Origin of the sequence: Martelella alba (assembly GCF_006516955.1) — a bacterium.
Lineage (GTDB): Bacteria > Pseudomonadota > Alphaproteobacteria > Rhizobiales > Rhizobiaceae > Martelella > Martelella alba.
The window spans coordinates 1-57,134 of record NZ_VHLG01000007.1 but is presented as its reverse complement, the minus strand read 5'-3'; the positions used below and the strand labels follow the sequence as shown (position 1 = coordinate 57,134).

General features: G+C 59.1%; 50 protein-coding genes and 1 pseudogene (1 of these 51 running past the window's edge). 21 read left to right on the top strand and 30 right to left on the bottom strand.

The window, feature by feature from the left end:
• The 4 genes from FJU08_RS11915 to FJU08_RS11900 form a co-directional block, all read right to left on the bottom strand.
• Window positions 1–567 carry the 5' portion of a carbohydrate ABC transporter permease gene (locus tag FJU08_RS11915; protein WP_141149241.1) on the bottom strand. 345 nt of this gene lie to the left of the window's left edge, so 567 of the gene's 912 nt are visible here — the first part of the coding sequence; it begins with the start codon at window positions 565–567; the stop codon falls past the left edge of the window.
• A 157-nt stretch (window positions 568–724) separates the two neighbouring features.
• A complete protein-coding gene (locus tag FJU08_RS11910) occupies window positions 725–1,945 on the bottom strand; it encodes an ABC transporter substrate-binding protein (protein ID WP_141149240.1) in 1,221 nt (406 codons plus the stop codon).
• A gap of 33 nt (window positions 1,946–1,978) precedes the next feature.
• Complete coding sequence (locus tag FJU08_RS11905; RefSeq protein WP_235890666.1) at window positions 1,979–2,920, bottom strand: alpha/beta hydrolase; 942 nt, start codon at window positions 2,918–2,920, stop codon at window positions 1,979–1,981.
• A gap of 89 nt (window positions 2,921–3,009) precedes the next feature.
• A complete protein-coding gene (locus tag FJU08_RS11900; RefSeq protein ID WP_141149238.1) occupies window positions 3,010–3,732 on the bottom strand; it encodes a GntR family transcriptional regulator in 723 nt (240 codons plus the stop codon).
• A 198-nt stretch (window positions 3,733–3,930) separates the two neighbouring features.
• On the opposite strand from FJU08_RS11900, the gene FJU08_RS11895 reads away from it, so the two are divergent.
• Window positions 3,931–5,031, top strand: a complete 1,101-nt coding sequence (locus FJU08_RS11895) for an ABC transporter ATP-binding protein (RefSeq protein ID WP_141149237.1) — start codon at window positions 3,931–3,933, stop codon at window positions 5,029–5,031.
• 160 nt (window positions 5,032–5,191) lie between these two features.
• Here the strand turns inward: FJU08_RS11895 and FJU08_RS11890 are convergent, their stop codons facing one another.
• The 5 genes from FJU08_RS11890 to FJU08_RS11870 all read right to left on the bottom strand — a co-directional run bounded on the left by FJU08_RS11890 (window position 5,192) and on the right by FJU08_RS11870 (window position 11,606).
• The gene (locus tag FJU08_RS11890) at window positions 5,192–6,295 is read right to left on the bottom strand and encodes a serine hydrolase domain-containing protein (RefSeq protein WP_210245222.1); all 1,104 of its coding nucleotides are present in this window, start codon (window positions 6,293–6,295) and stop codon (window positions 5,192–5,194) included.
• A gap of 386 nt (window positions 6,296–6,681) precedes the next feature.
• Window positions 6,682–8,520 carry a heavy metal translocating P-type ATPase gene (locus FJU08_RS11885; RefSeq protein WP_141149236.1) on the bottom strand — a complete coding sequence of 613 codons (1,839 nt, stop codon included), beginning with the start codon at window positions 8,518–8,520 and terminating at the stop codon, window positions 6,682–6,684.
• Between the two features lie 261 nt (window positions 8,521–8,781).
• On the bottom strand, window positions 8,782–9,729 hold the full coding sequence (locus tag FJU08_RS11880; protein WP_141149235.1) for a 2-hydroxyacid dehydrogenase: 948 nt from the start codon (window positions 9,727–9,729) through the stop codon (window positions 8,782–8,784).
• Window positions 9,730–9,799: 70 nt separating this feature from the next.
• Window positions 9,800–10,699, bottom strand: a complete 900-nt coding sequence (locus FJU08_RS11875; protein ID WP_141149234.1) for an NAD(P)-dependent oxidoreductase — start codon at window positions 10,697–10,699, stop codon at window positions 9,800–9,802.
• Window positions 10,680–11,606 (bottom strand): SMP-30/gluconolactonase/LRE family protein, encoded by a 927-nt coding sequence (locus FJU08_RS11870; RefSeq protein ID WP_141149233.1) that lies wholly within the window; start codon window positions 11,604–11,606, stop codon window positions 10,680–10,682. Before FJU08_RS11870 ends, FJU08_RS11875 begins: the two co-directional genes overlap by 20 nt.
• A gap of 408 nt (window positions 11,607–12,014) precedes the next feature.
• Here FJU08_RS11870 and FJU08_RS11865 point away from each other — a divergent pair, with 408 nt between their 5' ends.
• The 4 genes from FJU08_RS11865 to FJU08_RS11850 all read left to right on the top strand — a co-directional run bounded on the left by FJU08_RS11865 (window position 12,015) and on the right by FJU08_RS11850 (window position 16,906).
• Window positions 12,015–13,004 carry a LacI family DNA-binding transcriptional regulator gene (locus FJU08_RS11865; protein WP_141149232.1) on the top strand — a complete coding sequence of 330 codons (990 nt, stop codon included), beginning with the start codon at window positions 12,015–12,017 and terminating at the stop codon, window positions 13,002–13,004.
• Window positions 13,005–13,209: 205 nt separating this feature from the next.
• Window positions 13,210–14,706 (top strand): sugar ABC transporter ATP-binding protein, encoded by a 1,497-nt coding sequence (locus tag FJU08_RS11860; RefSeq protein WP_141149231.1) that lies wholly within the window; start codon window positions 13,210–13,212, stop codon window positions 14,704–14,706.
• A 13-nt stretch (window positions 14,707–14,719) separates the two neighbouring features.
• Window positions 14,720–15,757 carry an ABC transporter permease gene (locus FJU08_RS11855; RefSeq protein WP_141149230.1) on the top strand — a complete coding sequence of 346 codons (1,038 nt, stop codon included), beginning with the start codon at window positions 14,720–14,722 and terminating at the stop codon, window positions 15,755–15,757.
• Between the two features lie 45 nt (window positions 15,758–15,802).
• Entirely contained in the window at window positions 15,803–16,906 is a 1,104-nt protein-coding gene (locus tag FJU08_RS11850) for an ABC transporter substrate-binding protein (protein WP_141149229.1), read from the top strand.
• 138 nt (window positions 16,907–17,044) lie between these two features.
• Here FJU08_RS11850 and FJU08_RS11845 read toward each other — a convergent pair whose 3' ends face one another.
• Window positions 17,045–18,079 carry an L-idonate 5-dehydrogenase gene (locus tag FJU08_RS11845; RefSeq protein ID WP_141149228.1) on the bottom strand — a complete coding sequence of 345 codons (1,035 nt, stop codon included), beginning with the start codon at window positions 18,077–18,079 and terminating at the stop codon, window positions 17,045–17,047.
• Window positions 18,080–18,406: 327 nt separating this feature from the next.
• On the opposite strand from FJU08_RS11845, the gene FJU08_RS11840 reads away from it, so the two are divergent.
• The 4 genes from FJU08_RS11840 to FJU08_RS11825 all read left to right on the top strand — a co-directional run bounded on the left by FJU08_RS11840 (window position 18,407) and on the right by FJU08_RS11825 (window position 20,995).
• Window positions 18,407–19,171, top strand: a complete 765-nt coding sequence (locus FJU08_RS11840) for an SDR family oxidoreductase (RefSeq protein ID WP_141149227.1) — start codon at window positions 18,407–18,409, stop codon at window positions 19,169–19,171.
• A gap of 1 nt (window position 19,172) precedes the next feature.
• Window positions 19,173–19,691 carry a gluconokinase gene (locus FJU08_RS11835; RefSeq protein WP_141149226.1) on the top strand — a complete coding sequence of 173 codons (519 nt, stop codon included), beginning with the start codon at window positions 19,173–19,175 and terminating at the stop codon, window positions 19,689–19,691.
• Complete coding sequence (locus FJU08_RS11830; protein ID WP_141149225.1) at window positions 19,688–20,572, top strand: NAD(P)-dependent oxidoreductase; 885 nt, start codon at window positions 19,688–19,690, stop codon at window positions 20,570–20,572. The genes FJU08_RS11835 and FJU08_RS11830 overlap by 4 nt, the downstream gene beginning before the upstream one ends.
• Window positions 20,573–20,662: 90 nt before the next feature.
• Complete coding sequence (locus FJU08_RS11825; protein ID WP_141149224.1) at window positions 20,663–20,995, top strand: hypothetical protein; 333 nt, start codon at window positions 20,663–20,665, stop codon at window positions 20,993–20,995.
• A gap of 50 nt (window positions 20,996–21,045) precedes the next feature.
• Here the strand turns inward: FJU08_RS11825 and FJU08_RS11820 are convergent, their stop codons facing one another.
• The 6 genes from FJU08_RS11820 to FJU08_RS11795 form a co-directional block, all read right to left on the bottom strand.
• Window positions 21,046–22,356: an ATP-binding protein gene (locus FJU08_RS11820; protein ID WP_141149223.1), complete on the bottom strand. Its 1,311-nt coding sequence runs from the start codon at window positions 22,354–22,356 to the stop codon at window positions 21,046–21,048.
• The gene (locus FJU08_RS11815) at window positions 22,353–23,006 is read right to left on the bottom strand and encodes a response regulator transcription factor (RefSeq protein ID WP_141149222.1); all 654 of its coding nucleotides are present in this window, start codon (window positions 23,004–23,006) and stop codon (window positions 22,353–22,355) included. The genes FJU08_RS11820 and FJU08_RS11815 overlap by 4 nt, the downstream gene beginning before the upstream one ends.
• A complete protein-coding gene (locus tag FJU08_RS11810; protein WP_141149221.1) occupies window positions 23,003–23,749 on the bottom strand; it encodes a glycosyltransferase family 2 protein in 747 nt (248 codons plus the stop codon). The genes FJU08_RS11815 and FJU08_RS11810 overlap by 4 nt, the downstream gene beginning before the upstream one ends.
• Window positions 23,734–24,312: a DedA family protein gene (locus FJU08_RS11805; RefSeq protein WP_141149220.1), complete on the bottom strand. Its 579-nt coding sequence runs from the start codon at window positions 24,310–24,312 to the stop codon at window positions 23,734–23,736. The genes FJU08_RS11810 and FJU08_RS11805 overlap by 16 nt, the downstream gene beginning before the upstream one ends.
• Window positions 24,299–25,393, bottom strand: a complete 1,095-nt coding sequence (locus FJU08_RS11800; RefSeq protein ID WP_141149219.1) for a glycosyltransferase — start codon at window positions 25,391–25,393, stop codon at window positions 24,299–24,301. Before FJU08_RS11800 ends, FJU08_RS11805 begins: the two co-directional genes overlap by 14 nt.
• 177 nt (window positions 25,394–25,570) lie before the next feature.
• On the bottom strand, window positions 25,571–26,428 hold the full coding sequence (locus FJU08_RS11795; protein WP_141149218.1) for a UDP-2,3-diacylglucosamine diphosphatase: 858 nt from the start codon (window positions 26,426–26,428) through the stop codon (window positions 25,571–25,573).
• 331 nt (window positions 26,429–26,759) lie between these two features.
• Here FJU08_RS11795 and FJU08_RS11790 point away from each other — a divergent pair, with 331 nt between their 5' ends.
• The 6 genes from FJU08_RS11790 (at window position 26,760) to FJU08_RS11765 (ending at window position 32,449) form a co-directional block, all read left to right on the top strand.
• Window positions 26,760–27,794 (top strand): LacI family DNA-binding transcriptional regulator, encoded by a 1,035-nt coding sequence (locus tag FJU08_RS11790; protein ID WP_141149374.1) that lies wholly within the window; start codon window positions 26,760–26,762, stop codon window positions 27,792–27,794.
• A 76-nt stretch (window positions 27,795–27,870) separates the two neighbouring features.
• Window positions 27,871–28,770 (top strand): ABC transporter substrate-binding protein, encoded by a 900-nt coding sequence (locus FJU08_RS11785; RefSeq protein ID WP_407943709.1) that lies wholly within the window; start codon window positions 27,871–27,873, stop codon window positions 28,768–28,770.
• Window positions 28,771–28,817: 47 nt separating this feature from the next.
• Complete coding sequence (locus FJU08_RS11780; protein ID WP_407943704.1) at window positions 28,818–29,576, top strand: ATP-binding cassette domain-containing protein; 759 nt, start codon at window positions 28,818–28,820, stop codon at window positions 29,574–29,576.
• Window positions 29,573–30,580 (top strand): ABC transporter permease, encoded by a 1,008-nt coding sequence (locus FJU08_RS11775; protein ID WP_141149215.1) that lies wholly within the window; start codon window positions 29,573–29,575, stop codon window positions 30,578–30,580. The genes FJU08_RS11780 and FJU08_RS11775 overlap by 4 nt, the downstream gene beginning before the upstream one ends.
• Window positions 30,580–31,659 (top strand): phosphotriesterase family protein, encoded by a 1,080-nt coding sequence (locus FJU08_RS11770; protein WP_141149214.1) that lies wholly within the window; start codon window positions 30,580–30,582, stop codon window positions 31,657–31,659. The genes FJU08_RS11775 and FJU08_RS11770 overlap by 1 nt, the downstream gene beginning before the upstream one ends.
• 19 nt (window positions 31,660–31,678) lie before the next feature.
• Window positions 31,679–32,449: a glutamine amidotransferase gene (locus FJU08_RS11765; RefSeq protein ID WP_141149213.1), complete on the top strand. Its 771-nt coding sequence runs from the start codon at window positions 31,679–31,681 to the stop codon at window positions 32,447–32,449.
• A gap of 25 nt (window positions 32,450–32,474) precedes the next feature.
• Here the strand turns inward: FJU08_RS11765 and FJU08_RS11760 are convergent, their stop codons facing one another.
• Window positions 32,475–33,374: a PfkB family carbohydrate kinase gene (locus FJU08_RS11760; RefSeq protein WP_141149212.1), complete on the bottom strand. Its 900-nt coding sequence runs from the start codon at window positions 33,372–33,374 to the stop codon at window positions 32,475–32,477.
• Between the two features lie 21 nt (window positions 33,375–33,395).
• Here FJU08_RS11760 and FJU08_RS11755 point away from each other — a divergent pair, with 21 nt between their 5' ends.
• From FJU08_RS11755 to FJU08_RS11745, 3 genes are read left to right on the top strand one after another with little or no spacing between them, the layout of a single operon-like run.
• Window positions 33,396–34,241 carry a BtpA family protein gene (locus tag FJU08_RS11755; RefSeq protein WP_141149211.1) on the top strand — a complete coding sequence of 282 codons (846 nt, stop codon included), beginning with the start codon at window positions 33,396–33,398 and terminating at the stop codon, window positions 34,239–34,241.
• Window positions 34,242–34,250: 9 nt separating this feature from the next.
• Window positions 34,251–34,901, top strand: a complete 651-nt coding sequence (locus FJU08_RS11750; RefSeq protein ID WP_141149210.1) for a TenA family protein — start codon at window positions 34,251–34,253, stop codon at window positions 34,899–34,901.
• Window positions 34,901–36,142, top strand: a complete 1,242-nt coding sequence (locus FJU08_RS11745; protein WP_141149209.1) for a Zn-dependent hydrolase — start codon at window positions 34,901–34,903, stop codon at window positions 36,140–36,142. Before FJU08_RS11750 ends, FJU08_RS11745 begins: the two co-directional genes overlap by 1 nt.
• Before the next feature lie 6 nt (window positions 36,143–36,148).
• Here the strand turns inward: FJU08_RS11745 and FJU08_RS11740 are convergent, their stop codons facing one another.
• The 6 genes from FJU08_RS11740 to FJU08_RS11715 all read right to left on the bottom strand — a co-directional run bounded on the left by FJU08_RS11740 (window position 36,149) and on the right by FJU08_RS11715 (window position 41,973).
• Window positions 36,149–37,093, bottom strand: coding sequence for an AEC family transporter (locus FJU08_RS11740; protein WP_141149208.1), 945 nt, complete (start codon window positions 37,091–37,093; stop codon window positions 36,149–36,151).
• A 232-nt stretch (window positions 37,094–37,325) separates the two neighbouring features.
• Window positions 37,326–37,982, bottom strand: a complete 657-nt coding sequence (locus FJU08_RS11735) for an ABC transporter ATP-binding protein (RefSeq protein WP_141149373.1) — start codon at window positions 37,980–37,982, stop codon at window positions 37,326–37,328.
• Entirely contained in the window at window positions 37,982–38,728 is a 747-nt protein-coding gene (locus tag FJU08_RS11730; RefSeq protein ID WP_141149207.1) for an ABC transporter ATP-binding protein, read from the bottom strand. Before FJU08_RS11730 ends, FJU08_RS11735 begins: the two co-directional genes overlap by 1 nt.
• A complete protein-coding gene (locus tag FJU08_RS11725) occupies window positions 38,725–39,681 on the bottom strand; it encodes a branched-chain amino acid ABC transporter permease (RefSeq protein WP_141149206.1) in 957 nt (318 codons plus the stop codon). Before FJU08_RS11725 ends, FJU08_RS11730 begins: the two co-directional genes overlap by 4 nt.
• The gene (locus FJU08_RS11720; protein ID WP_141149205.1) at window positions 39,681–40,580 is read right to left on the bottom strand and encodes a branched-chain amino acid ABC transporter permease; all 900 of its coding nucleotides are present in this window, start codon (window positions 40,578–40,580) and stop codon (window positions 39,681–39,683) included. The genes FJU08_RS11725 and FJU08_RS11720 overlap by 1 nt, the downstream gene beginning before the upstream one ends.
• Before the next feature lie 97 nt (window positions 40,581–40,677).
• Entirely contained in the window at window positions 40,678–41,973 is a 1,296-nt protein-coding gene (locus tag FJU08_RS11715; RefSeq protein WP_235890665.1) for an ABC transporter substrate-binding protein, read from the bottom strand.
• A 217-nt stretch (window positions 41,974–42,190) separates the two neighbouring features.
• Between FJU08_RS11715 and FJU08_RS11710 the strand changes: the two genes are divergently transcribed.
• Window positions 42,191–42,874, top strand: coding sequence for a DUF2848 domain-containing protein (locus FJU08_RS11710; RefSeq protein WP_141149204.1), 684 nt, complete (start codon window positions 42,191–42,193; stop codon window positions 42,872–42,874).
• 101 nt (window positions 42,875–42,975) lie between these two features.
• Window positions 42,976–43,674 (top strand): GntR family transcriptional regulator, encoded by a 699-nt coding sequence (locus tag FJU08_RS11705; RefSeq protein WP_141149203.1) that lies wholly within the window; start codon window positions 42,976–42,978, stop codon window positions 43,672–43,674.
• Window positions 43,675–43,708: 34 nt separating this feature from the next.
• Here FJU08_RS11705 and FJU08_RS11700 read toward each other — a convergent pair whose 3' ends face one another.
• The 7 genes and pseudogenes from FJU08_RS11700 to FJU08_RS23310 form a co-directional block, all read right to left on the bottom strand.
• A complete protein-coding gene (locus FJU08_RS11700) occupies window positions 43,709–45,046 on the bottom strand; it encodes an amidase (RefSeq protein ID WP_141149202.1) in 1,338 nt (445 codons plus the stop codon).
• Window positions 45,043–45,429: a cupin domain-containing protein gene (locus FJU08_RS11695; RefSeq protein ID WP_141149201.1), complete on the bottom strand. Its 387-nt coding sequence runs from the start codon at window positions 45,427–45,429 to the stop codon at window positions 45,043–45,045. Before FJU08_RS11695 ends, FJU08_RS11700 begins: the two co-directional genes overlap by 4 nt.
• A gap of 5 nt (window positions 45,430–45,434) precedes the next feature.
• Window positions 45,435–46,922, bottom strand: a complete 1,488-nt coding sequence (locus FJU08_RS11690) for a 4-hydroxyphenylacetate 3-hydroxylase family protein (protein WP_141149200.1) — start codon at window positions 46,920–46,922, stop codon at window positions 45,435–45,437.
• A 24-nt stretch (window positions 46,923–46,946) separates the two neighbouring features.
• On the bottom strand, window positions 46,947–47,471 hold the full coding sequence (locus FJU08_RS11685) for a flavin reductase family protein (protein ID WP_141149199.1): 525 nt from the start codon (window positions 47,469–47,471) through the stop codon (window positions 46,947–46,949).
• On the bottom strand, window positions 47,468–48,010 hold the full coding sequence (locus FJU08_RS11680; RefSeq protein ID WP_141149198.1) for a MarR family winged helix-turn-helix transcriptional regulator: 543 nt from the start codon (window positions 48,008–48,010) through the stop codon (window positions 47,468–47,470). Before FJU08_RS11680 ends, FJU08_RS11685 begins: the two co-directional genes overlap by 4 nt.
• A 511-nt stretch (window positions 48,011–48,521) precedes the next feature.
• Window positions 48,522–55,400 carry an autotransporter outer membrane beta-barrel domain-containing protein gene (locus FJU08_RS11675; protein ID WP_141149197.1) on the bottom strand — a complete coding sequence of 2,293 codons (6,879 nt, stop codon included), beginning with the start codon at window positions 55,398–55,400 and terminating at the stop codon, window positions 48,522–48,524.
• A 486-nt stretch (window positions 55,401–55,886) separates the two neighbouring features.
• Window positions 55,887–56,025, bottom strand: a pseudogene (locus FJU08_RS23310) (IS481 family transposase); the annotation flags it as partial.
• A 201-nt stretch (window positions 56,026–56,226) separates the two neighbouring features.
• Between FJU08_RS23310 and FJU08_RS11670 the strand changes: the two are divergent.
• A complete protein-coding gene (locus FJU08_RS11670; protein ID WP_235890664.1) occupies window positions 56,227–56,955 on the top strand; it encodes a bestrophin-like domain in 729 nt (242 codons plus the stop codon).
• The last annotated feature ends 179 nt before the right edge of the window (window positions 56,956–57,134 follow it).

The window sequence follows — 57,134 nt, the reverse complement described above, 5'->3', positions numbered from 1 at the left end:
GAGGATCATCACCGCGAAGAAGGGAAAGCCCTGCCAGGTCAGCGTCAGGATGATGGCGTAAAGCGCGGTATCGGGATCGGCCAGCCACGGGATCGACTGCTTGATGATATCGACCCTCAACAGGAAATCGTTGAGGATCCCGTAATTGCCGTCATAGATCCACACCCACATCAGGCCGATGACAACACTTGGCAGCGCCCATGGAATGATGATCAGCGCGCGCGCCAGCGGCCGCCAGGGAAATTCCTGGTTCAGCAGCATCGCAGCGGCAAGGCCCAGAAGCAGCTGCGAAGGGATGGTGATCCCGATCCAGATGACCGTGTGCTTGAGCGAGATCCAGAATACCTCGTCATGCAAGGCATTGATGAAATTCTTCAGGCCGACAAAGGGCATGGAATGCGGTTTGAACAGCACATAGTCATGCAGGCTCATCCAGGCGGCCTGTACCATGGGGAAGAAGACGATTGCCAGCGTCACGATAACCGCCGGTGACAGCAGCGCGTAGGGGAGCACCCTCTTGGCAAGCGCCGCACGCGACATCGGCTGCTCGGTTTCTATCATTGTCATTTTCGTTTCGCCGGAGAGGCGCCGGCGCCCTGATTGTTCCCGTCACACGGCAGACAAAGTTCGATCGTCTACCGGCGCGGAACCGGTATGAACGGGGGGAGAACCGGCCCGGCCCCCCTTTGGGCCGGGCACTTGTCTTTTCAGGCTGGAGGACTGCTTACGGGTTGAACAGTTCGTCGATCTTCTGGTTCATCTGTTCAGCCGTGATCTGGCCGAGCAGTGCGCGCTGCATGTTGACAGGCCAGACCGTATTCACGAAGTCCGCGGTTGCGGTGACATTGGGCAGCATATGCGCGAAGGGCAGCGATGCCACCGTTGCATCGACAAAGCGCTTGGGATGCAGCGTCCAGTTGGCCGCATCCGTCTTGCTGACGGGCAGCTGGCCGGTGGATTCGTTGAACTCCTTGTTATTGCCTGCCGTCGACAGGAAGGAGATCCACTTCCAGGCCGCATCCGGAGCCTCTGACGAAGAGAAGATCGCCGTCTCCTCATCACCAAAGGATGTCCAATGGCCACCGCCGCATTCGGGAACCGGCACAGCCGAGACCTTGTCGCCAAGGGCTGCAACCATGTCATTGGCCGAACCGATATGGTGAATGGTCATGGCCGTCTTGCCGGCCTTGAAGGCACCGATCACTTCCTTGAACCCGTCATTTGGTGCTGATGGCGGGAAAACCTTGTCCTTCTGGAACAGGTCAACCACGAACTGCGTGCCGGCAATGGCATTCTCATTGGTCATGCCGCCCTTCTCAAAACTGACGCCTTCACGCGAAAGCGTCAGGCTGCCCCAGTGGTCCTGTCCTCCGGCACCGCCGCGGAAGCCAAAGCCGTATACATCCGGATTGCCGTCACCATTGGTGTCGCGGGTCAGCTTGATTGCATCCTCGCGAAATTCATCACAGGTTTTCGGTGGCGTCAGACCAAGCTCATCAAACATGTCGGTGCGATAATAAAGGTAGAGCACAACATATTGCAGCGGCAGATAATATTGGGTGCCGTCCGTCGATTTGGTCAGATTGAAGAGATTTTCGTCAATATCCGAGGCTCCGTCCCAGGCCTGGATATAATCGTCTAGCGGAACCAGCGCGCCCATTTCTGCCAGACGCGACTGAGCATTCATCTTCACCATCGCCGCATCCGGCGCGTTGCCGGCAACGATCGAGGCATAGAGATTATCGTAATATGTCCCCCATGGAATATTTTCAGCCTTGATCGTGATATCGGGGTTCTGGGCTTCGAACTTTGCCACCAGATCCGCCATCGGATTGTCAGCATTGTCGAAATGATACCAGAACCGAACGGTATCCTTGGCGTTGGCTGCTGTCCCGCATGCAAGCATGGCTGCGGTCAGTGCCACAACTGAAACGACTTTCCTCATTTGCTCCTCCGCTTGTCATCGAACCGTGTTCGACTAAGTGGTTTCTTCAGTGCCCGTAAATTCTCGGAAGGCTTTCGCCGCCTCCTCCGCTGCCGATCGGGCCTCGGCAAGAACTGAACCCATTTGCATGAAACCGTGCACCACTCCTCCGTGGAGCCGGTAGATATCCCGCCGCCCGAGCGCGACAAGGCGTTCGGCCAGCATTTCACTGTCAGAGCGCAACGGATCAATCGCTGCGGCATTGATGAAAAGCGGCGGAAGCGCCGCCAGCGCCCGGTCATCCGCCTTGAATGGGGAGACCAGTGGGTTGTCTCGTTGCGCCCTGTCGGGTGTGTAGAAGTCCCAGTAACGCATCATCTTCGCCCGGGTCAGGCCGGGACCGTTTTCGCAATCGCGATAGGATGGCGAGCAAAAATCATCATTGTAGACGCCATAGAAAAGCAGGCCGCAATCCGGCAGCGCCGCACCATTTTCGTTCTGCGAAAGCATGGTCGCAAGCGCAAGATTGGCGCCCGCACTGTCACCGGCCAGCGCCAGCGGCCGGTTGATCCCGGCAAAATGCCCCTGGCCCGAAAGCACCGCCTGAAAGACGGCGACACAATCATTGAGTCCGGTCGGGAACGGGTGTTCCGGCGCAAGGCGATAGTCGAAGGTCAGCACATGGGCATCCGCCGAGAGCGCCAGAAGCCGGGCGGCATATTCATGCGTATCCATGCTGCAAAAGGCCCAGCCGCCGCCATGAACGAAGACGATCAGGCCGGACGCGGTTTCGCTCGGCGTGATCAGCCTGCAGTTCAGCGATCGGGAATGGGGAACATCAAGTGTGAAGTCCCAGCTCTGCCGGATGGCCGGAAGATCCCTGTTCCAGCGGCGATTGGTTGCCTCCGCAAGCGCCCGTCCTTCTGCCGGCGCAATCGTCGTCGGGTCGGCAAGCCCTCGGTCCTCACGCGCCAGACGCTCAAGGATCTCAGCCATGTCGGGCGTCAGAAGACGGTCTTCGGGACTTGCCCGAAACCGCGTCCTCTCCGCCTTTATCTGCCCTGCCCCTCCCGACATATCCTCACCTATTGCCTGGCCGCTGCTCCGCCGGCCAGGATATCCGGGCCGAAATTGACGATTGTCGTGATGTGGTGGCCGAGCGCCGTCGCCACTTTTTCCGGATCTCCACTGTCCAGCGCTTCAACGATGCTTTCATGACGATCCGCCGTCTCGACAAGATCAAGACGGCCGCGCGAATTCAAAATCTTGAAGCGATGGTTATGCACGAGGCAGCGATGCAGCACCGGACCGACACTCGGCAGATCAGCCGCATCAAACAGCCGAAGATGGAAGGACCGGTCGATGAGCGAAAGCTTGTAGGCGTCCCCTTCCCGCGCAATCGTCTTCATCTGTGCGATATAGTCCAGCAGTTCCCGGCGCAGCAAAGCGCCATAGCGCTGCAGCACGCGGCCGACATTGCGGGTCTCGATCTCCTTGCGGATCATGATCATTTCCCGCGCATCATCGGCACGCGAATCGGCAACGAAAGTGCCGCGATGGGCCATACGCTCAACAAGACCGTCGTGATTGAGCGCGATCAGCGCTTCGCGAACCGTCGACTGGCTGCATTCAAATTCCTCTGCCAGCTCCAGCTCAAGGATCGGTGCCATGGGCGGGCGTTCCCCCAGCATGATCTGACGCTGCAGATCTTCATAGACCGTATGGCTGCGCTTGGCGGTGCGGCGTGCGGAGCCACGCCCTGACGCCACCTTCTTCCCTTCCGGCTTTCCGAAACTTTCGATCGCCATATTCGTATCCATCGCTTGCATATCGATAACGTTATCGTTAATCTACCGATACCAAATTCGTTTGGCAAGTCGGATTTTCGCCAAATCTGCTGTCAGCCGCCTCCCCCAGGGGATAGCCTGCCACCGGTTTCGTGAAGTCCTTCGATTACATCGGTAAGTCGCGGGTTTTGTGCCAGCCCGCACATCTGGGAGGATGCAATGGCGAGTATCAAGCTCGAGCGCCTTGTGAAAAACTACGGTGCCTTCAATGCAATCAAGGGGATAGATCTGGAGATTGCAGATGGTGCCTTTGTGACCTTTGTCGGCCCGTCAGGTTGCGGCAAATCGACCCTGTTGCGCATGGTCGCCGGCCTGGAGGAAATTTCCGGGGGCAAGCTCAAGATTGACAATAAGGTGGTCAACGACCTGGAACCGCGTGAGCGTGATATCGCCATGGTCTTTCAGGACTATGCGCTTTACCCGCATATGACCAATGCCGAAAATATCGGTTTCGGCCTGAAGATGCGTGGCCACACCAAGGCCGAAATTGATGAACGCGTGAAAGAGGCCGCGGAAATCCTGCAGATCGCGCCGCTTCTGGAGCGCAAGCCCGGTCAGCTTTCCGGTGGCCAGCGCCAGCGCGTTGCCATGGGGCGCGCCATTGTCCGCCGGCCTAAAGTCTATCTCTTCGACGAGCCGCTTTCCAACCTCGACGCCAAGCTGCGCGTTGACATGCGTACCCAGATCAAGCGCCTGCACACATTGCTGAAGACCACGACCATTTACGTGACCCATGACCAGGTCGAAGCCATGACGCTTGCCGACCATATCGTCATCCTCAAGGATGGCGTAATCATGCAGCAGGGCAAGCCTGTCGAAGTCTATGAGCGCCCGATCAGCCGTTTTGTCGGCGAATTTATCGGCTCGCCGAAAATGAACATCATCACCACAACGCTGGAAAAGGATGGTGACAGGGCCAGTCTGCGCTTTGTCGACTTTGCCCTGCCGGTCGAAAATATCGAGGGAGAGACTGGAACCGAGGTGGAAATCGGTATTCGTCCTGAACATCTCGTTCCATGTGCTGAGGAAGAGGCTCTCTTTGCAGCACGCATCGATGTGCTGGAGCCACTTGGCTCAGATACCCATGCGATCTGCCTGCTTGGCGACACGGAAATAACCGCCCGCCTGGCGCCGGATGCAAGCCTCGCGCCCGGCCAGACGCTCTACCTGAAGGCCGATCCCGGCAATATCCATTTTTTCGACCCGAAAAGCGGTCTCCGCCTCGAAATCAAGGCCCGTGCCATAGAAGCACTCGCCTGACCCTTCTCCCATGGGACGCACCGATGGCCGGGCGTCCCTGTCTCCGGCAGGGTTGGCTCCGACGTTCACCAACCTGTGCCAGACCTTGCCCCCGCTTCACCGGTCCATCTGTGAGCGGGGGCTTTTTCGCTTCCCACAAGAAAGGGCGATACGGATTGGTTCAGGGCATCGAATAGGGATGCCCAAGTGCTTCAGCCAGGGCCGTAAAAACGCGCGTCGCCGGTGATGAACAGGCTAGCCCGGTCGCATTGCCTGCCAGCACGGCCGCATCGCCGCAATCGCCTGAGGGAATGTCGCTATTGGTCTGCACGACGACGGTTGTATCGCTGGCCGTGTCGTAAAACACCGTGGTGTTGTAGCCCGGCAATTCGCCGGTGTGACCAACCCAGCCGCCAACACAGCCCATGCCGATGCCATAACCAGCAGGTGACGGAAAACTGGCAAGCCGCACCTCCTGCGCAGCCGGGTCCAAAAGCCCCTGCCCAGTGCCGAGCGCGCGGCCATAGGTCAAAAGATCATCGAGACTGGAAATCATCCCGCCGGCCGTCCAGCCCCAGGACGGGTTCCAATCGGTCGCATTTGTCGGCGTATCCGGCGTGGCCTCATTGCCCTGCATCGTGAAGCCCTGGGGATAGGGCGCGGGAATATCGCTGGAGGTCCCGGGCCAGAAGGTATTATTAAGCCCGAGTGGTTCGAAAATCTGCGCCTTGAACACGTCCCCGACCGGCTTCCCCGTCACCTTCTCAATCACTTCGCCCAGGAGCACCGTATTGGTGTTGGAATAGTCAAAGCGCGCGCCGGGTTCGAAAATCGGTGATTCGTCGAGACCATATTGCAGAAGCTCATCGACGGTAAAAACATGCTCGGGATCGGAAAAGAGACGATCCTGAAAATCTTCCGACAAAGTGTAGCTGGCAAGCCCGCTGGTCATATCAGCCAGCTGGAGCAGCGTGATCCGGTCTCCATTCGGAATATCGTCAACATAGGTGCTGATCGTGTCATCCAGAGAAACCTTGCCAGCCTGAACCAGCTGCATGAGTACCGTTCCGGTGAACGTCTTGGTGACCGAGCCGATCCGCGTATGCATGCCGATTTCCATCGGCGCCCCGGTTTCAGGATCGGCAACCCCATAGGCCTTTTGCCAATAGCCCTCAGGCGTGCGCACGCCGGCAATGACACCTGGAGCCGCCGTGTCACCAAGGACCGCAGTCACGGCAGCATCAAATCTGGCTGCCAGTTCACCCGACAGCGGTGTTGTAATCATTGCAGCCCCGGGCTGCATCGTTGCCACAGCTGCCGGATCGGAAACGCAGGACTGATCCCCCGCAAATGCCGCTCCGCTGCCAAACATCCCCGCGAAAAAAACAACCGAAGCAAAGGTTTTACCTGCCTGCCCATCTCGAAAGCACTTCATCCACATTCCCACTTACAGATATTCCTGCATTTTAGCTGACTTAACATGTATCAAATCCATGACTAAACTAGAACGTTTGTGGAGACAAACGAAGCCAACAACGGTTCATTTTTGGTATAAATGTTTGCATCAGCCGTTTTTCAGGCATGGCGCCACCCTGTTCGTGCAGCAAAGCAGCGTGCAGGCGAAGTGGCTCTGAGACAGCGCGCGCCGTACTGACTTTATCCCACTGCAACCTAAACGGTGACCTTGACCCTGAGAACCCTGAGTGCGTTGAGGATAACCGCCACATCAATAACCTCCTGCAGCAGAGCTCCCTCAACCGGCACCAGATAGCCAAAGGCCGCGGCAATCATGGCAAGAACCGAAAGCCCTATCCCGACGGCAACGCTTTCAAGGGCGATGTGTCGCGCCCGGCGCGCAATCTCGATGCCGGGCCGCAACTGCCCGACCCGATCGACGAGCAGAACCACATCGGCGGCTTCCGCAGACGCCGCTGCGCCACGTGCGCCCATGGCGACACCAACATCGGCAGCCGCCAGCGCCGGCGCGTCATTGATCCCGTCGCCGACCATCATCACCGCCGCATCGTTGCGCTCGGCAATCACCAGAGCCACCTTCTGATCCGGCGTCAGCCCCGCATGGACGCCATCCAGCCCGAGGCCCTCTGTCACCTTTTCGGCGACCGCAGCGCGGTCGCCGGTGGCCAGCAGAATTTTCTTGATCCCTTGCTGACGCAATCCATCAAGCATGGCCCCCGCTTCCTGGCGCAGAGGATCTGCCATAATGAGATAACCCGCGAGAACACCATCCACGGCAACGGCCACCAGCACGGATCCGGCTGTTTTTTCAGGAGGGCTTATCGGACCGGATCCCAGCCTTGAGGCGACGAAACCAGCCCCGCCAACCAGTATGTCATGCCCCTCGATACGGCCTGAAAGCCCTTCGCCCGGAAATTCGGACACTGCCTGTGGCACGGGCAGCACCAAGCCCTCAGCCTGCGCCTGCGCCACGACAGCCTGGCCGACCGGGTGTTTGGACGCCTGATCCAGCGCTGCAGCATAGTGCAGAACCTCACTTTCCGAAAAGGCTGCACGCAGATCAACGGATACGATCTGCGGTCGCCCTTCCGTCAATGTACCGGTCTTGTCGACAATAAGCGTCTTGATGCGGGCCATAGCCTCCAGCGCCGCCGCCCCCTTGATCAGCACCCCGAAATGCGCCGCCCGCGACATCCCGGCAACCAACGCTACCGGGACAGCCAGAATGAGGGGACAGGGCGTTGCAACGACCAGAACCGCCACCGCCCGGATGGGGTCGCCGGTGAACCACCAGGCCGCTGCCGCCAATATCACCGTGACCGCGAGAAAGCCGAGCGACCACAGATCCGCCATCCGCGACATGGGTGCACGCGATTGCTGTGCGGCTTCGACCAGACGGACAATACCGGCATAGGTGCTGTCACCGGCCGATCGGGCGGCGACCATGTCAAAGGCCTCGCCGGCATTCATCGAGCCGCTCATCAACTCGGCACCGCCATCATAACGCGCCGGCAGGGATTCGCCGGTCAGCGGCGAGGTGTCGAGAAAGGCCACCGACGATACAAGCCGCCCATCAACCGGCACCGCCTCGCCCTGACGGACAAACAGCCGGTCACCGGGCGTGACGGCATCAAGCAGGACCTCTTCCAGACCGCCATTTTGATGCCGTGTTGCCGTGCGTGGCACGCGCGAGAGAAGATCATGCATCTCGCGCCGTGCCCTGCCCTCGGCAAAGCTTTCGAGAAAGGTGCCGCCGGAATACATGACCGCAATGACGGCGGCGGCAAGCGCCTCACCAAACATCAAAGCCGCCGACATGGAGAGGGCTGCGACGACATCAAGTCCAACCTCTCCCCGTGCCAGCGAACGTACAATCTCCAGGACAAGGAAAAACAACGCCGGCACGACGCCAATACCCCAGACCATGGCCGCAGGTGCGGGATACCCCAAAAGCAGCAGAACAAGGCCAACCAGCAAGCCGGAAACGGCAATCGCCAGAAGCGTCGTCTTCAAACTCCGGCCTATCGCCTGCATTCGCGGTCCTCCCGATCGCAGACACTGCCTGATCAGCGCTGGACGATCTCTCCCTCTCGCAAAGGCCAAGCATCCGTCAGCCTTCCCCGATTGTCCAGCGATATCAACATGTCACGAGAGGGATGCCATTTGAAATGACAGGGATCAAAACCGAAATCATCGCGATCTCGGCGACCGCCAGTTTGACAGCCAAACCAAATCACGTTGATACGCGGTGCAAAGACTGCGCATCACGAGATCCGCGTGCTCAGACCCGCAGTATCACAGCACAGGCGTCAGCAGGCTCTCACCGGCAAAATGCGCGGCGAGATTGTCAAAAACAAGTTTGCCCATAGCCTTGCGCGTCTCATAGGTACCGGATGCGTGATGCGGCTGCAAAAGTACATTATCAAGCGCCAGAAAGCGCGGGTTGATCTTCGGCTCGCCCTCGAACACGTCGAGTGCGGCCGAACCGAGCTCTTTCTTCTCCAGCGCGACCAAAAGAGCGCCCTCATCGATATTGGAGGCGCGCGAAATATTGATCAGCATGCCTTCAGCGCCGAGAGCAGTGATCACATCGTGATTGACGATGTGACGCGTGGCAGCAGACGCGGCAAGCGTCACGAACAGGAAATCAGACTGTTCGGCAAGCGCCACCGCATTATCAACAAAGCGCCAGTCAGCGGCATAATCCTTGGGCGCGATGTCGCTGTAGGCAATCTCCATGTCGAAACCGGCCAGGCGGCGCGCCACCTCATAGCCGATCCGGCCAAGGCCGAGAATGCCGGCACGTTTGCCATGAACGCGATGCATGAGCGGATAGAGCCCCTTTCCGGCCCAGTTGCCACTGCGCACCCAGCTTTCCGCGCCGATCATGCCGCGCGAGAGGCAAAGCATCATGGCGACGCCGAGATCGGCCACATCCCTGGTCAGAACATCCGGCGTATTGGTGACGCGAATGCCGCGTTCGCGCGCCGCCTCAAGGTCAACCGCATCATAGCCAACGCCGTAAACGCTGATGATTTCCAGCGCCGGAAGTGCTGCGATCAACGCCCGGTCGGCTCCCAGTTCGCCCCGCGTGGCAATGCCGCGGATACTGCCCGCATGGGCTGCGAGAAAGGCCTTTTTGTCCTCGACGTCGAAATAGCGGTGCATGGTGAAATGTGCATTCAGACGCTCATCGTCCCAGCTCGGATAGGGGCCGATCTGCAGGATTTCGACTTTGCTCATGGGAGTCTCCATTCAAAATTATGTTATCGATATCATTCAATATCGCAAAAATACCGGCACCACCGGCTGTTCAGCGGCGGTGATTGCAGTCAAGCAATTGCAGAAAAAGCGCCGAATGGTCGAGATCGCCGCCATCAAGACGCTCGACCAGATCAGCAAAACGATCTCGCTGAAGCGTCGTCAGTGGCAATTCCAGCCCCATCTCACGGCATTCAGACAGGACATTCTCTAGATCCTTGAGCTGAAAGACGGTGCGGCCGCCCGGCACGAAATCGCCATCCTGCATCCGCTTTCCGTGTTGTTGCAGGATGACGGAATCGGCAAAGCCGCCCTTGAGAACTGCCCGGAAGGCCGCAGGATCAATCCCGCCCTCTCGCACCATGAGCGTGGCTTCGGCAACCGCGCCTATCGTGATGGCGACAATCGCCTGATTGGCGAGTTTGGCCAGCTGACCGCTGCCAGCCGGACCAAGAAGGATAGCCTGCCCCATGGCTGAAAACAGCGGCATCAGCGGTTCGAAATGGCCTGCTTCGCCACCCGCCATGATCGCCAGGCGACCGTCCTCCGCTCCCTTGGTGCCGCCGCTCACAGGGGCATCAATGTGATAAATCCCCAGTGCTGCAAGCCGTTCGGCATGGTCGCGCGCCTCAGCCGGACGGATGGAGCTCATGTCAATGACGGTTGCGCCTTTGCAGATTTTCGCAGCCACGCCATGCGCGAACAGAAAGTCGGCGACAGCCGGGCCATCTGACAGCATGGTGATGACAACCTCAGCGGCAGCTACGGCCTCTTCCGGCGTTTCCGCAAGCCTTGCGCCAAAGGGTACGAGCGCTTCAGCCTTGGCCCTGCTCCGGTTCCAGACAGTGACCGAAAAACCGGCCTTCAGCAGGTTTTTCGCCATGGGTGCCCCCATGAGGCCCGTTCCGATAAATGCGACCGTCAACATTTCATTATCCCAGTTTACAGCCATTGGCCGTGACATAGATTGCATAAAGAGAGGTGGAAGCGGTGATGAAGAGCCGGTTACGTTTTGCCCCGCCGAACGTCAGGTTGGACACCGCTTCCGGCACATGGATCTTGCCGATCAGTGTTCCATCAGTGTGATAGCAGTGAACGCCGTCTGCGGCGCTCGCCCAGATCCGACCTGACCGGTCAACGCGAAACCCGTCAAATAGCCCGTTGGTGCAGGTTGCGAAAACGCCGCAATCGCGCAGCTGCATTCCACTGTCCGCCTTGAATACCCGAATGTGACGTGGTCCGCCGGAAAGATGGGTCGCGCCGGTATCGGCCACATAGAGCAGGCTTTCATCCGGGGAAAAGGCTATTCCGTTCGGCTTTTCCATCCTATCGATGACCCGGGTCACAGATCCCGAAGCCGGGTCGGCACAATAGACATGGCAGCCAGCTATCTCCGGCTCGCCATAATCCCCCTCATAATCATGCATGATGCCGTAGGAGGGATCCGTGAACCAGATCGTGCCATCAGACCTGACCGTAACATCATTGGGGGAATTGAAGCGCGCACCATCGAAACGATCGGCAATCACGCGAACCGACCCATCAAATTCCGTACGGGTGATGCGCCGGGTCAAATGCTCACATGTAACAAGCCGCCCCTCATTGTCGAGCGTGTTGCCATTGGCATTGTTGGCGGGCACACGGAACACCGAAACGACGCCATTTGTCTCATCAAACCGCATCATGCGGTTGTTCGGAATATCGGAAAAAACGAGATAGCGCCCGGCGCCAAACCAGGCTGGCCCTTCCAGCCAGCGCCCGCCTGTCCAGAGCCGTTCCAGCCTGGCGTGACCGACAAAACAGCACTCAAACCGCGGATCGAGCACCTCGAAACCGCTTCCTTCGATAACACCGAACATGGTCTCCTCCCGAAACCTGCCCCCGCCGATGAGCGCCCCTTGAAGGCATCGACCCGACGGGAAATGTTTTATCTTACTTGCCTCAGGCAATTGCGACCACAATACCGGCTCACACACGCGACCGAACGACCCTGGCATGAAATTTTCATATGATATCGATAACAGCCATGATATGAACAACAATAGCGAAGTCTGTCAAGCGTCCCATCGCAACCGGGAAACCAGAAGCCAGCGCAACGATCGGTCGCATCGCACGCAGACAGGGTTTATATAAATCTGACCATGCAGCGGTTGCAGCCTTCTGGCGGTCATCGTTTCAGATATCAGTTTTGCGGAGAGCGGGCATTGCCGACAGGGGACAAGAACAGGACAGCGAAAGACGTCATACGCCAGGGGGCCGCACCGACAATGGCCGATGTCGCCCGGCTTGCCGATGTCTCAACCATGACGGTATCGCGCGCCCTGAAAAAGGACGGCCGCGTCTCGAAGGAAACCCGCAAGCGCATTCTCGAAGCCGTGGATCAACTTGGCTACGTGCTGGACCAGTCGGCCGGCTCGCTGTCATCGCGCAAGACGGGCTTCATTGCCGCGCTTATACCCTCAATCAACAATTCGAATTTTTCCGAAACAGCCCAGGGCATCACCGAAGCGATCGAGCAATCCGGCCTGCAGCTTCTGCTTGGCTACACCGATTATTCGCAGGACAAGGAAGAGCGGCTGATCCAATCGATGTTGCAACGCCGCCCCGAAGGCATCATCCTGACCGGTGGCGCGCATACGCCATCGGCCCGGCGCATGCTGCAAAATTCCGGCATTCCCGTGGTTGAAACCTGGGAAATTCCAGAGCAACCGATCGATAGCGTTGTCGGCTTTTCCAACAGCGCGGTCATGAGCGACCTCGTCAAGGTACTGGCGGCCAAGGGCTACCGAAAATTCGGCTATATCGGCGGCACGACGGCACGCGACACGCGCGGCAGCATGCGTCGCCAGGGCTTTCTCCAGGCGATTGGCGAGCTCGGTCTTGAGCCGGGACGGCTGATCTCCTTCGGCGTTCCGCCGATCACCATCCAGCAGGGCGCCCAGGCCATCGTCTCCATGCTGGAGCGCTGGCCGGATACGGAAGTCGTGCTCTGTGTATCCGATCTCTCCGCCTTCGGCGCCCTGATGGAGTGCCAGCGTCGTGGCATCAAGGTACCGGGCGACATCGCCATCGCCGGCTTCGGCGACTATGAGATTTCAGCCTTTTGCCACCCGCGCATCACGACAGTTGACGTCGGCTGCCGCGATATCGGACGTTTCGCGGCTGAAAAGCTGCTGCGCCGGATCGCAGGCGACGACCTTGCCGGTGACGAACTGATACTGACGCCCTACCAGGTCCTGCTACGCGAAAGCACCTGAGGCCGCCCCCGGCCCGGAAAAATCAGCGGGGTTCAACGCCTGCCCATCCCCGCCCGGCACAGCTTTGCAGGTTTCAGCGTTATGGCCAGTCCGCGCGGGCTCCGCAGCCTCCCTCTCACCCGGCGCGGTCAGAAACTTCAAACTTGACATCTATTGATGTTATCGATAACAAATATGTCATTCGAGGTTTTGGGAGGAATACTCGATGGAAGATGACAAGCTCGTTGAGTTTCGTTCAATCACCAAGATATTCGGTGGCACCAACGCCCTGACCAATGTGTCGCTGACCCTTGGAAAGGGTGAGATCCTGGCGCTTCTGGGTGAAAACGGTGCTGGAAAATCCACACTTATCAAGACACTTGCGGGTATTCACAAGCCGGATGGCGGTGAGATCCGTTTTCGCGGTGAACCCTATATTCACCGCCCGCCCCGACCGCAGCAACGCCAGCCGATCGCCTTCATCCACCAGGATATGGGGCTGATCGAATGGATGACAGTCGGCGAAAATGTCGGACTGGCACAGGGTTTTTCGATGCGTTCCGGCCTGATCGACTGGTCCTCGACCGATGATCGCGCCGCCAGGGCATTGAAGCTTGTCGGCTGTGATTTCGATCCGCAGACACGGGTTTCCAGCCTGACCCGCACGGAAAAGGCACTCGTCGCCATTGCCCGGGCACTGGCGACAAATGCCGATGTGCTGGTGCTGGACGAGCCGACGGCAAGCCTTCCCGCCGATGAAGTCGAGCGGCTGTTTGAGGCCATAAGGCCGTTAAAGCAGCATGGCGTCGGCATGATCTACGTATCCCACCGCCTGGACGAGATTTTCCGCATCGCGGATCGGGTAGCCGTGCTGCGCGACGGCCAGCTGGTCGGCGAAAAGTCGGTCGGTGAAACGAGTGCAGCCGAACTGATCGAAATGATCGTCGGCAGCAAGGCCAGTGAAGTCTTCGTCAAGTCCACAGCAGCAGCCGGCAAGGCGCTGGTCACGGTAAAGGACCTCACCTGCCCGGCCATCGGCCCGGTCTCCATGGAAATCCGCCAGGGCGAACTTCTAGGCCTTGTCGGTCTGCGCGGTGCCGGTCAGGAGGCGGTTGGCCGGGCACTGTTCGGCGCCCAGCCTTCGCGGGGCAAGGTGCTTATGGATGGCGAGGCACCGGATCTTTCCTCACCAATCACGGCCATGCATGCCGGTATCGGCCTGATTGCCCGCGACAGGACGGAAGAATCCATCGCCATGTCGCTTTCCGTGCGGGAAAACATGTTCATGAACCCCGGTGCCAGCAAACGCGGCCTGTTTACTTTCCTTACCCAATTCAGCGAGGCAGCCCTGTCGTCGCGCATTGGCGAGAGCGTCGGCTTGCGGCCGAATGATCCTGAACTGCCCGTCGAGGCGCTTTCCGGCGGAAATCAGCAAAAGGTGGTCGTCGGTCGCTGGCTGGCCACCGGGCGCAGGCTGCTGATTGCCGAAGACCCGACGGCCGGCGTCGATGTCGGTGCCAAGGCGGAGATCTACCGCCTGATTGCCCGCTCTGTGGAGGCCGGGCTCGCGGTCGTTATCGTTTCGACCGACTTCGAGGAGATCGCCAATATCTGCCATCGGGCGCTGGTTTTCTCACGCGGCCAGATCATCAAAGAATTGTCGGGCGATGCCCTGACCACACAGGCGCTTATAACAGCAGCCTCCGCTTCCGAAGCGGCCTGAACGGGAGGAAAACATGCAATCACTGGAATCGACGGCTCTGGAGCCGACGCCTGCGGAACTGAGGGGCCTCGGCATTGCCGAAAAGCTGATCCGCCTTCTGCCCGTCTATGGGCTGGTCATTCTGACGGCGCTCCTGATCATCCTGTTTTCGATCATGCTGCCGGATACGTTTCCGACCATGCTGAATGTGCGCTCAATCATCTCCGACAAGGCCATCATTGCGATTTTGTCGCTGGCGGCAATGATCCCGATGGCTGCGGGCCGGATTGATCTGACTGTTGGTTATGGCATCGTGCTCTGGCATATTCTGGCCATCAGCCTGCAGACCGTATTCGGCCTGCCCTGGCCGGTTGCAGTGCTGATCGTATTGTCACTCGGCAGCCTGACCGGACTTCTGAACGGCTTTCTGGTCGAAGTCGCCAAGATCGACGCCTTCATCGCCACGCTTGGCACCGGCACGGTGCTCTATGCGATTGCGCTGTGGCATACCGGCGGGCGCCAGGTTGTCGGCATGCTGCCGCAGGGCTTTTATGATCTGAATGGCACCATGGTTTTCGGTCTGCCGATCACCGGTTTTTACGTGCTCGGCATCGCGCTCGTCATGTGGATCGCACTCGAATATCTGCCGATAGGCCGTTATCTTTACGCCATCGGCGCCAATCCGAAAGCAGCAGCGCTGAACGGCATTCCGGTGCGCAAATTCGTCGTCGGCGCCTTTGTCAGTTCAGGCTTCCTGTCAGCGCTTGCAGGCGTTCTGCTTGCCTCCAAGCTCAGGATCGGTCAGGCCAGTGTCGGCCTTGAATATCTTTTGCCGGCCCTTGTCGGCGCCTTTCTCGGCTCCACCACCATCAAGCCCGGCCGGGTCAATGTCTGGGGCACGGTCGTTGGCGTCGTCATTCTGGCGGTCGGCATTTCCGGCATTCAGCAATTCGGCGGATCGTTCTTTGTCGAGCCGCTGTTCAACGGTGTCACACTTCTGGTTGCCATCGGCATTGCGGGTTACGCCCAGCGCAAACGGGGTGCCGCCACCAGAAATGCTGCACGCAAATAGGCCGTTGGAGGAGTGAAACGGCTACTGCTTTCACGGGAGGAACAGATGAAACGCAGAACATTATTGCAAGTCATGGCAGGCGGTGTTGCCATAGTCGCACTTGCGGGCACCGCATCGGCAGACGACATGTCGGATGCCAAGGCCTTTGTTGAGAAATACGGTTCACGCGTCACGGCCTGGGATGGCCCGACAACGGGACCGAAAGCGATCAAGGACAAGTCGATCGTCATTTTGGCTGCCGACATGAAAAACGGCGGTATCCTGAAAGTGGTCGACGGCATTACGGAAGCAGCCAAGGCGGTCGGCTGGAAGGTGACAACGCTTGACGGCGCCGGCTCGATCGCCGGACGGACTGCGGCCTTCGGCCAGGCCATGGCCTTGAAACCCGATGGCATTATCATCAATGGTTTCGATGCCGTGGAACAGGGACCTGCCATGGAACAGGCCAAGGCGGCGGGTATTCCCATGGTCGCCTGGCACGCCGCCCCGGCAGCCGGCCCCGCGCCTGATATCGGCGTCTTCACCAATGTGACGACCGATCCGCTGAAGGTCTCGCAAGCGGCCGCCGACTGGGCCTATGTCGATGCCGGTGGCAAGCCCGGCGTCATCATCTTCACCGACTCGACCTATGCAATCGCCATTGCCAAGGCCGACCGGATGAAGGAACAGATCGAAAAGCTCGGCGGCACCGTGCTTGAATATGTCGATACGCCGATCGCCGAAACATCGCAGCGCATGCCTCAGCTCACCACCTCGCTGTTACAGAAATACGGAGCGAAATGGACCCATTCGCTGGCCATTAACGATCTCTATTTCGACTTCATGGGACCGTCTCTGGCCGCCGCTGGTCTTCCCGGTGACGGCGCTCCATCCGATGTCGCGGCCGGTGACGGGTCGGAAAGCGCCTATCAGCGGATCCGCGCCGGCCAGTACCAGGATGTGACGGTGGCCGAGCCGCTCTATCTTCAGGGCTGGCAACTTGTCGACGAGATGAACCGGGCGCTCTCCGGTGTGGAATGGTCCGGCTATATCGCCCCCTTCCACGTCGTCACCAGGGACAATATCGAATTCGATGGCGGGCCGGACAACACCTTCGAACCCGACAACCACTATCGCGACGAATACAAGAAGATCTGGGGCGTCGAATAGGCCCGGATGATCTGAGCGCGCCAGCAAGGCCCCGGCCGAACCGCCAGGGCCTTTTGCTATTTCCGCACCGGTCAAAAATGCCGGTCCTGCAACGCAGGACCGGCCTTCAGAAACTGCGCCATTTCAGGCTGGCGAAAATCATTCAAAGGCAAGCTGCACCTTCATTGCCTTCGAACGATCACTCGCCATCTCAAAGGCGGTAATCGCATCTTCAAGCGGATAGGTGTCCGAAATCAATGGCTTGACATCGATACGGCCCTGATTGATCAGATCAACGGCAAGGCCGTATTCCTCGTGGAAGCGAAACGAACCACGGATCTCGATCTCCTTGGAAACAACCATATTCTGTGGCAGACCGACCTCTCCACCCAGCCCGAGCTGAACCAGAACGCCACGCGGTCTGAGCGCCTGCAAACCGCTGGCCAGCGCGCGGGCATTGCCGGAAGCCTCGAACATCACGTCAAACGACCCCTTGCCAGCGCCGTAGGCGGCGAGCGCCTCCGGGTTCTTGGCGACATTGATGACCTGGCTTGCGCCGACCGCCTCGGCATAGGGCAGCACATCATCGGTCACATCCGTGGCAATGATTTCCCGCGCGCCATGGGCACGCGCCGAAACGATGCACAGCGCGCCGATCGGCCCGCAGCCGGAGACCAGCACGCGCTTGCCAAGCAGCGACCCGGCGCGCGAAACCGCATGCAGCGTAACGGCAAGCGGCTCGGCCATCGCAGCCTCACCGAGAGAGACGTGATCGGCAACCTTGTGGCACTGCCAGGCCTCGGCCACCAGCACCTCGCGGAAGGCTCCCTGGATATGCGGCATCGGCATGGCACTGCCGTAGAAGCGCATGTTGACACAGTGGTTCTGCTGCCCCTTCAGGCAATATTCACAGCAATTGCAGGGCCGTGAGGGCGAAATCGCGACCCGGTCGCCGACGGCAAAGCCGCTGGCGCCAGAGCCAAGCGCGGTCACCGTGCCTGCAACCTCATGGCCCAGGATCATCGGCTCACGCACACGAACATCACCGAAGCCGCCGTGATTGTAATAATGCAGATCCGAACCGCAGATACCGCCGGCGCCAATCCTGATTTCCAGCTGCCCCGGCCCCGCCGTCTCAGCCTCGATATCTTCAATACGCAGGTCTTTCGCCGCGTGAATGATGGCAGCTTTCATGGTCACCTCCTGTTTGAAAGCGGTTTCGACCGGGCGCGCAGCGCACCAGCAAGGCCGGCTGCCAGCGCTCCCGCAAAGCCTGGAAAAACATGAAGATCCGGCCCGCAAGACCGGCCATCAACGGCGCCGCACGACAGTTTTGGCCGATGCGCCGGGGCCTCACATGCCCTCTCCGGAAACATGCCGATTTCCTCCAGAACCAAATTGCACCTTGATTATGTTATCGATAACAGTTAAGTCAAGAACAATCAGATCCGGCGTCAGCAGATACGCTCCGGGACACCCCGGAAAGGCAGATCAAGCCGGCTCCAAGGGAAGGAGACCATCATGTCCGACATGTTCAGGCTCGACGGAAAATACGCGCTCGTGACCGGCGCAAGCCAGGGCATTGGCAATGCGCTGGCCTGGGGACTTGCCCGACAGGGTGCAATACCGGTGATCAACGCACGCAACCGCAACCACGCAGAGGCGGCCGTCGCAGAATTTGCGGCAAAAGGCCTTACGGCACATGCCGCAATCTTCGATGTCAGCGACAAAAAGGCTGTCGATGCAGGTATTGAAGAGATCGAAAGCGCTGTGGGCCCGATCGAAATCCTGATCAACAATGCTGGCATTCAATATCGCACACCGCTGGAAGATTTCCCCGAAGAACAGTGGTACCGCCTGCTGGACACCAATATTTCCGGCGTCTTCTTTACTGGTCAAGCCGTTGCCCGGCACATGATCCAGCGCGGCCACGGCAAGATCATCAATATCTGCTCGGTGCAGAGCGAGCTGGCACGACCGGGCATTGCGCCCTACACCGCCACGAAGGGCGCAGTGCGCAATCTAACCCGCGGCATGTGTACAGACTGGGCCAAATATGGTTTGCAGATCAATGGTATCGCACCTGGCTACTTCAAGACCCCGCTCAATCAGGCGCTGGTCGAGAACCCGGAATTCACCGCCTGGCTTGAAAAGCGCACGCCTGCCGGTCGCTGGGGCAATGTCGAAGAGCTGATCGGCGCGGCGGTCTATCTGGCATCACCATCGTCCTCCTTCGTCAATGGCCATGTTCTTGCCGTCGATGGCGGCATTACCGTGAGCGTCTGAGATGAAAACCTGCATCGTCGTGATGGGTGTCAGCGGCTGCGGAAAATCGTCTGCCGGCCGCCGGCTTGCAGAAAGGCTCGGCGCGCAATTTGTCGAGGGCGATGATTTGCATCCGCCGGCAAATGTCGAGAAGATGCGCGCCGGTATCGCGCTGGATGATGATGACCGCGCGCCCTGGCTCGTCAAGGTCGGTGAAACGCTGGCAAAAGCCAGCAGTGAAACCGGCCTCGTCATTGCCTGCTCGGCACTGAAAAGGGCCTATCGCGACCTGCTGCGACAGCATGCGGGCTCTGACCTGCGCTTCATCCATCTCACCGGATCGCGCACACTTCTGGCCGAGCGGATGGCAAACCGGCCGGGACACTACATGCCGGTCTCCCTGCTCGACAGCCAGCTTTCAACACTTGAGCCGACAACAGACGAGAATGACGTGATCGACATTGATTGCGCCCTCACCCCGGCGGCCATAGAACAGGCATCACTGGCCTTTCTTGCGACAAACAGGAGGAGTGACGCATGAGCGAAACAGTCGCCGTCATCGGTGCGGGCATTATGGGAACCGCAATCGCCACCCGACTGATTGAAACCGGCAAGAAGGTCGTGGTTTTCGACCTCGACAAGACCCGGCTTGCCCTATTGACTGAAAAGGGTGCCACAGCGGCAATATCGGTCACACAGGCTGCAACCGCTGCCGATTTCGTGATCCTGAGCCTGAATCATGCCGACATCGTCAAGGCCGTGATTTTCGGTGAAAACGGCGTTGCAGCCGTTGCAGCCCCTGAGAAGATGCTGATCGACATGTCTTCGATTGACCCGGCAGAAACGGCAAAAATGGCCGAACGCCTGCGCGCGGAAACCGGCATGGCATGGCTGGACTGCCCGCTTTCCGGTGGCGCACCAGGAGCGCTTGCCGGACGGCTGACCGTGATGGCAGGCGGCGATAAGGCGGATTTCGAGCGGGCTCGGCCCGTCATGACCGCGCTTTGCGCCAATTACACGCTCATGGGCGGCAGCGGTGCCGGCCAGACAACCAAGCTGATCAACCAGCTTTTCTGCGCCGTTCTGTTTCAGGCTGTGGCGGAGGCTGTCAAACTGGCCGAAGCCGGAGGCGTTGACGCAGCGGCCATCCCCGCAGCGCTTGCCGGTGGCCGTGCCGACAGCAGGATCATGCAGGAATTCATGGCCAAATTCGCTGCCCGCGACTTCACCCCGACCGGACGGATCGACAACATGCTGAAAGACCTCGACAGCCTGCAGGCCTTTGCGCTGAAGACCCGCACCCCGTTGCCGATGACGGGCCAGGTCACCGAAATACACCGCCTGATGGTCGCCGCCGGTCTTGGTCCAAAAGATTCGGCCGAAATGATGCGGCTTCTGGACGGGACTGCGGCAGACGCGTGAACCCGCTTCTCCAGGTGCCACCGGGCAACAGACAAGACTTCGAAAAAACAGAAATCAGCCCGTGACAGGGTACAGATTGGAGGAAACAACATGATCATCCGCTACGCCCTGTTTGAGGGCAAGGTACATGAAGGCCGCGAAAATGCGTTTCGCCGTTACGTGGAAGAAAAGCTGGTTCCGCTCTGGCGGCAGTTTCCCGGTGCTCAGGATGTTCAAGTCTATTTTGGCGTGGAACGGGACGACGGTGCCCCGGAATATGCGCTGATGATGGCAATCCGCTATCCCGATCGCGACACGGTGGCGAAAGCGCTGGAATCCGACGTCCGCTACCAGAGCCGCGAGGTTACACAGGGACTGATGACCATGTTTACCGGCCGCATCCACCACCACGTTCTTGACGGCAAGCAATATTCACCGGCCTGACGTGACCTCACAACCCGCAGGCATAGATTGACCGATACTACCCGCCGCACTCAAAGCTTCATCCGGATCGTGGCGCTGAGACCGCCAATCGTCGCTTCGGACAGCGCGATCTCGGCGCCGATCCTGTGGGCAACCGTTGCCGCGATCGACAGCCCCAGCCCGGCGCCATGGATCGCCCCCGACAAATCCGCCCGCCGCTTGCCACGCCGGAACCGCTCGAACAGCGCGTCCCGGTCATCCGGCGCAACACCCGGACCATCATCCTCGACGACGATCAGCAGCATGCCATTGTCACGCCGGCATGACATCGTCACCGTCGAGTGGGCATAGCGGATGGCATTCTCGAGCAGATTTCCCAGCATCATCTCGAAGTCTTCCGGACGACCGATCAACGAGACCGGTTCAAGCTGGAGCTCCAGCTCCTTGCGCGCTCTGACAGCCTGCGGGTAAAGCTCGGCTGCAATGCCTGCAAGCACGCTATCCACGGCTATGGGCCGGGGTTCCGCCAGCATGTCGGTATCAGCCCGCGCCAGCGCCAGAAGCTGGCTCACCAGACGCGTGGCACGGTCAACCCCCAGCCGCACCCGGCCGAGTGCGGCCAGAGATGCCTCGTCCATCCCCTGCCGGTCAACAGTATCGAGCTGCGCCCGGATCGCTGTCAGTGGCGTGCGCAGTTCATGGCTGGCATCGGCAACAAAGCGGCGTTCTTTCTCCAGCGCGTCCTTCAGCCGCAAGAACAGATCATTCAGCGCGCGGGTGACAGGCAGCAGTTCTTCGGGCGTATCCTCCGTTCCGATCGGATCCAGCGCATCGGGATTTCGCGCGGAAAGTTCCTCACTCAATGCCGAGACCGGCCGCAATCCGCGTCTGAGCGCCGTCAGAAGCAGAACCAGCGTCGCAGAAATGCCGATCAGCATCGGCACCGCCCCGCTCAGCGCAACGGAAAAGACGGTTTCCCACATCTCGTCGCGGCGCAATCCGGCATAGACCTCGATCTTGCCCGAGGGCGAAACGGCGTGTTCGAGAAACCAGAAACGGTTCTTGTCCATGGTCTCCGGGCTGTTTGGGGTGCGAATGACCACCCGTCCCGCCGACCGTACAATGACGAAATAATTCGGATTGTGCCGTGAGTGCAGTGTCTGCTCAAGCGAGGCTTCCGATATGGTCTCCTTGTCAAGAACCGTTGCCACCGTATTGGCCAGAAGCGAAAGCTGATCGATATAGGACTTGTGAAGATCATACCATGTTCCCAGCAAGATAAAGGCAGAGGCAAATACCCATATGGCTGCAAGAACCAGGGTGATCTCGCGCATGAGAAGGCCGCGCAGGCTGCGGACAGGCGGAAGAAAGCGGCTGATCATGGCATCATATAGCCCACGCCACGCAGCGTCCTGATCCGCTGTGCGCCGATCTTGCGCCTCAGCGACGATACCAGCACCTCGATCGTGTTGCTCTCCGCCCCCTCGCCCCAGCCATAGAGCATATCGGCGATCTGCTCTTTCGACACGACCCGGCCGCGCTGTTCGGCAAGATAGATCAGAAGCCTGAACTCCTGACCAGGCAGGGCGAGCGCCTCGCCATCCAGAATGGCGCTGTGGGCCTGAAGATCAATGATCAGCCCGTCGCAGGAAATGACATCGTTGAGCCGGCCCGTCGCGCGGCGCGCCAGAGCCCGCGCCCTTGCCCGCAATTCGTCCATATCAAAGGGTTTCAGCACATAGTCATCGGCGCCGAGATCAAGACCGCGAATGCGGTCCGCCACGCCGTCGCGCGCCGTCAGGATCAATACCGGCACATGATCACCACGCCCGCGCAATGCCCTCAGGATATCAAGCCCGTCGGTCCCCGGCAGACCGAGATCCAGCAATACGAGATCATAGCCGCCAGCGCGCAGTACCGCCTCGCCCTCGGTCCCATCGCGCACCCATTCCACCTGGGCATGATCAAGGGCCAGTCCGCGCTGAATGGCGTCCCCCACCAGATCGTCATCCTCGATCAGCAAGGCCTTCATTCATGAGACCTTTCCGCGCCCGGTTTCAGGGACTTGCGCATGCGTGCTGTTCCCCGCGCCGACGGCTTCACGGCCATAAAGCGCATACGCCAGATCTGCTGAATGATGACGGGAAGCGGAACGGTCGCGAAAATATCGCGCAGCATCAGGAGATCGGCTTTGAGACCGGCCCATAGCCCCTGCTTCGCCGATTTCAGCGGACTTTGAACGTCCGGCCAGCGCACGATAGCGATCCGGGCACCTTCGGCGATCCAGTGGGCATTCATGGCGACTTCCATCCCGAAACCCGGCAGGCTCATCAGTTCTGCCCCGGTCCCCAGAAGGCGGCGCGGCAGCACACGCTCGCCCGAAATATAGTCGATCCCGATCATTTTCCAAAGCCATGGCGCATTGCGCCTCAGGCTGATGGAAACATCTGCCTGCCCGCGCAAAACCGGGCGGATCAGCTGGGTAAGTGCCGACCGCGTCAACCCGACAAGATCACTGTCGAGCAGCAGGAGATGCTCAAAGCGCGCCGCATTCAGTCCCGCCGCCACTGCAGCACTTTTGCCGCCGTTCTTCGCCAGCACAATCAGCCGCACGCGTTCAAACCGGCGCACGACCGCTGCGGTGCCATCGCTGGAGCCATCATCGACGACGATGACCTCGTCGATCAGCGGATGATCGATAACCGATGACAGGACGGCGCCGATCCGCGGCGCTTCGTTGTGGGCCGGAATGATACAGCTTATTCCCTGGCGCATTTTCGCCTCCATAAAAACCAGACAAGCCCCATCAAGACGAGCACGATCAGGATGATCCAGCTGCCGCGCCCGATCCAGCTGTCGATCTGCTTATAGGCGTCGCCGGCAAAATAGCCGAGCACCATCAGCGCGATCGTCTTCGGCACCGTGCCGATCAGGTTATAGACAAGAAAGGAGATAACCGGCATGCGCGCTGCACCGGCAGCGGCCAGAATGGCCGAGCCTGCCGAGTGGGTGATCTTGCCGAACAGCAGCGTTCGCCCGCCCCGCTCGCGGAAGTGCCGGGCAAGCTTTTCGAGCCGGCCGGGCCGGAGCCCCATCCGGCGCTTCCATTTATCCGGCAGCCGGTGCAGACCGTAGCGGCCGATGCTGTAATAGCCAATATCACCGACAAGATCAGCCAGCACCAGAATGACACCGAGTGACCAGAGATCGAAAATACCCTGGCGCGCCAGATAGGCAGCCAGCACGGTCACGATCGGCCCTTCGAAGATCGCCGCGAAAGCGACCAGCCAGAGGCCGTGAGCCGCAAGAAAGCTGTTTATGGTATCAAGCGGGATCATCGGCCAGCCCCATGGCATTGCCGCGCCACTCAAAACCGCGTCGCGCCCAGGTCGCAAACCAGATCACCGGCAGCAGGAGATCGCGCAGCACCATCGCGGCAATGTCACGGGGACCTGCCGGCCACCCGGCAAGCCGCGCCAGCGCCACTTCCACCGCGAACCAGCCAATGACGAAGGGGATACCCCAGAAGACCGGTGCAACAAACAAGAGCGCTATCAGCGGCGGCAGGAAACCCATTGCCAGCTCCAGCACGAAAAGACCGACGAAACCGGCTCGACGCACGCGCGACCAGCGGATCTGCCGGTCCCATACCGCCTGAAACCGTCGCCGCCCGATCGGCTGGGCAAAGGCATGCGGCGCAAGGCGAACTTTCTTGTCATCGGCGCGCACAAGCTTGGTGAAGGCCACATCCTCGGCCAGATCGCTTCCAAGCGCGACGAGCCCACCGGCCCTGTCCAGAAAGGCTTTTTCGACAAACAGCGTCTTTCCCTGCGCAAATCCAAGCCCGAGACTGTCAGCAGACAGCTGCCAGCGTGCCTGATGGCCGTTGAGAAAAGCGCATTCGAGCGAACCCCAGAGATTTTCCGGCCGCGTTCCGGCTGCAGGGCTGGAAACAAGCGCGCAATCCGGGGTCCAGGCCAAAAGCAGCGTCTCGAGAAAATCTGGCGGCAGAAGCAGATTGGCATCAACCATCGCCACAAAACGACCACCGGCCTCAGGCCAGCCCTTGAGCAGATTATCAAGTTTCGGATTGCCGGTCTCCCGGTCATCACCGATCAGAAGCCGCGCGGGCCTCTCAGGGAAACGGGCCATCATTGTCCGCAGGGCAGCACAGGCGGGATCATCAGCACGCGCTGCGCAAAAAATGATGTCATAATCGGGATAGTCGAGCAGGAAGGTACTTTCCAGCGTCTCCACATCACTCGGATCGAGCCCACAGACAGGCCGCATAACGGTAATTGATGGATGCTCGTTGACGCGAACAGCCTTGCGCAGGCGATAGCGCCACGCCGTCAGCACTGCCGTCGCAAGATAGAGCCCGGTCAAAAGAACAGTGATGGAAAGTGCTGCAATCGTCATTGTCGCTACCTGTTTCGGCCAGCAGTGCCGCGTTTACTTCCAAAGTCCCCACTCGGTGGTTTCTGCCTCATAGACCCCTCCAGCTTTGAGAAGACCTGTGCCTGGAATACCCCCAATATGTGAGCAAAAGCTGAGGTGTTTTCCAGTCAGCCGCTTGTCCTGAGCACAATATCGTCTTCAAATTGCACGGGTTTCACCGTCGATGATCCCGCGTTGACGGCGCCGCCTGCTAAACACTGGATTGCGCGCGCGGCTCACCGAGAATGCCAGAAGTTGCAAGTCGCCATCATCGCCTTCAGCGATCGCCGTGAAGTTCTGGATCCAGTCACCGCAATTGGCATAGATCGTATTGCCGATTTCTCTTAGCGCCGGCTGATGAAAGTGGCCGCAGATGACACCGTCAAGGCCTCTTTCCTGCGCTTGCGTGGCGAGTTTCTTTTCATAGGAGCGCCGCGGATAGCGCAACCTGTTGAACGATGAGACGAGATAATCCGTCGCCCGGCGCTCTTGCGGCTCGGCAAGGCCGGCCCTGGCGCGGATGCTAAATTCAACGGCCGTGCATGCACGTTCAATTTGGTGTCCGGCACTGACCAGCCGTGCATTGTTGAACAGGGGCACATCCTGACCATCACCGTGGATAACCAGATAGCGGCGCCCGTCGGCAGCCTCATGAACCGCATGGGAGACCGGATTGACCGGCAGCCGCATGGCGGCCGGTGCAGTTTCAGGATGGGGATCATGATTGCCGCTCACATAGACAAACTGGGCTCCCTCGGCAAAGCGCTTTCGGAAATAGGCAAGAACCGCCATCTGTGCCGCTGACCAGACCGGCATTCTGGGAACCCAAAGATCCAGAATATCACCGACGAGCACATATTTGTCGGCAGGGTTTTCACGAAGAAAGCGGATCACATAATCCGCTCTCGAAGCGAAATGACCGAGATGGAGATCCGACAGAAACAGCGTGCGATGGCACGTGGTATTCTTGGCAGCATAAGGCAGCATCTTGTTCTCACTTCGCTCAAACACGGTCATCAACCGTGATTCTCCGTCCAGCCCCTCAGCCAGACATCTGATAGGCTTTTAATCTGAGGTAAAGCTGAAGAAGTCAGTGAAGGCCAACATTTACTTGCCAGAAAAGCCATGCCCGGGCTTTCACACAGCCGCGGATCTGTTCGAAATCCCTTTATTCTCACCGCAGACAGGCCCTTCAGATCAGAGTGCAAGCCACGCCATCTGAAATTTGCAATTGACAGCCTCCGGAACATCCGCTTGTATTTGTAAAGCGGTTTAGTAAATCGCTTTACCGGACAAAGAAGCCGGTCAAAATGCGCATTTTCCTGCGCTTTGAAGGGTGAACGTAATGATGGCGAGAGCAACAAGCCTGAAAGATGTGGCCAAGGCGGCCGGCGTGTCGGTAACGACGATTTCGCGCCTGCTCAACGGGTCGCTTGATCTGCCTGACGCCACCCGCCAGCGGATCGAGAAGGCCATTGCCGAGCTTGGCTATGTGCCGAACCCCCACGCCCGGCGTCTGAGCCGCGGCCGCTCCGATATGATCGGCCTCGTCATCCCCGATATCGCCAACCCCTTCTTTGCCATGCTTGTTGCAGCAATCGAGGAAGAAGCTGATCAGAAAGGCCTCACTGTCTCGCTCAATGCGACGCTGAACCGGCCTGGCCGTGAGATGAAATATCTCGGCCTGATCGAGCATCACCATGTCGACGGGCTGATCTTCGTGACCAACCACCCCGATGACGGTGAGCTTTCAGGCCTGATCAACCGCACCGGCAAAGTTGTCATTGTCGATGAAGACGTACCCGGCGCCATGGCACCGAAGCTCTTCTGCGACAATTATCAGGGGGGCTATCTTGCCGGGCAGCATTTTGCCGAATTCGGCCATAGAAAGGTTCTGTTTGTTGGCGGTCCCGATGCGATGATCTCGACCACGCGCCGCTTTGCCGGCCTGCAACAGGCTCTGAAGGAGCGCTTCGGTGAAGAGGGTGAGGTTCTCCGCTATGCCGGCGAATATACCGTGACGGCGGGCCGGCATGCCGCCCGGCGCTTTCTCGATGAAGGCCTGCCAACCACGGCGATCTTTGCCAGTTCGGATGAAATCGCCATCGGCCTCATCGAGGTTCTCTATTCAGAAGGCGTATCCATTCCGGACCGGGTCTCGGTCATCGGCTTTGACGATATCGGCCCTTTGCACCTTTTTTCGCCGCCACTGACGGCGGTGCGCCAGCCCGTGCGTGCCATCGGCGCACGCGCGCTCACCCTTCTTCTTGAAACCGATTGGCAGAAGTCCGGCTCGCTTGAAAGCGAAGAACTTCTGCCCGTGGAAATCGTGAAGCGGAACTCCGTCGCGCCGCCCGCGATCCGAAATAAGCGCCGGACCTGAAAACCAACCAGAGGACAAAACCATGAAATCGAGCTTCAATCGCAGAATGTTCCTTTCGACGGCGCTTGCCGTCAGCATGATGGCCGGAATCGGCGCCAATGCCGCCAATGCTGCCGACAAGACCTTCGCCCTGGTGCAGATCAACCAGCAGGCGCTGTTCTTCAACGACATCAACCGCGGTGCCGAAGACACGGCCAAGGAGATGGGCGTCAATCTTGAAATCTACAACGCCAACAACGACCCGGCGATGCAGAACAACGCCATCGAAACCTATATTCAGGAAGGCGTTGATGGCATTGCCGTCGTCGCCATTGACGTCAACGGCATCATGCCCGCCGTTCAGGAAGCAGACGCCGCCGGCATCCCGGTCGTCGCTCTCGACGCAATCCTGCCCGAGGGACCGCAAAAGGCCCAGATCGGCGTCGACAATGCCAAGGCCGGTGCTGATATGGGCGCCTATTTCCTGGAATACGTAAACGAAAACATGGGCGGCAAGGCCAAGGTTGGCATCGTCGGCGCCCTGAACTCCTTCATCCAGAACGTCCGCCAGAAGGGCTTTGAAGATGCCATCAAGGATAAGGATGGCATTGAAGTCGTCAGCGTCGTCGATGGCCAGAATATTCAGGACAATGCGCTTGCCGCGGCTGAAAACCTGATCACCGCCAACCCGGACCTGACTGCGATCTACACGACCGGCGAACCCGCCCTGATGGGCGCAATCGCCGCCGTTGAAAGCCAGGGCAAGACCGGCGACATCAAGGTGTTCGGCTGGGATCTGACGGCCCAGGCCATCAAGGGCATGGATGATGGCTACGTCATCGCCGTTGTCCAGCAGGACCCCTCGCTGATGGGCGCAGCTGCCATCAAGGCACTGGACGCGGCCTCTTCGGGCGAAAGTGTTGAGGCCACCATCTCCGTTCCGGTCACCATCGTCACGGAAGACAATGTCGAACCTTACCGCGCCGTTTTCAAATGATGTCAGACAAGCAGCACGATAGCGCTGCGCCGCAGGCCGGAGGGACCATGTCCCCCCGGCAGGCGGAAGGCGCCAGAAAACCCGCGGTTTCGCTGAAAGGCATCCGCAAGACCTTCGGCTCCAACGAGGCGCTGCGCGGTGTCGATCTCGACCTCTATCCCGGTGAATGCCTCGGGCTGGTAGGTGACAATGCCGCTGGCAAATCCACCCTCACCAAGGTCATTTCCGGCACCTATTTGCCGGATGGCGGAACAATTGAACTTGATGGCGAAGCCGTCCGCTTTTCCGGCCCGGCCGAAGCGCGCGACCGCCATATCGAGATGGTCTATCAGGATTTAAGCCTTTGCGACCATATCGACGTTGTCGGTAATCTGTTTTTGGGCCGCGAGCTTTCGAAAGGCATATTTCTCGACCGCAAGAAGATGATGGAAGAAGCCCGCCGCATGCTGGAGGCGCTGGAAATCCGCATTCCGCGCCTTGCCGCAAAGGTGGAGAAACTTTCCGGCGGCCAGCGTCAGGCGATTGCCATTGCCCGCGCCGCCTCCTTCCAGCCAAAGGTTCTGATCATGGACGAGCCGACCTCCGCGCTTGCCGTGGCCGAGGTTGAAGCCGTGCTTCACCTGATCAACCGGGTCAAGGCCAAGGGCGTTTCAGTCGTGCTGATCACCCACCGCCTGCAGGACCTGTTCCGCGTCTGCGACCGCATCGCCGTCATGTATGAAGGCACCAAGGTGGCCGAACGCATGATTGGTGACACAAGCCTTGAAGACCTCGTTCAGCTTATCGTCGGGGAGGGAGCCCATTGAGCGCCTATACCGAACGCGGCAAGGGTTCGCCGCTCGCCGATTTTTTCGGCGAAAATGCCCAGGTTCTGTCCATTGCCTTCTTCTTTCTTGTCTGCGTCGTCTTCTTCTCGGTGATGACAACCACCTTTCTGACTGCGGGCAATCTTCTCAATGTCGTGCGTCAGGCGGCCCCCATCCTGATCGTCGCCGTGGCGATGACCTTCGTCATCATCACAAGCGGCATTGATCTCTCGGTCGGTTCGATCGTCGCGCTGGTCAATGCAGTGGCGGCCATGCTGCTGGCTGCCGGTATTCCCTGGCCGCTGGTCGTGGTCGGCATGCTCGCCTTTGGCGGCATCATCGGCCTGTTTCAGGGCTGGTTCGTCGCCTATCAGGGCATTCCCGCCTTCATCGTAACCCTGGCCGGTCTTTCGATCTTCCGAGGCATCGCGCTCTATCTGACGAAGGGCTATTCGATCCCGATCGGCGATATCCCCGGCTTCATCTTCATCGGTCGCGGCGAGGTTTTCGGCATGCCGATGCCGGCGCTGATCGCACTCGTGGTCGCCATCATCGGCTATGCCGTCATATCGGCAACCCGCTATGGCCGTCAGGTCATCGCCGTCGGCTCCAATCTTGAGGCAGCGCGCCGGGTCGGCATGCCGTCCAGATGGATACTGATGTCGGTCTATGTCCTGTCCGGTCTGGCCTGCGGTCTTGCAGGCCTCGTCACGGCTGCCCGCCTGGGATCGGGCTCCTCCAATGCAGCGGTCGGCTTCGAGCTTCAGGTGATCGCCGCCGTTGTTCTCGGCGGAACTTCGCTGATGGGCGGGCGCGGCACGATCCTTGGCACCGTGCTCGGCACGATGACCATCGCCGTCATCGGCAATGGTCTGATCCTGATGCATATCTCGCCCTTCTTCACCCAGATTGTCACCGGCGCGATCATCCTGCTGGCGATCTGGCTCAACACCCGCATCTTCGGCGCGAATTTCCGCTTTGGACGCAGCAAGGGAGGCAAATAATGAGCAAGAATGAGCTGTCCGAAGCCCATACGGGCTCGGGCAAGGTCATGACAGTCAACGGCCCGGTCAGCGCCGCAGACCTCGGCGTGACAATGATGCATGAGCATATCCTCAACGACTGCACATGCTGGTGGCATCCGCCGAAAACGCCGGAACGGCAATATCTCGCCGAAAGCTTCATCTGCATGGAGATCCTGAGCGAGCTGCATCAGGATCCCTTCGTCAACAAGCACAATATCACCCTCGACGATGAGGCTCTGGCGATCCGCGAGCTTGCCGCCCTGGTGAAAGCCGGCGGCAGAACGCTTGTCGAACCGACCTGCCAGGGCATCGGCCGCAATCCGCTGGCGATGCAGAGGATATCGGCGGCAACCGGCCTCAATATCGTCATCGGTGCCGGTTTCTATCTGCAGGATTCCCATCCGGCAAAACTGGCTGGCATGTCAGAGGATGATATCGCCGACGAGATCGTTGCCGAGGCCGTGAACGGCGTTGACGGTACTGACGTGAAGATCGGCCTGATCGGCGAGATCGGCGTTTCCGCCGATTTCACGCCGGATGAACGCAAATCCCTGCGCGGCGCTGCACGGGCCCAGGCGCGCACCGGCCTGCCGTTGATGGTGCATCTGCCTGGCTGGTTCCGTCTCGGCCACGACGTCCTCGACATAGCGGAAGCCGAAGGCGCAGATCTCCGTCACACCGTGCTGTGCCACATGAACCCCTCGCATGACGACTTCACCTATCAGAGTGAGCTTGCCGCCCGTGGTGCGTTCATTGAATATGACATGATCGGCATGGATTTCTTCTATGCCGACCAGCAGGTGCAATGCCCGAGCGATGAGGAATGCGCCCGCGCCATTGTCAAGCTGGTGGAAGCCGGTCATGCCGGTCGCATCCTCCTGTCGCATGATGTATTCCTGAAAATGATGCTGAGCCATTATGGCGGCAACGGCTATGCCTTCATCCTCAAGCACTTTCTGCCCCGACTGGCCCGTCACGGCCTTGACGGCGCGGTGCTCTCAGGCCTGATGAACGATAATCCGCGCGCGGTCTTCGACGGCAGTTTTGCGGACCGGTAAACATGAAAACGGAACCGAAATGACAACAAAAGTACTTCTCGTCGGCGAAAGCTGGGTCACATCAGAAACCCATTACAAGGGCTTCGACCAGTTCGGCAGCGTGCATTTTCACCTTGGTGCCAAGCCGCTGGTCAAGGCGCTTGAGGGCAGCGAATTCGAACTGACCTATATGCCCGCCCATGAGGCTGCCGAGGATTTCCCCTTCGACATGGAAGGCCTTGATGCCTATGACGTGGTGATCCTGTCCGATATCGGCGCCAATACGCTGCTCCTGCCCCCCGCCGTTTGGCAGCAGTCAAAGACCGTTCCCAACCGGCTGAAGCTGATCAGGGCCTGGGTTGAAAAGGGCGGTGGCCTTTTGATGTGCGGCGGCTATTTCTCCTTCCAGGGTATTGATGGCCGGGCCCGCTGGCGCCGCACCGCCGTCGAGGATGTTCTGCCCGTCACCTGCCTGCCCTATGATGACCGCGTTGAAATGCCGGAAGGCACCGTGCCGGACGTGCTGATGCCCGATCACCCGACCCTTGCCGGTATTGAAGGCGAATGGCCGGTCATGCTCGGTGTCAACGAGGTGGAGCTGCGTGATCGCGACGATATCGAGGTTGTCGCCCGCCTGCCCGCAGATCAGGGCAGCCACCCGCTGCTGGTGACCGGCAAGGCCGGAAAGGGCCGCAGCGCGGTGTGGACGTCAGATATCGGTCCGCACTGGCTTTCGCCCGCCTTCTGCGAATGGGACGGCTACGGCAAGCTGTGGAAGAATATTCTCGGCTGGCTTTCAGCGAAGGACTGAGCCCCTCACCCCGGCAAGGGCGACCTCACCCCGCAAGAATGGCGGCGAGTTCGGCCCTTGTCGGAAAGGCACGGCGTGTTCCGCGCCGTGTCACAGCCAGAGCGGCGGCATGGGCGGCATGGATGATTGCCCTTTCGTCCAGTTGTGTGCCACGCAGTGCGGCCGAGGCCAGCGCCACCCCCATGAAACAGTCGCCGGCACCCGTCGTGTCGACGGCCTTTGCCGCAACCGCTGGCACCTGAATGAAATCACCGCCCGCTGAACCGAGCAGAACACCCTCGGCACCGGCGGTCAGAACAAGCTGGCTGAGGCCGAATGCGAAAAGGGTTTCGGCCGCCGCCTCGCCGGTTCTGCCGGTCAGACTTTCGCTTTCGCCCCGGTTGAGAAAGGCAATATCGATGAAGGGCCAGAGGCTTGCAAAATACGGCCTGAGCGGCGACGGATTGAAAGCCGTCACCATGCCGCACGCCTTTGCGGCCTTCAGAAGCGCCAGCGTCGTTTCACCGGACAGATTGCCCTGCATGACGAGAAGGTCACCCGCATCGGCTTCTGCGAGCGCATCAAGACCGGCCGCCAGCGGCAGCGCTTCTGCGGCTTCGGTCGTCGTGATGTTGACATTCTCGCCGTCGGGCGTCGTCAGCACGATCGAAAAGTCTGTCGAGACGCCATCAAGCGCCACGAGGCGGGCATCGACCGGTTCTTCGGCCAGCTGCTCGCCAATGGTCGCGGCGCGGAAGTCATTGCCGGTGGCGCTCACCAGCACGGTTTTAAGCCCCGAACGGGCCATGACGACAGCCTGGTTGGTGCCCTTGCCGCCGAGATCACGACTGGCAATCCTGCCCAGGATGGAGACACCGGCTTCAGGCATTTTCTCAACCGAAACCGTTTCATCAATGGCGGCATTGCCGATCACGAAGGCACGCATCTAAGAATTCCTGGAGACAAAATGCAGAAAATATCGAATACCAATAGCAGCGCCATACGGGAAATATTCAGCACTGACAAGGCGCTGATCGGCATGATCCATTGCCTGCCCTTCCCCGGTGCGCCGCGTTATCGCGGCGAACCGGTCGAGAGCGTCTATGATGCCGCCATGCGTGATGCCGATGCCTTGATCACCGGCGGACTGGATGGTCTCGTCATCGAGAACCACGGCGACATTCCCTTCTCCAAGCCGGAGGATATCGGCTACGAGACGGCGGCCTTCATGGCTGTCATCACCGACCGTATTGCCCGTGCCACCGGCGTGCCGATTGGCATCAATGTGCTCGCCAACGCCCCTGTTCCGGCGATTGCGATCGCGCTTTCCGGCGGCGCAAAATTCATTCGCGTCAACCAGTGGGCCAATGCCTATGTCGCCAATGAGGGCTTCATGGAAGGCCGTGCGGGCGAAGCCCTGCGCTACCGCGCCGCGCTCAGGGCCGACCACATCAAGGTCTTCGCCGACAGCCATGTGAAGCACGGCGCCCATGCCATCACCGCTGACCGCACCATTCCCGAACAGACCCGTGACCTTGCCTTTTTCGATGCCGATGGCGTGATTGCCACCGGCCAGCGCACCGGCAATTCCGCGACGCTTGAGGAGATTGACGAGGTCCGTTCGGCAACTGACCTGCCGCTGCTGGTCGGCTCTGGCGTCACGGCGGAGAATGTCGCTGCGATCCTTGGCCGAACCGAAGGTGTGATCGTCGCCTCCTCGCTGAAACAGGGCGGTGTGTGGTGGAACCCGGTTGATCCAGAGCGGGTAAAGACCTTCATGGCCGCTGCCCGCCCTGCCCTTGGCCGCGACTGAGTGGACAAGATGGAAAAGCTTTCCGACTATATCCTCAGGGAAAACAGAACCGTTTTCGACCAGATGGTGGCGCATCGTTTTGTCGAAGACATCAAGGCCGACCGGCTGCCGAAAGCGGCTTTCGAACGCTATCTCGTCTTCGAGGGCGCCTTTGTCGAAACGGCGATTTCGATCTTCGCCTATGCGACCGCCAGGGCAGAAACCATGACCGACCGGCGATGGCTGATCGGTGTGCTGGATGCGCTGGCCAATCACCAGATCGCCTATTTCGAAAAGACCTTTGCCGAACGCGGCATCAACCCTTCCGATTTCGATCTGACGGATCCGGCCGTCCATCGTTTTCGTGACGGCATGCTGACCATTGCCCGCAACGGCGGCTTCATTGACACCATTGCCGCCATGTTCGCCGCCGAATGGATGTACTGGACCTGGTCGAAACAGGCGATGGAAACGAAGATTTCCGATCCGCTTCTGGCCGAATGGGTCGGGCTTCACACCGATGAAACTTTCGCCGCCCAGGCCATGTGGCTCAAAGATCGGCTGGATGCGGCAGGTGAAGTGCTCGGCAATGCCCAGCGCGCGCATCTAAGCGCCGTTTTCGGCAAGGCGATGCGGCTGGAGATCGAGTTTCACACTGCCGCCTATGGAAAGGATGCGTGATGACATTTTCGATCAATGGCAAACGCCTCATACAGCGGATTGCAGACTTTGCCGCCATCGGGGCGACGGCTGGCGGCGGCGTCAATCGGCAGGCGCTCAGTGCAGGCGACCGCAAGGCCCGCGCGCTGATCACAAAACTTGCCGCAAAGCGCGGTTTTTCTGTCTATCAGGATGATATCTGCAATCTCTTCATCCGCATGGGCGGCGCCGACAACGCTTTGCCGCCGCTGCTGATCGGCTCCCATCTCGACAGCCAGCCGGCTGGCGGGCGCTATGATGGCGCGCTCGGAACGCTGACGGCATTCGAAGTGCTGGAAAGCCTCGCCGATGCCGGTTTCACACCGCAACGCCCGGTCGAGGTCGTTGCATGGACCAATGAGGAAGGCTGCCGCTTTGCCCCGGGCTGCATGGGATCGCGGGCTTTCGCGGCAGGCACGATCCCTGAAAGCTGGGCAATGCTTGCCGCCGCCGATGACGGGTTGAATTTCGAAGACGAGCGCCGGGCAACCTTCGATGCACTCTCAGAGGCCGCCGGGACACGTCCACTCGGCTTCCCGGTCCATGCCTATCTCGAACTGCATATCGAACAAGGCCCCTCGCTGGAAAAGGAAGACATCCCGATCGGCATCGTCACCGGCATTCAGGGCACGCGCTGGTTTGACGTCACGCTTGAAGGCCAGACCGCCCATGCCGGCACGACCGCGCTTGCCTATCGCCGTGACCCGCTGAAAGCGTTGACAGCAGCGCTCGACGAACTCTACCGCACCATCATGCCGGAAGATGAAACCGCCCGTTTCACCATCGGACGCCTTGCCATCACGCCTGGCAGCGTCAACGCCATTCCGGCAACGGCCGCCTGCACCATTGATCTCAGACATCCGTCAACGGCAATGCTCGATCGCTATGAAACGCTGATCAAACAAACGCTCGAGAGAGCCGCAGCAGGTGAGAATGTCACCGTTTCGATCGTCAGAACCAGCGATATGGCGCCCGCATTCTTTGCTCCCGAAATCGTCGGGGCGCTGCGCGAAGCGGCGGCAAAAACCGGGTTTGACACGAAAGATATGCTGTCAGGGGCGTTCCACGATGCGCTGTTTCTCGCAGGCGCAACGCCGTCGGCCATGCTTTTCGTGCCCTGCCGGGACGGGCTCAGCCATAATGAGGCGGAATTTGTCGAAGATCGCCATATCATCGCAGGCGCCGACATGTTCATGGCTTCGGTGACGGCCTTGCTTTCCTGAAACGCGCTAAAGCAGAATGATCAGCAGCGCAGACAGCGTGAAAAAGGCACCGATGATCGAGGTCAGCATGGCGATCGAGGCCATGCCCTCATGCCCGACGTCCTGGGTGAAGATCGCATACATGCCGAAAATCGGCATGGCGGCCGACAGGATCAGTGCGCTGAACAGCCGCGGGTCGGAAAAGCGGCAACCGAACAGGGCAAGGCCCGCTGCCATCACTGCAGCCAGCGCTGGAAAAATCAGAAGCTTCGCCGAGGCGACCAGTACCGCGTAGTTCAGATGCCCGCGCAATGGCAGGCCGACCAGCGTGCCGCCGATGAAGAACAGCGCGATCGCTGGTGTGGCCTGCGCGATCATCTCGACCAGCCGCACAAATGCGTGGGGAAGCGGAATACCAAGCAGAGCGACGGCCAGACCGGCAAACATGCCGAGGATCATCGGCTTTGTCAGAATGCTTTTCAAAAGCCGCCGGGCTGTTGCAAATGGCGTCCGGCTTTCCACCGTCTGCGCCTGCTCCAGAAGCATGAGCCCGAGCGGCAGGAACAGGAAGTTCTCCACCACCACATTCATGGCAAAGGCGGGTGCCGCAATCTCCGGCAGCGCCAGAAGCAGGATCGGATAGCCGATATAAGCGGAATTGGGCGTGCTGGCGCCAAGTGTTGCCGCCGCGCGCCGGGTCCGCTCGGCGCCGGCAAACGATACGGCAAGCCAGATCAGCCCCATATTGGCGAGCCCGCAAACCGCGTATATCGACAGATAGAGCGGCTGGGTGAAATCGCTGCGATCACTGCTTGTCACCGCACTGAACAGCAGTGCAGGCAGGCAGACATTGACCACGAAACGGCCAAGCCCGCCGACATCACCCGGCAGGACCAGCCCCTTGCGCACCGCGCCATAACCAACCGCGATCATCGCGAAAACCGGAAAGATGATACCGAGAACTGTAAGCATATGTGAACGTGACCACTCCGGGACCGGAGCTTTCGGGCATCAGCGACGGCATCAAGAACAGCCGGCATTGCCGTTTTTCATGGACGGTGGAATGCGAGAATACCTCACCTTAGCGACTTTCCACCCGCCCGTGAAGGGCCCGCAGACACCTCGCGTCGCCTTGCCCCGCGCCCTGCCCTTGCCGCCCTTCCGGGCAAGCTTTCTCCAGCCGAAAGGCCGATTGAAGCAGCAGCTAAAGGCTCGTCATTTCTCCACGTTCGATCTGCAGTTCACGATCGGCAATGGCGGCTAGCAGTTTCGGCGTGGATTCAGTGATGAACAACGCCAGATCAGAACGTTCTTTACGCAGTCGTGAAAGCGTGTCGGCATATTCAAGCGCCAGCGCCGGTGCCAGTCCCTGAAACGGCTCATCGAGAAACAGAACCTTGTCAGCCACCATCAGCGCCCGGCCAAGCGCCACCATCTTGCCCTGCCCGCCGGACACGCCGCCACCGGGCCGCGCCCGCATGGTGTGAAGTTCGGGCAGGAAGGCATAGACTTCTTCCAGTCGGCGCTTGCGCTCGGCTGCCGGCATCTTGATGGCCAAAGCGGGCAGAAGAATATTGTCTTCGACCGTAAAATTGCCGATCAGCCGCCGGTCTTCCGGTGCATAACCAATCCCGAGCCGGGCGCGATCATGGCTGGGCATATCCTGAATTTCACGGCCCTCAAGCCTAATCGTACCGCCGGTGCGTTCAATCAACCCCATAATGGCGCGCAGCGTGGTGGTCTTGCCCGCGCCATTGCGGCCGATCAGAACCGTGCAAAGCCCGGCGGTCAGTTCAAGCTTCACCGAGCGCAGCACCTGAACACCGGCGATCTCGACCGAGAGATTTTCAACCTGAAGCATCATGCCACTCCAATCACGTTTTCAAGGACGCGCGGGTCCTTCATCACCGCTTCGGGTGTTCCCTCGGCCATGATGCTGCCAGCGTTCCAGACGACAACACGGTCGGCATAATTTTCAACGATATCCATGTCATGCTCGACGAAAAGCGCCGTGATACCTTCCGATTTCATCGCCTTCATCAGCGTATCCATCAGCGGGAAGCGCTCCAGCGCCGAGACACCGCTGGTCGGCTCGTCCAGCAACAGAAGCTTTGGCCGAAGAGCCATGGCGACCGTGACATCGGCCAGCTTGCGCAGGCCTTCCGGCAGCGTACCGGCAATGGTTTCTGCATGCTGTGAAAGGTTCAAGAGCGCCAGCAGCTCTTCCGCCTCGCGACGATAGGCGGGACGGTCGAGGGGATGCAGCACATGCCAGATGCCACGGCGCGCCGCGATCGCCAGCATGACATTTTCAATCACCGAATGATCGGTGAACAGCTGCGGGATCTGGAAGGCACGGGCGATGCCGCGACGCGCAATCGCCCGCGGCTCCATCCGGGTGATCTCCTGATCCCCCAGCATCACCCTGCCGGCGAGCGGGCGGACATAGCCGGTGCACAGGTTCAGAAAAGTCGTCTTGCCCGAGCCGTTCGGCCCGATAATGGCAACGAATTCGCCCTCGTTGATCGTCAGACTGACGCCATCGGCCGCGCGAACACCGCCAAAGGCGACCTGCAGGTTTTCCGCTCTCAGAAGTGGCTTTGTCATAGCTGCGGCTCCTTTGCGTGGTCCTTCTGGCCAGCGACATTTTCGACAAGACCGTAAATGCCGCGCGGCAGGAAGAAGATGACCACCAGAAGGGCGATACCGACAATCATGTTCCAGGCCTCAGCCGCATAACCAACGGCCACGGTGTGCAGGATTTCAAGGAAGATGGAACCGAGGAACGGCCCGGCAATACCGGCAATACCGCCGAGAACCGCCGTCAGCACCAGATGCCCCGATTCCGTCCAGAAGGCGAATTCCGGCAGGACATGGCCGATGGACATGGCGCCGATGGCACCGCCGATCCCGGCAAGTGCTGCCGAGAGCGTATAGGCGAACAGAAGCGTCGCCCGGGCCGAAACGCCCAGATATTCAAGCCGCACCTCGTTGGAATGAACCGCCGACAGCGCGTGGCCGAGCGGACTTTGAAGGTAGCGATGCACCAGAAAGCCGATGACGAGAACCAGAACCAGCGCCACATAATAGAGCAGCGTATCGGATGCGGCCTTGCCGAGCTCGACACCAAAGACAGTCGGTACCGGAACGCCGATGCCATCCGTGCCGCCGGTGATTGCGTAAAGCTTCGACACCAGCGAGAAGATCACCATGGAAATGGCCAGATTGAGCATGGCGAAGAAGATCGCCCGGTAACGCACCAGAAACAGGCCGAAGATGAAGCCGAAAAACGCCGACACAACGACGGAAAACACCATCAAAAGCGCCATGTCATGAATACCGAGACGCGTCGCCATAAAGGCGGTGGCATAGGCGCCAATGGCATAGAACATCGCATTGCCGAGCGAGATCAGACCGGCACGCAAAAGCAGCATGACGCCGAGCGCTGCAAAACCCTTGGCGACGGCAATGGTCAGCACGAATTGCGAATAGGGAAACAGAAGCGGCAGGAAGGCGAGGACAATAAAACCAATGCCGATGATGAGGGAGAGCTTCTTCATCAGATCTTCCTCGCCCTATTGCTGCCAAACAGACCGTAGGGCCGCCACAAAAGCACGATCAGCATCACCAGATAGGGCGCGACAGCATCAAGCGCGGGGGCGAAATAGATCGCCAGCACCTTGGCAAGCGCGACGATGATTGCGGCAACGGCAGCGCCTTCCACCTGGCCAAGCCCGCCAATGGCGGCAACAGCAAAGGCAAGCACGGTCGTATCAGCACCCAGGCCCGGTGCGACACCGCTGGTCGGCGTGGCCAGCGCGCCGCCAAGTGCGGAGAGAAAGACACCGAGCGTGAAGGCGATCATGAAGATGCGATTGGTATTGATCCCCATGGCCTGGGAGACTTCGCGATCGGCCACTACGGCAGCCAGAAGCTTGCCCATGCGGCTGTTGCCGATGAAGAGCCTGAGGCCAATCAGCACGACTGCGGCCAGAGCGATCAGCAGAAGCTGGTAATTGAGATAGACGATACCACCCAGATCGGTAATGCCGAGCAACGACATCGGCGTATCTTCGTAAAGCGAATCCACGCCGAAAACCATGCGCTGCAGATCTTCAAGAATGAGGAAAAGCGCAAAGGTGACGAGAACCTGAACCGCTTCGCTTTTGCCATAGGTCCAACGGATCAGCGTGTTCTCGATCAATGGACCAAACAGCACCGCGACGAAAATCGCCGACAGAAGCAGTGTCGGAAAGGTCAGCCAGGCCGGCAGCCCGGCGCTGACGACGAACAGGCCGGCGGAAGCTGCCACATAGGCACCGATGGAATAGAAACTGCCATGGGCAACATTGAGAATGTTCAGCACGCTGAACACGAGTGTAAGCCCCACAGCGACGAAGAAGATCAGCGCCGCATTGGCAAGGGCGTCGACGGCGAGCGGTATCAGAGTTTGCAACATATCCCGGGCCCGGCTGGTGAAAATGGAAGGGGCGATCTGCCCCGAAATACCCCGCGCCAGCAGAATTCAGATGGCGCGGGGCTGTTTCGAAACGATATTACTTATAGGAGCCGGGCTTCGGCATTTCCGACAGCAGATCGGGCGACAGCGTGCCGATCCATGCGATCGGATCTTCGCCGACCGGCGGCAGAAGCTTGGCACCGTCATAGCGGACCATGTCGGTCATGACCGGATAATCGACACCATCAACGGTGGCCGTCGTGCCGATCACCTGATCGACGATACCGTCATTGTCGGAACGCAGGACGACTTCGCCGGTCAGCGTCGTGAACGTGCCTTCCTTGAGGGCAGCGGCAACCTGATCCTTGGTCGGCCACTCGCCACCATTGTCAGCAATCGCCTTTTCATAGGCCGCCTTCATGATCTCGAAGCTGTTGGCCATCTTCATCGACGGGAAGACCGGGTCCTTGCCGAATTTGGCACGGTAGTCGGCCGCGAAAGCATCAGCGCCATTGGCCGTGGCGTCGGACGAACGCCAGTAGCCATCACCGAGAACACCGACGATGGCGCCATCGGGCATATCAACATTTTGCAGCGAGGATTCGCCGAGCGCAAAAACCGCCTGGCTGGTGCGGAACAGACCGCGCGGGCTGGCCTGACGAACGAAGTTTTCCAGATCACCGCCCCAGAGATTGGAGAAGATCACATCGGGACGGGCAGCAGAAAGACGCGAAATTTCCGTCTGGAAGCTGGACGATCCCATTTTGGGGAAGAGTTCGGCAACAATCTGAACGTCGGGCTTCATCACCTTCAGCGTTGCCGTGACGATCTCGGCGGCATCATGACCGAAGGAGTAATCCGGGTTGATGATCGCGACGCGCTTCACATCGGGGTTCTTGTCGAGGAAGTAGAGAACATAGGCCATGAATTCGGCAACCGTGTTGCCGTTCGGGCGGAAGAAATAGGGATGGTCGCCCTTCTGATAGAGCTGATGCGTATCGCAGTTCCAGCCAACCGTCGGCATTTTCATCTGGTCGGCAATCGGCGCAAGCGCCAGGCAGTTGCCGGAAGAAAGCGCCGCGATCATGAAATCGGTGCTCGGATCCTCACCGAGACGGCGATATTCGGAAATCACGCCTTCAGCACCCTGCGCCTCATCGACGAAGGTCGCCTTGATCGGAACGCCATCGATGCCGCCGGCAGCATTGATCTCGTCAATAATAGTCTCAGCGCCCTGCTGACCGGGGACGCCGTAAGCGGCAGGGCCGCCGGACATGAAGGTGAAGACACCGACATCAACCGATTCCGGCTTGTCGGCGGCGAAGGCCGAGGTGCTGAGCGCAAACATGGTTGCGACCGTGACCAACGACCATGCGCGAGGTGATTTTCTCATGGCAATTCCCCTGGTTTTAAAGGACTTTATAGCATTCTCGACAGAAGCGGAACTTCGCCAAACTCCCCTGAACGGGAAAGTTTGAACAGCGAAAGAAAACGCTTGTGATATTTCACATACTGTTTATAGATTTGCAATTGTCAAGACAATTCGCACAAATCATTTGCACGTCTATTTTTTGGGCAGTGCACCAATCATTGATCCAGGGAACTGAAGCATGGCACTATCGATGACCGTCTCATCCGCCGCGGGCGAGAAGCCAACCGAAATCACGATCGAAACGCTTGTCATTGCCGGATGGGCCGGCCGCGACAAAGATGCCATGGAGCACCACATCCAGGAGCTGGAGGCACTTGGCGTTGCCCGTCCGAAGCAGACGCCGACCTATTATCGGGTTTCGGCGGCGCGCCTGACGACGGCAGAAACCATCGAGGCCAGCGGCAAAGCCTCCAGCGGCGAGATCGAACCGGTGGTGCTCGCATCCGATGGAAAGCTTTTTGTTGGCATAGGCTCCGATCATACCGATCGCGAGGCGGAAACCGTTGGCGTCACCATCTCCAAGCAGATGTGCGAAAAGCCGGTTTCGGCAACCGTCTGGCCGTTTGAGGAAGTTGCCGAACACTGGGACAAGCTGATCCTGCGCAGCTATATTGTCGAGAACGGCGCGCGCAAGCTTTACCAGGAAGGCGGCGTGGCAAGTCTGCTTCACCCGGCAGATACAATGGCCAAATACACCGGCGGCAAGCAGCTGGAAGATGGTACAGCCCTTTTTTGTGGAACTCTTCCGGCAATCGGTGGCATAAGAAGCTCAGATCGCTTTGAGGGGGAAATCGAAGATCCGGTTCTTGGACGTTCGATCACATTCCAGTATGCAATCAAGACCCTGCCGGTTGCCGACTGATAGCCTTTTCAAAGACGATACATCCCGGCCCGAGGCAACTCTGCTGCAGGCTTCCGCCCTGCCGGGTTTAATGGACACAGCATATTCGGAGAGCGAGCAACATGGTGCGAGCAGCAACAAACAGGCTGGATATCAAGGACGGCGCCATGCGCCGTCAACCACGTTTGTCGCTGCGTGACCAGGCCTATCAGGTGATCAAGAGCAAGATTGTCTCTTGCGAACTCAAGCCCGGTGAAGCCGTGACCGTCACCGACCTTGCCGATGCGCTCGGCATTGGCCGCACGCCGGTCATCCAGGCCGTCGACCGGCTGATGATTGACGGCCTCGTCGAGGTGATGCCGCGCAAGGGTGTTGTCGTCAGCCCGGTCTCGCTTGATGAGCTGGTGGAACTGATCGAGGTTCGCCAGATCAATGAAGCCCGCGTCACCCGCTGGGCGGCGGAACGCATACAGGAAAAGCAGGTCAAGGAATTGCGTGACAATCTCGATCGCATGCTGAAGGCGACCCAGAAGCGAGAACTGGATCAGCTGATCGCGCTCGACAGGGCTTTTCACCAGACGATTGCGCTCACGGCCGGAAACTCGATCATGACCGAGCTGCTCGGCAATCTGCATGACCGCGCCGTCCGCTTCTGGACGCTGTCACTCAATGTGCCTGATCAGAACAGCCGCGTCTGCGACCAGCATGCCGAAATCATCGAGAAACTTGCAGCACATGATCCGGATGCGGCCGAGCAGGCCATGCTGTCGCATATCAACGCTTTCAAGGCCAATCTCTTCAACACACTGATGAAGAGCTGACCGGTCCCTCAAGACCGGCCAGAACAGAAACGCATCAACGGCAGATAAGCTGCTCGACCTTCTTTGCCACAGCAAAAAGGCGGCGGTCGCCCATGGTCTCGCCCATCAGCATCAGCCCGACGGGCAATCCCGCAACAGGCAGCGGCAGCGAAATGCCGCAGCGGTCAAGGAAATTGCCGACCGTCGTATTGCGCAGCGCCAGAATATTCTGTGCACCATAATAGGCATCGTCGGCATCAAGCTCAGCCGTTACCGGCGCTTCCATGGCAACAGACGGCATCAGCACCGCATCATAGGGCCTTGTGATCTCATCTGCCCGGGCGATGATCGCTTTGCGCACCGCAAGGATATGCTCATATTCGCCGGGCTCCATCGTCTCGGCCTTCATGATGCGGATGCTGACGCGTGGATCATATTCACCACTCCTCTCAGCCAGATAGTCCTTGTGAATGGCAAAGGCTTCCGCGGCGATGATACCGCCATGCGCATTGAGGCCCGGCAACTGCGCCAGATCTTCGATACGGATATGCTCGACCTTTGCTCCGGCCTTTTCCAGGGCGCGGACAGCCTCATCAAAGGCTGCCGCCACGCCCGGCGTCACGTCATCGGTAACGTAATTGTCGAGCACGGCAAAGCGCATCTCGCTGAGTGCAGGCACGTCCGGCAGGCTCGTCGCCTCACCGGCCATGATCGCGTCCGTCAGCGCACAATCATCCACTGAACGGGTGATCGAACCGATGGAATCGAGCGTCTGCGACAGTGGGAATGCGCCTGCCGTCGGCACGCGGCTAGCGGTTGGCTTGAAGCCAACCAGCCCGCAAAAGGCCGCAGGAATACGGCAGGAGCCACCGGTATCCGTACCAATGCCGATCGCGGCCATGTCATCGGCCACGGAAACGGCGGCACCGGAAGACGAACCGCCCGGCACGCGCGAACGGTCTGCCGGATTGCCGGGCGTACCATAATGCGGGTTCATGCCGAGACCGGAATAGGCAAATTCGGTCATGTTGGTGTGGCCGATGATGACGGCGCCTGCTGCCCGCAGGCGGGCAATGGCGGGAGCATCGGCTGTTGCAGCCGGCTCTTTTGCCAGCAATGCAGAACCTGCCGTTGTCACCAGCCCCTTCACGTCAAACAGGCATTTGACCGAGACCGGAATACCGGCCAGAGGCCCAAGCGGCTCACCGGCCTTGCGGGCGGCGTCCACACGTCTGGCCGTTTCGAGCGCGTCTTCGCTGTTGAGTGCGGTGAAGACGCGGGCGCCCTCCCCGCTTTTGTCATTGATCCGCTCAAGACACGACGAGACCAGTTCGAAAGAACTGATCTCGCCTGCCTCAAGCTTCGATGTGAGTTGAGAAACCGTCACGCTCATTTGCTCTCGTCGTAATAGTGGATTTCCATCAGAACGCAGCCTTTTTCAGACTTGAACGGGCCATGATAAGCACCCGGCGGACGGCATGCATAGGTGTTGGGCTCAAAGCTTTCGCCACCTTCACCATTTTTATCATTACCGACGGTCAGATCGCCGGAAACGAGATAGACCTCTTCCCAGTAATCATGGACGAAGGGTGCCGTGGTAAAGACACCGGGATCGAAGCGCAGAAGCCGCGTGCGATTGCCCTTCTTGTTCACCTCATCAAGATGGCCGGCAAGGATCTTCTGCTTGATGCCCTCGGGATATCCGGGCGGCGGCGCCCAGCCATCAGGGCCCATGTCGATCGCGTGGAATTCCTTATGTTCTTTTTCAATCGCCATTTGTCTTACTCTGCTGCTGTGGAAATCTGATGAATTTCATCGTCAAGGCTGTAGCTGTCGAGCATGCGGTCAACCAGCCCGGTGCAGCTATCCCAATCGAAGGTGCGGAAGGAATGCCCCTTGGTGACGAAGGTCGCACCGGCATAGAACATTTCATACTGCGTATGGCGCGAGGCAAATTCCGAGCCGACCGCATCCCAGGCCAGCTTGAAGAATTTGACACGCCCCTCCGACGAGGTCGTCGGCGACTGCTGGGTCTTGCCGATCAGTTCGCGCATTTCCGGATCGGCAAAATCCGAGACCGAAGACGGCAGCATGATCATGCCGCCACCGGCCAGATCACGCAGAACACCCATGATCTGGTTATACATCTGCTGGGTCAGAACCTGTGCAGCGTAAAGCGTATGGCGGTCGGGAATGAAATATTCGCCATGCTGATGGCCCTTGATTTCCATGGCATGAACGAAGGCATCGACCATGGCGGACTGGGCAGCGAGTTGGCCAAGCGTTTCACGCACCTGCGGGAAGGCCAGAACACCATTGGTCTCGGCTGTTCGCCGCGCAATGCCCATAAGGAAGCGCATCTTCACCATCAAGCGGATCTGAGCCTGGTAGTTCTGATAGACATGCGCGGGGGTGGCGTGAAACTGCTTGAAGCACATCTGCGTGTCCTGATTGATGAACACGCGCTCCCACGGAACCTTGACGTCATCGAAATAGAGAACTGCATCATTCTCGTCAAAGCGGCTTGCGAGCGGATAATCGAAGACTGAGTTGGCCGCCCCTTCATAGGACTTGCGCGACATGATCTTCAGCCCCTTGGCATTCATCGGAATGACAAAGGAAACGGCATAGGGTTCCTCGCCTTCACGCAGCGGCTGAATGCAGGTCACAAAGACTTCATTGGCGAGAATGCCGCCGGTCGCCAGCATCTTGGCACCGCGGATCGTCAACCCTTCGCTATCCTCATCGACCACACCGGCGGACAGGAAGGGATCGGCCTGTTCATTGGCCTTTTTCGAGCGGTCGGCCTGCGGATTGATGATCACATAGGTGAGGTAAAGCTCGTTGTCGCGGGCATAGGTGTAGTAGTCGGCCAGCGCCCTGGCGCGGGCAGGATCATACTCTTCAAAGACGTCCTTGCCCATATACATGCCAGCGATGGCGGAGGCGACATGGTCCGGCGCACGGCCAAGAAAACCGCCATGCAGTTCGGTCCATGCTTCAAGCGCCTTGCGGCGTTCGACGAGATCGGCATGGCTTTTCGGCAGCTGCCAGATGCGGTTGGCGCGATCGCCGTTTGCACCTGGAATTTCGTAAGTCATCAATTCGCGGTTTTCAGGCGCTGCCTGAAAATCATAGATCGAGGCCATGGACTGGACCGCATTGCGGAATGATGGCGATGTCGTCACATCATCGACATGACCGCCATTGATGAGCACGCGGCGCCCGTCCTGAAGGCTGGCAGTGTGCTGTTTCCCGGTTTTTATCATTGGTTGCTCCTTAATAGGCAGAGTTCAGTAGTGAATGGCGAGAGGCCAGGACGGCGCCTCGTCTTCTTGCTTTGCGATTGTTGCGTAGCGTCCACCCGAAAACAGAAGCGGACGGCGATCGACAGACATGGCGTGCCGCTCGACACGGCAGATGAACAGCCGGTGGTCGCCGGCGTCGTATTTGTGGTCGATGCTGCACTCAAACAGTGCCGCCACACCGGAAAGAACCGGTGCGCCATGAAGCCCGTCGCGATGGGAAAGCCCCAGCCACTTGTCGCCCGGACGCGCGAAACGGTTGGAAAGCTCCATCTGGCTTTCACTCAGAATATGGATCGCGATCCCTGTTGCGCGCTCCCATTGCGGCAGGCCTCGGGCGCGGCGATCAATGCTGAAAAGCACCAGCGGCGGATCAAGCGAAAGCGAATTGAACGAGGTCATCGTCATGCCCAGCGCCTCGCCATCAACACGGCAGGTCATGACGCAGACCGCAGTCGCAAATTGCCCAAGCGCCCGGCGCAGCGCCTTCTGATCGGTGATATCGGTTGTCATGCCTTTTCCTCGGCTTCCTTCAGGAGCTGATCGGAAAGCGCCAGTGCATCCTCCGCACTGTTACGCAGCGACGCCGAAAGCGACCGCAAAAGCGCGAAATTTTCCGCTGTTACGGGTGAAAACAGCGCGTCATTGATCTGGCGCTGAACCGGCGCAAGCTCATGCAGAAGCTGCTCGCCCTTTGCAGAAACGGAGAGCATGACACGGCGCATATCCATCGGATCCGGGTCTTTTTCGACGATCCCCATCGTGGCAAGTTTCTTGGTTTCGGATGCAACAAAGGTCGGCGTCAGCGCCAGGTGATCAGCAACGCTACCAACCGTCGCATCATCACGTGCAGCGAGCTGGCGGATAGTGATCAGGATCGTGTATTGCGGACCGGTCAACCCGATAAAGGCCGCAAAGCGCCCCCGCACCTGCTGCAGACGCGACGAAAATGCCAGCAGATCATGCAGCATCTGCCGAAAATGCAGGTCACTCCCGTCCGCAATGAGGTCCGGTCGCGAAACGGTCAACTCAGGCTTGGTTTGTGTTCCCATCTTTTATCGCCTTGTGATATTTCACAAGAAAATTATTGAACTAACTTCACTATCTTGTCAAACGCATTTTTGATCTTTGCCATTTTCATCTCGGCACGTCTGGGTCAGCCCCTCTTGGCTGTCCCCGATCCGTCAGCCAAAACCCAGCCATGAAACGGGCCGGGGCATGCAGCGCCCTGTCAGAAAAACCAATTCAATTATAATGGGTTGCGGATATGGGCTTTTGGGCGCAGGCCCCGCCATCATCTGGCCAGACCTCCCCTTCTCGCCCCATCATTTCCAGCGGCTGCAGAGGGTCCAGCGCATTTCACGACGTAGCCCCCTGCTCAAGCGCAGTGGCCACCCTCGCACAGCTTGCGCAGTGGTTTTCTGGAAAAGAGGATTAAAGACGCTCTGTTTTATGCCAAGAATCCCTGAGCGCCGATCTGAAGCCATCAGACCGGCGCGCTCATTTTTCAGTTTTAGCGGCGTGATCGTGTCGATCCTGGCTCCGCTCCGGTCCGATCAGGGTTTAGAACCGGTAGCCAAAGCGCAGCGACCCCACATGCGACTGATATTCATCCGCGAATGAGCCCTCATACTGGATCTTGAATTCCATTCCCTGCCGTTTGGCCAGATCAAGCCCCAGCGTGACATGGCCCACCGTGTCGGCGATCGGGGTAAAGGTCGAGAAGCTGTCCATGGATGACAGGCCGGCGAGCTTCGCCGTTGTCTCCCATTCATCGCTGGACAGGAACGAAACACCCAGATCAGCATAAAGCCGCGCCGGCATATCTTCCAGGAAGGGCAGTTTCGCGCCGAACTCAATCGCTGGCGTGACGCCAAAGACGGTATCGGAATTGCTGTCAACCTTCAGGTTCAACGCGCCGGCACCGGTTTCGTTGTAGCTTTTCTGGTACATGTTCACGACGTCGAGATCGACCCGCGGCCGCATGTAGAAATCGTCGCTCAGCGCGAATTCGTAGGATGCCCGGGCGCGTGCAAACAGCATTGCCGAATCCGGCGAGCCCTCTGCCACAGCCGACAGCGTGTCAAGATTGATATAGCGCTTTGAATCGCCCCAATTATAGCCACCACCGCCGACAAGGCCGAACAGCCAGTTGCCGACCTCCTTCTTCAGAGCCACAGCACCGGTAAAGGCTTCCTGGCTCATCTTCTCGGTCCGGCTGTCGTTGAAAAACCAACTATTCTCATAGGTCACGCCAGCGCCGAGGAACCACCCGTCTTCCAGCGCCGTCTGCCCGCCAGCCTGAATACCGGCACTCGACTTGTTGAAGGCCGAGGAATCGTTGACCCCGCCCTGGCGGGCGTCGCTGCCATAGAGGCGGCCCCAGACACAGGATCCTTCATCAGTGATGACGCTGCCGGTCTCAAATGCCGGGCAGGACAGGACACTATTGGCGGCGGCGATCGCCGCCGAAGGCGAATCCGCCAGTGGTGCCGCTGCCGTTTGCGAGGCAAGCGTCAACAGCATGTCAGAGAAGGTTTCAGCGTTCGACTGATTGAATGCACCGAACAGCTGACCGAGCGAGATCTCGTCATCACCGAAGGTGATTTCCGTTGCCGATCCATCCTTGATACTGTCCCATGCCTGCTGCATGGCCGAGGCAACCTCGCTGGCATTTCGCCCGAGCGACACGCCGCTATTGGCAAATTTGGCACTGTCGACCGAGAAGCCAAGCCAGCCATCCGAAGAGGTGCTGATATCGGAGAAATCGTAAACAAGCGAATCCAGAACGCTGATATCCGAGCTATCCGTACCCATGACCTTGAGGAAATCGGTGCGGCTATTGGGCAGCAACGAATTGGCATTCACATCGACACCCCAGGTGCCGGCGAAATCCCCCTCGACCACAATCGTGTCGCTGATGCCATTTTCCATATCGACATCAAGACCGGTGATCAGACCGCCCTTGCTGGATGACGTTGTGCTCCAGCTTGTCTTCGTCGTGCCGCTGTAATAGCTGAAAGCGGAAAACAGCGAAGACAGGCCAAGCGTTTCGGCATCATAGGTACTGCCGTAATCCGATGAGCCAACGCCGATCAGATCGCCGGTAAATACGGTCTGCTGGATATTGCCTTCACCACCAATATTGATCTGGCCCGAATTCAGCACCGTGCTGAGGCCCGCAATCACGCCAGTAGTGAACGTACCCTGATTTAGCATCAGGCTCGAACCTTCCGCAGCCTCGCTCGAAAGGCTGATGACCCCGTCGGCACTCGCCGAAACCGTGGAACTATAGTCCTTGTAGGTGGAGACAGTGCCGGCTTTCGAGACAACCACATTGCCGGTAATGTTGCCGGAATTGACGAGCTTGAAACTGCCTTTGCTGCTATAGGCCGCGTAGACCGCGCCGCCATTGCTGTCAGAGCTGCTGGTCGAGCTGATCGAACCGGATGAGCCCACGGTCACGGTAATCGTGCTGTCCTGCGTCTGCGTCCAGACACCCCAGGAATGCGCACCCGTTACCGTCACCGATCCATCGACGGTGACATTGACGTCGCCGGAACTGCTGGTGAAACCACTCGAAAGGTAGCGGTGCAGCGAACCGGCATAGACCTTGCCGTTGCGCTCGAAAATACCGCCAGAGCCGGAAATCGACTGCGCGATGATGCCATGGGCATAGTCACCGGAGGTGGAGATCGACGAATTGTCGTCAACAGTGACCGTCACCGTGCCGGAATTGGCATAACCCTGAAGATAGTCCTTGGAATAATAAGAGTATTTCGCATCGCTCTTTGAAACATAATAGGCATATATCCTGCCGGATGACAGGTCAGCTGCCAGACCGCCGCCGCCAGCGATTGATTGCGCAACGACACCGGCTGCGCCATCGCCAGAGGTGATGATCGTGCCGCTTGAAAGCGAAACACTGACATCATCCGCACCGCCGGTATAGGCCTTTTCTACGAAGGTCACCGACGAAATCGCAGCGCTGGAAGCATTGACCAGGCCGCCACCGGCACCGATCGACTGGGCCACAATACCGAAAGCACGCGTTCCCGTTGTCTTGATGGTGCCGCTATTCGTGACCGAAACGGTACCGCTTTGAATATTGGGAAGCATGTCACCGGAGCCATAGGTGCCGAGCTGCACGGTGATGACGTCAGAGATTGTATCGTCATTGACGTCTGTCTCCGTGCCGAGTGCGGTGATGGCAATGCCACCGCCACCGGCGATCGACTGGGCGATAACGCCACTGGAATTATCGCCCGTCGTGGCGATCTTCTCCCCGCTCACCAGCGCCACATAGACATCGCCGCTCGTGAGACTGGCGTCATCATCGCCATTGGACAGTTTCGCGCCGAGCGTAATCGCGATGGAATCGGCGGCATAGCCGCTGAAGGTCGCAACACCGCCGCCGCCGCCAATCGACTGGGCGATCACGCCAATGGAGGAGAAACCGTAGGTGTAGGTATCCGAAGCATAGACCGTGACATCATCACCATTGCCGGGCATATCGTCGGAGACTGCGCCGAGGCCCAGCGATACGTCCACGGACAGGCTGTTGAACCCGTCAAGATTCGCGGCGAGCGTGGTCTCGTTCTGGCTGGAGGAAACCGCAACGGACCCGCCGCCGCCGCCAATCGACTGGGCCACGACACCGTGCGAAATCGGCCCGTAGGTCTTGATCAGACCCGTCTTGATTTCCTTGTCGTCGCCGGTCGTTCCTATACCGAAATAGACCTTGCCGCCATCACCGCCATCGCCGCCGGAGGCACCGAGCGTTCCGGAAATCGTGGTGGTGATATCCCCGCTGGCCTTCAGGGTGACGTTCTGAAACTTCTTCAGTTCCTTGTCAAAATCGGACGCATGGGTCACCGAGCTGGTGCCATCGCCGCCCGTGCCGCCGCCGCCGCCGATCGACTGAACCAGGACACCATTGGAGGCATCACCCTTGGTGATGATGGTCCCGGCATTCCAGGCATAGGCTGTCCCGCCCTTTCCGCCGGAGCCGCCCGTCGAGCCGAAGGCCAGAGCGATGGAATTATCTGCATCAGCCTGCCCGGTGCCGCTGCCGCCCGTGCCGCCTCCGCCACCGATCGATTGAACCGCCAGTGCGATGGAATTATCGCCGGTCGTGGTGATCGAGCCAGTGCTGGAAACGCCACCCTTGGCCGTCCCGCCATCTCCGCCCGAACTGCTGCTGCCACCAAGCGTTACACTGAGATTGGTTTTGGTATCGGTGAAAATATCGAGAGCCTTGCTTTTGCCGGTGCCACCCGTACCGCCGCCGCCGCCGATCGACTGAACCAGCATGCCATAGGCGAAGTCGCCTTCCGTCGAAATCGTGCCTTCGTTATGGGCGTAGGCAAAGCCGCCATCACCGCCGCCGCCTGCGGAACCTCCGATAGAGACTTCAAGCCCCAGCGTGACGGTGTCGCCTTCCAGCTCCGCCAGGCTGTGGCTCAGACTTTCAAGCATGGCCTGCAGGGTGAACGTCCCCGATGCGGCCGTCGAATCACCACCGGAACCGCCACCACCACCGATCGACTGCACTACGAGCGCGGAGGAGCCATCTCCCGTGGTGCTGATCGTGGCACCCTGGTCGACATGAGCGAAGGCCTTGCCGCCATCACCGCCATCACCACCGGAACCGCCGTGTGAAATGGATATAGCGAGCGCGTAGCTTCCACCTTCCTCGTTGTCGGGAATACCGACGGCAAGCGAATTCGCCGTAGACCCGCCGCCATCGCCACCGCCGCCGCCAATCGACTGAACCAGAACGCCGATCGAATCCGTACCGGTTGTCGAAACCGTTCCCGCGAGCGTGGAATAGACGGAGCCGCCATCGCCGCCATCGCCGCCCGAGCCGCCAGTTGCAATTGAAAGCGAGAAATCCGCGCCATCCGCATCCGATTTTGCCGAACCGCCGGAACCGCCGCCGCCGCCAATCGATTGCAGAAGAATGGCTGTGGCATGGTCGCCAGAAGTCGAGATAACGCTGGAACTTGTCGTTTTCAGCGTCACGGTGCCTCCGTCGCCACCGCCACCACCGGAGCCGCCCGTGGAGATGGCAAGACCGAGGCCGAAGGTCGAGGCCTTGCCGCCTGTGCCGCCGCCGCCGCCGATCGACTGGGCAATGATGGCACTGGCGTAATCACCGGCGGTCTTGATGGTACCGCTATTGGTGACCGTAACGGCGCCACCAGCGCCGCCATTGCCACCCGAACCGCCGATCGAGGAAATGAAGCCATAGCCGTTCGTGCCGACACCGCCACCGCCGCCAATCGACTGGGCGACGATGCCGTGAGCTTCTGCGCCATAGGTGATGATGGTGCCGCTATTGGTCACATAGACCGCGCCGCCATCGGACCCGTCGTCACCATCATCGCCGCTTCCGCCGATGGCAGCGGCCGTGCCCGAGCCGATGATGACACCACCGCCGCCACCGATCGATTGGGCAAGAATGCCAATGCCGCCAGTCAGAACCGTGTCATCAATCTTCAGCTCATCGGTCGAAGATGTGCCACCATGGGTGATAATGGTACCGCTATTCGTGACCTTCACGGTCGCGCCTGCAGCTCCAGTCGAGCCGGAACCGATGGTCTGGGAGGCCTTGGTGTCGAGCGTTCCGTCGCTGTTGGTGGCAAGCGTTGCCGTCGCGTTCAGAATACCGCCGCCGCCGCCAATCGACTGGGCAATGATCCCGTGTGAGGAATAGCCATAGGTCGTGATGTTTCCGTAATTATATACGGTAACGTCACCGCTGCCGGACGAGCTGTCATTATCATCGCCCCAGATGAGATCGCCGTTGCCGTCATAGCTGTAGATGCCGTAGCCAAAGGCCGCCGCGGCGGACTGGGCGACAATGCCGTGCGAATAATTGCCTTTCGTTGTAATGGTAAAATCACTTTTCACGGTGACGGAACCACCCGAACCGGCATTACCATAGGTGGAATCATCCAATGTCGATTTGCCGGCGCCGCCAAGCGACTGCGCAACAACACCGCTCGAATAATTGCCTGTTGTCTCGATCGTTCCGCCGCCCGAAAGCGTGACGGAAACCGTCCCGCCGTCGCCGCCCGTATAGGCAGAAAGCGTGGTGTTGAAACTACTCGTATCCTGCGGGCTGGCCCCGCCGGCGCTCTGCGCCAGAATGGCCGGGGAATTATCGCCCTTCGTTTCAATCAGCGCGGACGATGTCGCAACGACATCGATCGTCACATCGCCGCCCTTGCCACCGCTGTAATAGGTGTCATAGCCGTCGGAATAGGTGTTGATGCCCTGACCGCCAATACTGATGGCAGAAATGGCCGCACCGCTGGATCGCGTGATCCCGGCAGCACTGATATCACCGGAGGACACCGTCGAAATCGTGCCGGAAAATGCCGTTGTCGACGAGCCGATATTGACCGTGACGCTGCCGGCATCGCCACCGCCGCCGCCTTCAAGCTGCTCACCGCGCCAGTAGTAAACCTCATCAGCGTAATTGTAGAACGTGCTCTTGGCGCGTGGTGAATTTCCACCATAAGACGCGGCGAAGACCGCCGGGCCGGATGTCGTCGCTGAAACATTTCCATAGACGGTAACACTGACATCGCCGCCAGTGCCGGCTTGCGCATTGCGTTGATAGCCATAGACAGGGCCATGCGAGGTCCCCCCCAGACTGATCGCCACGATCCCTGAAGTCGAGCCGGAAACATCGCCGGACGAAACGATCGTCACCGTTCCGCCATTGCCACCCCGATAGGCGAGAAGACCATCGCCACCGCGCGAAAGCGCATAAATGCCGCCGCCAACCGTGCTGGTGATACTGCCGGTATTCTTGATATAGACATTGCCACCATCGCCGCCATCACCGGAAACACCACCTTGCGCGCTGTAATACCAGGCATTGCTGCCACGCGAGACGACCGAGAGCCCGGCCGTCTGCGTCGCGTTCATATAATAGAGATAGCTGCTATTGGTGGTCGTACTGATCAGGTTCGATGTGTCGCTGGCTGCCGTGACATCAATCGTCGCACTATTGGTCACGGATATATTAAGGCCGGGCTGCCCTTTGCTGATCCTGTGGTAGAAGTCCGTGTAGTAATTGAGGCCATTCGCGTATTTGTCGTAAAAGCGGTATTTCTTCAGATCCTGATAAAACGTATAGGCTCCGCCATAGGCATATTGCGAACTGGTCAGCGTCGTTGTTGAGGAGATCGTGCAGCTGAAAGTCGTCGAGCTCGCGCCACTCGTGTCATTGATAATGCCGCTGGTCGAGGACGGATCGCAGGTCGCAGCGGCATAGGCGCGCGAATACCCGCGTGAATAAAACGGCATCGGCACACCGGCAAGCGTTCCGGCAAGCGCGGTCGACTGGAACAACAGCGATGAAGCGATCCATCTTGCGCGCGCCTTCCTGTGTGCCACACGCTGGTTCTGATTCGATTTCGCTTTCATGCCTATCCCCGGTAAGTCATCTGCCTCGCCATTGACCGATGAGTCGAATAGCTGACAAATTCAGTCATGCCTTACCTTTAAGGGCAATTCACACCCTTGCCAAAAGATATTACCGTCGAAGCGGACCATTTTTGGTAATTTGGCAAAACCACACGCTACCCGCTGCTGGCGATTGCCGCAGCGAACATCTTGAAAAGTGATCTGGCTACTGTGCCGAATGGAAATTCCAGCCATCACCAGCAGGACACCTTCTGGAATTGGTCACCGGTAACTCCGTTTAGAGTGCCTGTCGTTTGCGGGTTTCACGCTTCTGTTCGTGGTCATCGCGATGGCCCCCACATTCTGGGCACTTCGGTGGTGGGTTTGAATGCTGCCAACTCTGAACCGAGATCTTTGATCTTGCTCATCCTTGTAGTATGGCGGGTCTTTTCATCGAGAATGCAGTTGCGTCATGCCACATATGGTGAAGCACCGCGGCGAGACCGCGACCCAGCGCGACACGAACTTGTGTGAAACGGCATCGATGCGGGCAGCTTGCGATTTCGTGAGTGCGCCGGAGAGAATGGCAACGGCCATCTCCTCTCGACGCAGGGGCGTCAGTCGGGCATTCTCTGTGAATGTTCATTCGGAGCGATCCTGAAAAACTGAGGTGTGGTAACGCCAGTCTCCTAGATCCGCACCGAATGGAAAACGCCCTGAAAACTCAAGGCTAGACTACACCCATCAGTTAATCGCTCTACGATGGACAACTTCAACAAAGCAATTATTTTTCTAAAAGAATCCCAAAGTCATGTCCTACCTTCTCGGCCTCCCGCTCTTCTCTTCCATGTTTCTGTTCATCATTTTTGGCGTCGTGCTTTATGCACTTGCCTATGTCGGACTGCTTTTGATGGCGCGGCATGCACGCAAGGATGAAAGCTCCATCCCGATTGGTGCCTTTATCGGAACAATCGCAACCTCCTGGGCGCTCTCATTGGGGTTTGTCGCAGCCGATATCTGGACACTGAATGCCCAGGCGGATCGTGAGGTCAGTGCTGAACGCTCAGCGATTATCCGACTGATCGGCAATGCTGATGTTGATGTTTTGAACAAACCCGAACTCGCCCAGGCATTGGAGGTTTATCGGGATAACGTTATCCGCGATGAATGGGGAAAGAACCACAATCTTTTCCCGGCCGAATCTGTAGAGGAAACGCTTCAGGATATTCGCATCATCATCATGGAGATCGCGCGCAGCGACGCACCAGCGGTTATTGTCAGCCAGACGGTCGGGATTTTCGATGACTTGCAAGAAGCACGCAATACCCGGTTGGCCATCGCCAGCACCATGATCGATCAATATAAGTGGTACATGCTTTTGACATTGACGGTGCTGACCGCAATTGCGATCGTTGCGGTTCATGCGGATAGAGTGAGGGCCGGGATGCGAGCTCTCGCGCTCTATGTCCTAACCGCAACGGTCAGCATCTGGATCCTGACGATTCATGCAAGTCCATATAGTGGCGTTGAGCAGATCCAGCCGGATGCGCTTCAACTCAATGTAGATAGGCTCTGACACCTATCCATCGTTTTGACCGATCTCTCGAATCAATGAGCCAGGTGTTTGATAGCGTTTTCAAGGAGCGGCATTTTCAGGCTGAGGTGATTTTGCAGGCGGTAGGCCGCTCCTGTGCGACACTGTTACACCGCAATAGACAGCCAATTGTAAACAATTTCAATGACTTGAAAAGAGAG

What these genes read in the sequence shown, in the direction of transcription:
- FJU08_RS11910 (WP_141149240.1), bottom strand. Translation starts at nt 1,945, where the DNA reads ATGAGGAAAGTCGTTTCAGTTGTGGCACTGACCGCAGCCATGCTTGCA.
- FJU08_RS11905 (WP_235890666.1), bottom strand. Translation starts at nt 2,920, where the DNA reads ATGGCTGAGATCCTTGAGCGTCTGGCGCGTGAGGACCGAGGGCTTGCC.
- FJU08_RS11900 (WP_141149238.1), bottom strand. Translation starts at nt 3,732, where the DNA reads ATGGCGATCGAAAGTTTCGGAAAGCCGGAAGGGAAGAAGGTGGCGTCA.
- FJU08_RS11895 (WP_141149237.1), top strand. Translation starts at nt 3,931, where the DNA reads ATGGCGAGTATCAAGCTCGAGCGCCTTGTGAAAAACTACGGTGCCTTC.
- FJU08_RS11890 (WP_210245222.1), bottom strand. Translation starts at nt 6,295, where the DNA reads ATGATTACAACACCGCTGTCGGGTGAACTGGCAGCCAGATTTGATGCT.
- FJU08_RS11885 (WP_141149236.1), bottom strand. Translation starts at nt 8,520, where the DNA reads ATGCAGGCGATAGGCCGGAGTTTGAAGACGACGCTTCTGGCGATTGCC.
- FJU08_RS11880 (WP_141149235.1), bottom strand. Translation starts at nt 9,729, where the DNA reads ATGAGCAAAGTCGAAATCCTGCAGATCGGCCCCTATCCGAGCTGGGAC.
- FJU08_RS11875 (WP_141149234.1), bottom strand. Translation starts at nt 10,699, where the DNA reads ATGGCTGTAAACTGGGATAATGAAATGTTGACGGTCGCATTTATCGGA.
- FJU08_RS11870 (WP_141149233.1), bottom strand. Translation starts at nt 11,606, where the DNA reads ATGTTCGGTGTTATCGAAGGAAGCGGTTTCGAGGTGCTCGATCCGCGG.
- FJU08_RS11865 (WP_141149232.1), top strand. Translation starts at nt 12,015, where the DNA reads ATGGCCGATGTCGCCCGGCTTGCCGATGTCTCAACCATGACGGTATCG.
- FJU08_RS11860 (WP_141149231.1), top strand. Translation starts at nt 13,210, where the DNA reads ATGGAAGATGACAAGCTCGTTGAGTTTCGTTCAATCACCAAGATATTC.
- FJU08_RS11855 (WP_141149230.1), top strand. Translation starts at nt 14,720, where the DNA reads ATGCAATCACTGGAATCGACGGCTCTGGAGCCGACGCCTGCGGAACTG.
- FJU08_RS11850 (WP_141149229.1), top strand. Translation starts at nt 15,803, where the DNA reads ATGAAACGCAGAACATTATTGCAAGTCATGGCAGGCGGTGTTGCCATA.
- FJU08_RS11845 (WP_141149228.1), bottom strand. Translation starts at nt 18,079, where the DNA reads ATGAAAGCTGCCATCATTCACGCGGCGAAAGACCTGCGTATTGAAGAT.
- FJU08_RS11840 (WP_141149227.1), top strand. Translation starts at nt 18,407, where the DNA reads ATGTCCGACATGTTCAGGCTCGACGGAAAATACGCGCTCGTGACCGGC.
- FJU08_RS11835 (WP_141149226.1), top strand. Translation starts at nt 19,173, where the DNA reads ATGAAAACCTGCATCGTCGTGATGGGTGTCAGCGGCTGCGGAAAATCG.
- FJU08_RS11830 (WP_141149225.1), top strand. Translation starts at nt 19,688, where the DNA reads ATGAGCGAAACAGTCGCCGTCATCGGTGCGGGCATTATGGGAACCGCA.
- FJU08_RS11825 (WP_141149224.1), top strand. Translation starts at nt 20,663, where the DNA reads ATGATCATCCGCTACGCCCTGTTTGAGGGCAAGGTACATGAAGGCCGC.
- FJU08_RS11820 (WP_141149223.1), bottom strand. Translation starts at nt 22,356, where the DNA reads ATGATCAGCCGCTTTCTTCCGCCTGTCCGCAGCCTGCGCGGCCTTCTC.
- FJU08_RS11815 (WP_141149222.1), bottom strand. Translation starts at nt 23,006, where the DNA reads ATGAAGGCCTTGCTGATCGAGGATGACGATCTGGTGGGGGACGCCATT.
- FJU08_RS11810 (WP_141149221.1), bottom strand. Translation starts at nt 23,749, where the DNA reads ATGCGCCAGGGAATAAGCTGTATCATTCCGGCCCACAACGAAGCGCCG.
- FJU08_RS11805 (WP_141149220.1), bottom strand. Translation starts at nt 24,312, where the DNA reads ATGATCCCGCTTGATACCATAAACAGCTTTCTTGCGGCTCACGGCCTC.
- FJU08_RS11800 (WP_141149219.1), bottom strand. Translation starts at nt 25,393, where the DNA reads ATGACGATTGCAGCACTTTCCATCACTGTTCTTTTGACCGGGCTCTAT.
- FJU08_RS11795 (WP_141149218.1), bottom strand. Translation starts at nt 26,428, where the DNA reads ATGACCGTGTTTGAGCGAAGTGAGAACAAGATGCTGCCTTATGCTGCC.
- FJU08_RS11790 (WP_141149374.1), top strand. Translation starts at nt 26,760, where the DNA reads ATGGCGAGAGCAACAAGCCTGAAAGATGTGGCCAAGGCGGCCGGCGTG.
- FJU08_RS11785 (WP_407943709.1), top strand. Translation starts at nt 27,871, where the DNA reads ATGATGGCCGGAATCGGCGCCAATGCCGCCAATGCTGCCGACAAGACC.
- FJU08_RS11780 (WP_407943704.1), top strand. Translation starts at nt 28,818, where the DNA reads ATGTCCCCCCGGCAGGCGGAAGGCGCCAGAAAACCCGCGGTTTCGCTG.
- FJU08_RS11770 (WP_141149214.1), top strand. Translation starts at nt 30,580, where the DNA reads ATGAGCAAGAATGAGCTGTCCGAAGCCCATACGGGCTCGGGCAAGGTC.
- FJU08_RS11765 (WP_141149213.1), top strand. Translation starts at nt 31,679, where the DNA reads ATGACAACAAAAGTACTTCTCGTCGGCGAAAGCTGGGTCACATCAGAA.
- FJU08_RS11760 (WP_141149212.1), bottom strand. Translation starts at nt 33,374, where the DNA reads ATGCGTGCCTTCGTGATCGGCAATGCCGCCATTGATGAAACGGTTTCG.
- FJU08_RS11755 (WP_141149211.1), top strand. Translation starts at nt 33,396, where the DNA reads ATGCAGAAAATATCGAATACCAATAGCAGCGCCATACGGGAAATATTC.
- FJU08_RS11750 (WP_141149210.1), top strand. Translation starts at nt 34,251, where the DNA reads ATGGAAAAGCTTTCCGACTATATCCTCAGGGAAAACAGAACCGTTTTC.
- FJU08_RS11745 (WP_141149209.1), top strand. Translation starts at nt 34,901, where the DNA reads ATGACATTTTCGATCAATGGCAAACGCCTCATACAGCGGATTGCAGAC.
- FJU08_RS11740 (WP_141149208.1), bottom strand. Translation starts at nt 37,093, where the DNA reads ATGCTTACAGTTCTCGGTATCATCTTTCCGGTTTTCGCGATGATCGCG.
- FJU08_RS11735 (WP_141149373.1), bottom strand. Translation starts at nt 37,982, where the DNA reads ATGCTTCAGGTTGAAAATCTCTCGGTCGAGATCGCCGGTGTTCAGGTG.
- FJU08_RS11730 (WP_141149207.1), bottom strand. Translation starts at nt 38,728, where the DNA reads ATGACAAAGCCACTTCTGAGAGCGGAAAACCTGCAGGTCGCCTTTGGC.
- FJU08_RS11725 (WP_141149206.1), bottom strand. Translation starts at nt 39,681, where the DNA reads ATGAAGAAGCTCTCCCTCATCATCGGCATTGGTTTTATTGTCCTCGCC.
- FJU08_RS11720 (WP_141149205.1), bottom strand. Translation starts at nt 40,580, where the DNA reads ATGTTGCAAACTCTGATACCGCTCGCCGTCGACGCCCTTGCCAATGCG.
- FJU08_RS11715 (WP_235890665.1), bottom strand. Translation starts at nt 41,973, where the DNA reads ATGAGAAAATCACCTCGCGCATGGTCGTTGGTCACGGTCGCAACCATG.
- FJU08_RS11710 (WP_141149204.1), top strand. Translation starts at nt 42,191, where the DNA reads ATGGCACTATCGATGACCGTCTCATCCGCCGCGGGCGAGAAGCCAACC.
- FJU08_RS11705 (WP_141149203.1), top strand. Translation starts at nt 42,976, where the DNA reads ATGGTGCGAGCAGCAACAAACAGGCTGGATATCAAGGACGGCGCCATG.
- FJU08_RS11700 (WP_141149202.1), bottom strand. Translation starts at nt 45,046, where the DNA reads ATGAGCGTGACGGTTTCTCAACTCACATCGAAGCTTGAGGCAGGCGAG.
- FJU08_RS11695 (WP_141149201.1), bottom strand. Translation starts at nt 45,429, where the DNA reads ATGGCGATTGAAAAAGAACATAAGGAATTCCACGCGATCGACATGGGC.
- FJU08_RS11690 (WP_141149200.1), bottom strand. Translation starts at nt 46,922, where the DNA reads ATGATAAAAACCGGGAAACAGCACACTGCCAGCCTTCAGGACGGGCGC.
- FJU08_RS11685 (WP_141149199.1), bottom strand. Translation starts at nt 47,471, where the DNA reads ATGACAACCGATATCACCGATCAGAAGGCGCTGCGCCGGGCGCTTGGG.
- FJU08_RS11680 (WP_141149198.1), bottom strand. Translation starts at nt 48,010, where the DNA reads ATGGGAACACAAACCAAGCCTGAGTTGACCGTTTCGCGACCGGACCTC.
- FJU08_RS11675 (WP_141149197.1), bottom strand. Translation starts at nt 55,400, where the DNA reads ATGAAAGCGAAATCGAATCAGAACCAGCGTGTGGCACACAGGAAGGCG.
- FJU08_RS11670 (WP_235890664.1), top strand. Translation starts at nt 56,227, where the DNA reads ATGTTTCTGTTCATCATTTTTGGCGTCGTGCTTTATGCACTTGCCTAT.